The 57,132-nt window shown below is 72.1% G+C and carries 47 protein-coding genes and 1 tRNA gene (1 of these 48 cut by a window edge); 27 read left to right on the top strand and 21 right to left on the bottom strand.

Going from position 1 to position 57,132, the window contains the following annotated elements:
• The 4 genes in view from GBN72_RS21485 to GBN72_RS21470 are tightly spaced (each overlapping or abutting the next) and all read left to right on the top strand, a layout consistent with a single transcriptional unit that may run on beyond the window.
• Positions 1-190: the 3' portion of a PAAR domain-containing protein gene (locus GBN72_RS21485; protein WP_151773511.1), read on the top strand. Its footprint begins 119 nt before the window's first position; only the last 190 of its 309 coding nucleotides appear in the window; its start codon lies off the left edge, out of view; the stop codon is at positions 188-190.
• On the top strand, positions 190-612 hold the full coding sequence (locus GBN72_RS21480) for a GPW/gp25 family protein (RefSeq protein ID WP_151773510.1): 423 nt from the start codon (positions 190-192) through the stop codon (positions 610-612). The genes GBN72_RS21485 and GBN72_RS21480 overlap by 1 nt, the downstream gene beginning before the upstream one ends.
• Entirely contained in the window at positions 612-2,573 is a 1,962-nt protein-coding gene (locus GBN72_RS21475; protein WP_151773509.1) for a putative baseplate assembly protein, read from the top strand. Before GBN72_RS21480 ends, GBN72_RS21475 begins: the two co-directional genes overlap by 1 nt.
• Positions 2,570-3,133 (top strand): phage tail protein, encoded by a 564-nt coding sequence (locus GBN72_RS21470; RefSeq protein ID WP_151773508.1) that lies wholly within the window; start codon positions 2,570-2,572, stop codon positions 3,131-3,133. Before GBN72_RS21475 ends, GBN72_RS21470 begins: the two co-directional genes overlap by 4 nt.
• A gap of 72 nt (positions 3,134-3,205) precedes the next feature.
• On the opposite strand, the gene GBN72_RS34855 is transcribed toward GBN72_RS21470, so the two are convergent.
• Positions 3,206-3,667 (bottom strand): hypothetical protein, encoded by a 462-nt coding sequence (locus tag GBN72_RS34855; RefSeq protein ID WP_151773507.1) that lies wholly within the window; start codon positions 3,665-3,667, stop codon positions 3,206-3,208.
• A 730-nt stretch (positions 3,668-4,397) separates the two neighbouring features.
• Between GBN72_RS34855 and GBN72_RS21460 the strand changes: the two genes are divergently transcribed.
• Positions 4,398-5,093 carry a zinc ribbon domain-containing protein gene (locus GBN72_RS21460; protein ID WP_246212737.1) on the top strand — a complete coding sequence of 232 codons (696 nt, stop codon included), beginning with the start codon at positions 4,398-4,400 and terminating at the stop codon, positions 5,091-5,093.
• A gap of 22 nt (positions 5,094-5,115) precedes the next feature.
• Here the strand turns inward: GBN72_RS21460 and GBN72_RS21455 are convergent, their stop codons facing one another.
• The 4 genes from GBN72_RS21455 to GBN72_RS34215 all read right to left on the bottom strand — a co-directional run bounded on the left by GBN72_RS21455 (position 5,116) and on the right by GBN72_RS34215 (position 15,394).
• A complete protein-coding gene (locus GBN72_RS21455) occupies positions 5,116-5,778 on the bottom strand; it encodes an SUKH-4 family immunity protein (RefSeq protein WP_151773505.1) in 663 nt (220 codons plus the stop codon).
• Positions 5,779-5,895: 117 nt separating this feature from the next.
• Positions 5,896-8,181 carry a serine/threonine-protein kinase gene (locus tag GBN72_RS21450; RefSeq protein WP_151773504.1) on the bottom strand — a complete coding sequence of 762 codons (2,286 nt, stop codon included), beginning with the start codon at positions 8,179-8,181 and terminating at the stop codon, positions 5,896-5,898.
• Between the two features lie 242 nt (positions 8,182-8,423).
• The gene (locus GBN72_RS21445) at positions 8,424-9,950 is read right to left on the bottom strand and encodes a hypothetical protein (protein WP_151773503.1); all 1,527 of its coding nucleotides are present in this window, start codon (positions 9,948-9,950) and stop codon (positions 8,424-8,426) included.
• On the bottom strand, positions 9,947-15,394 hold the full coding sequence (locus tag GBN72_RS34215) for a hypothetical protein (protein ID WP_164540781.1): 5,448 nt from the start codon (positions 15,392-15,394) through the stop codon (positions 9,947-9,949). The genes GBN72_RS21445 and GBN72_RS34215 overlap by 4 nt, the downstream gene beginning before the upstream one ends.
• 1,199 nt (positions 15,395-16,593) lie before the next feature.
• Between GBN72_RS34215 and GBN72_RS21435 the strand changes: the two genes are divergently transcribed.
• Together GBN72_RS21435 and GBN72_RS21430 are read left to right on the top strand one after the other, a co-directional pair.
• Positions 16,594-16,815: a type II toxin-antitoxin system VapB family antitoxin gene (locus GBN72_RS21435; RefSeq protein ID WP_174887185.1), complete on the top strand. Its 222-nt coding sequence runs from the start codon at positions 16,594-16,596 to the stop codon at positions 16,813-16,815.
• Positions 16,812-17,222, top strand: coding sequence for a PIN domain-containing protein (locus tag GBN72_RS21430; RefSeq protein ID WP_151773502.1), 411 nt, complete (start codon positions 16,812-16,814; stop codon positions 17,220-17,222). Before GBN72_RS21435 ends, GBN72_RS21430 begins: the two co-directional genes overlap by 4 nt.
• Positions 17,223-17,439: 217 nt before the next feature.
• Here the strand turns inward: GBN72_RS21430 and GBN72_RS21425 are convergent, their stop codons facing one another.
• Positions 17,440-18,648 (bottom strand): helix-turn-helix domain-containing protein, encoded by a 1,209-nt coding sequence (locus tag GBN72_RS21425; protein WP_151773501.1) that lies wholly within the window; start codon positions 18,646-18,648, stop codon positions 17,440-17,442.
• Between the two features lie 301 nt (positions 18,649-18,949).
• Here GBN72_RS21425 and GBN72_RS21420 point away from each other — a divergent pair, with 301 nt between their 5' ends.
• The 5 genes from GBN72_RS21420 to GBN72_RS21400 all read left to right on the top strand — a co-directional run bounded on the left by GBN72_RS21420 (position 18,950) and on the right by GBN72_RS21400 (position 22,217).
• Positions 18,950-19,327 (top strand): hypothetical protein, encoded by a 378-nt coding sequence (locus GBN72_RS21420; RefSeq protein ID WP_151773500.1) that lies wholly within the window; start codon positions 18,950-18,952, stop codon positions 19,325-19,327.
• Positions 19,328-19,433: 106 nt separating this feature from the next.
• Positions 19,434-19,958, top strand: a complete 525-nt coding sequence (locus GBN72_RS21415) for a hypothetical protein (RefSeq protein ID WP_151773499.1) — start codon at positions 19,434-19,436, stop codon at positions 19,956-19,958.
• A gap of 461 nt (positions 19,959-20,419) precedes the next feature.
• On the top strand, positions 20,420-20,986 hold the full coding sequence (locus tag GBN72_RS21410) for a Uma2 family endonuclease (RefSeq protein WP_151773498.1): 567 nt from the start codon (positions 20,420-20,422) through the stop codon (positions 20,984-20,986).
• A gap of 551 nt (positions 20,987-21,537) precedes the next feature.
• Complete coding sequence (locus GBN72_RS21405; RefSeq protein WP_151773497.1) at positions 21,538-21,822, top strand: hypothetical protein; 285 nt, start codon at positions 21,538-21,540, stop codon at positions 21,820-21,822.
• The gene (locus GBN72_RS21400) at positions 21,804-22,217 is read left to right on the top strand and encodes a DNA-binding protein (RefSeq protein WP_151773496.1); all 414 of its coding nucleotides are present in this window, start codon (positions 21,804-21,806) and stop codon (positions 22,215-22,217) included. Before GBN72_RS21405 ends, GBN72_RS21400 begins: the two co-directional genes overlap by 19 nt.
• Positions 22,218-22,274: 57 nt before the next feature.
• Here the strand turns inward: GBN72_RS21400 and GBN72_RS21395 are convergent, their stop codons facing one another.
• Both GBN72_RS21395 and GBN72_RS35425 read right to left on the bottom strand, forming a co-directional pair.
• The gene (locus GBN72_RS21395) at positions 22,275-22,679 is read right to left on the bottom strand and encodes a DNA-binding protein (protein ID WP_151773495.1); all 405 of its coding nucleotides are present in this window, start codon (positions 22,677-22,679) and stop codon (positions 22,275-22,277) included.
• A complete protein-coding gene (locus tag GBN72_RS35425) occupies positions 22,676-22,909 on the bottom strand; it encodes a hypothetical protein (RefSeq protein WP_151773774.1) in 234 nt (77 codons plus the stop codon). The genes GBN72_RS21395 and GBN72_RS35425 overlap by 4 nt, the downstream gene beginning before the upstream one ends.
• 197 nt (positions 22,910-23,106) lie before the next feature.
• Here GBN72_RS35425 and GBN72_RS34210 point away from each other — a divergent pair, with 197 nt between their 5' ends.
• Together GBN72_RS34210 and GBN72_RS21385 are read left to right on the top strand one after the other, a co-directional pair.
• Entirely contained in the window at positions 23,107-23,619 is a 513-nt protein-coding gene (locus GBN72_RS34210; RefSeq protein ID WP_164540779.1) for a hypothetical protein, read from the top strand.
• Positions 23,619-23,915 (top strand): transcriptional regulator, encoded by a 297-nt coding sequence (locus GBN72_RS21385; RefSeq protein WP_151773494.1) that lies wholly within the window; start codon positions 23,619-23,621, stop codon positions 23,913-23,915. The genes GBN72_RS34210 and GBN72_RS21385 overlap by 1 nt, the downstream gene beginning before the upstream one ends.
• A 190-nt stretch (positions 23,916-24,105) precedes the next feature.
• Here the strand turns inward: GBN72_RS21385 and GBN72_RS21380 are convergent.
• Positions 24,106-24,179, bottom strand: a tRNA-Gly gene (locus tag GBN72_RS21380).
• 324 nt (positions 24,180-24,503) lie between these two features.
• On the opposite strand from GBN72_RS21380, the gene GBN72_RS34205 reads away from it, so the two are divergent.
• The 3 genes from GBN72_RS34205 to GBN72_RS21370 all read left to right on the top strand — a co-directional run bounded on the left by GBN72_RS34205 (position 24,504) and on the right by GBN72_RS21370 (position 25,846).
• Complete coding sequence (locus tag GBN72_RS34205) at positions 24,504-24,674, top strand: hypothetical protein (protein ID WP_164540768.1); 171 nt, start codon at positions 24,504-24,506, stop codon at positions 24,672-24,674.
• A 71-nt stretch (positions 24,675-24,745) separates the two neighbouring features.
• The gene (dcd, locus tag GBN72_RS21375) at positions 24,746-25,321 is read left to right on the top strand and encodes a dCTP deaminase (RefSeq protein WP_151773493.1); all 576 of its coding nucleotides are present in this window, start codon (positions 24,746-24,748) and stop codon (positions 25,319-25,321) included.
• A 27-nt stretch (positions 25,322-25,348) separates the two neighbouring features.
• Positions 25,349-25,846 (top strand): phosphoribosyltransferase, encoded by a 498-nt coding sequence (locus GBN72_RS21370; protein ID WP_151773773.1) that lies wholly within the window; start codon positions 25,349-25,351, stop codon positions 25,844-25,846.
• 100 nt (positions 25,847-25,946) lie between these two features.
• On the opposite strand, the gene GBN72_RS21365 is transcribed toward GBN72_RS21370, so the two are convergent.
• From GBN72_RS21365 to GBN72_RS21335, 7 genes are all read right to left on the bottom strand, one after another.
• Positions 25,947-27,041, bottom strand: a complete 1,095-nt coding sequence (locus tag GBN72_RS21365; RefSeq protein ID WP_151773492.1) for a Yip1 family protein — start codon at positions 27,039-27,041, stop codon at positions 25,947-25,949.
• A 144-nt stretch (positions 27,042-27,185) separates the two neighbouring features.
• Positions 27,186-28,634, bottom strand: a complete 1,449-nt coding sequence (locus tag GBN72_RS21360) for an FG-GAP repeat protein (protein ID WP_151773491.1) — start codon at positions 28,632-28,634, stop codon at positions 27,186-27,188.
• Between the two features lie 269 nt (positions 28,635-28,903).
• Positions 28,904-30,394 carry an FG-GAP-like repeat-containing protein gene (locus GBN72_RS21355; RefSeq protein ID WP_151773490.1) on the bottom strand — a complete coding sequence of 497 codons (1,491 nt, stop codon included), beginning with the start codon at positions 30,392-30,394 and terminating at the stop codon, positions 28,904-28,906.
• Between the two features lie 753 nt (positions 30,395-31,147).
• Complete coding sequence (locus tag GBN72_RS21350) at positions 31,148-32,629, bottom strand: FG-GAP-like repeat-containing protein (RefSeq protein WP_151773489.1); 1,482 nt, start codon at positions 32,627-32,629, stop codon at positions 31,148-31,150.
• A gap of 204 nt (positions 32,630-32,833) precedes the next feature.
• On the bottom strand, positions 32,834-34,297 hold the full coding sequence (locus tag GBN72_RS21345; protein WP_151773488.1) for a VCBS repeat-containing protein: 1,464 nt from the start codon (positions 34,295-34,297) through the stop codon (positions 32,834-32,836).
• A 154-nt stretch (positions 34,298-34,451) separates the two neighbouring features.
• Positions 34,452-35,921 (bottom strand): FG-GAP and VCBS repeat-containing protein, encoded by a 1,470-nt coding sequence (locus GBN72_RS21340; protein ID WP_151773487.1) that lies wholly within the window; start codon positions 35,919-35,921, stop codon positions 34,452-34,454.
• Between the two features lie 300 nt (positions 35,922-36,221).
• Complete coding sequence (locus GBN72_RS21335) at positions 36,222-38,504, bottom strand: (Fe-S)-binding protein (protein ID WP_151773486.1); 2,283 nt, start codon at positions 38,502-38,504, stop codon at positions 36,222-36,224.
• Positions 38,505-38,902: 398 nt separating this feature from the next.
• On the opposite strand from GBN72_RS21335, the gene dnaK reads away from it, so the two are divergent.
• Genes dnaK through GBN72_RS21315 form a run of 4 tightly spaced genes read left to right on the top strand, consistent with a single transcriptional unit; the run spans position 38,903 to position 43,147 of the window.
• Positions 38,903-40,747, top strand: a complete 1,845-nt coding sequence (gene dnaK, locus GBN72_RS21330; RefSeq protein ID WP_151773485.1) for a molecular chaperone DnaK — start codon at positions 38,903-38,905, stop codon at positions 40,745-40,747.
• Positions 40,744-41,439 carry a nucleotide exchange factor GrpE gene (gene grpE, locus GBN72_RS21325; RefSeq protein WP_151773484.1) on the top strand — a complete coding sequence of 232 codons (696 nt, stop codon included), beginning with the start codon at positions 40,744-40,746 and terminating at the stop codon, positions 41,437-41,439. Before dnaK ends, grpE begins: the two co-directional genes overlap by 4 nt.
• A 60-nt stretch (positions 41,440-41,499) precedes the next feature.
• Positions 41,500-42,696: a molecular chaperone DnaJ gene (gene dnaJ, locus GBN72_RS21320; RefSeq protein WP_151773483.1), complete on the top strand. Its 1,197-nt coding sequence runs from the start codon at positions 41,500-41,502 to the stop codon at positions 42,694-42,696.
• A gap of 4 nt (positions 42,697-42,700) precedes the next feature.
• Positions 42,701-43,147, top strand: a complete 447-nt coding sequence (locus GBN72_RS21315) for a heat shock protein transcriptional repressor HspR (RefSeq protein WP_151773482.1) — start codon at positions 42,701-42,703, stop codon at positions 43,145-43,147.
• Positions 43,148-43,228: 81 nt separating this feature from the next.
• Here GBN72_RS21315 and GBN72_RS35420 read toward each other — a convergent pair whose 3' ends face one another.
• Positions 43,229-45,313, bottom strand: a complete 2,085-nt coding sequence (locus GBN72_RS35420) for a PA14 domain-containing protein (RefSeq protein WP_246212734.1) — start codon at positions 45,311-45,313, stop codon at positions 43,229-43,231.
• Positions 45,314-45,612: 299 nt separating this feature from the next.
• Here GBN72_RS35420 and GBN72_RS21305 point away from each other — a divergent pair, with 299 nt between their 5' ends.
• Together GBN72_RS21305 and GBN72_RS21300 are read left to right on the top strand one after the other, a co-directional pair.
• Complete coding sequence (locus GBN72_RS21305) at positions 45,613-46,695, top strand: sugar ABC transporter substrate-binding protein (RefSeq protein WP_151773480.1); 1,083 nt, start codon at positions 45,613-45,615, stop codon at positions 46,693-46,695.
• 120 nt (positions 46,696-46,815) lie between these two features.
• Positions 46,816-47,853: a helix-turn-helix transcriptional regulator gene (locus GBN72_RS21300; RefSeq protein ID WP_151773479.1), complete on the top strand. Its 1,038-nt coding sequence runs from the start codon at positions 46,816-46,818 to the stop codon at positions 47,851-47,853.
• Positions 47,854-48,634: 781 nt separating this feature from the next.
• Here GBN72_RS21300 and GBN72_RS21295 read toward each other — a convergent pair.
• Positions 48,635-49,642 carry a helix-turn-helix transcriptional regulator gene (locus GBN72_RS21295; RefSeq protein ID WP_246212732.1) on the bottom strand — a complete coding sequence of 336 codons (1,008 nt, stop codon included), beginning with the start codon at positions 49,640-49,642 and terminating at the stop codon, positions 48,635-48,637.
• 167 nt (positions 49,643-49,809) lie between these two features.
• On the opposite strand from GBN72_RS21295, the gene GBN72_RS21290 reads away from it, so the two are divergent.
• The 3 genes from GBN72_RS21290 to clpB all read left to right on the top strand — a co-directional run bounded on the left by GBN72_RS21290 (position 49,810) and on the right by clpB (position 53,230).
• Positions 49,810-50,004 carry a hypothetical protein gene (locus tag GBN72_RS21290; RefSeq protein ID WP_151773478.1) on the top strand — a complete coding sequence of 65 codons (195 nt, stop codon included), beginning with the start codon at positions 49,810-49,812 and terminating at the stop codon, positions 50,002-50,004.
• Positions 50,001-50,333 (top strand): Rieske (2Fe-2S) protein, encoded by a 333-nt coding sequence (locus GBN72_RS21285; RefSeq protein ID WP_151773477.1) that lies wholly within the window; start codon positions 50,001-50,003, stop codon positions 50,331-50,333. The genes GBN72_RS21290 and GBN72_RS21285 overlap by 4 nt, the downstream gene beginning before the upstream one ends.
• Positions 50,334-50,635: 302 nt before the next feature.
• Positions 50,636-53,230 (top strand): ATP-dependent chaperone ClpB, encoded by a 2,595-nt coding sequence (gene clpB, locus GBN72_RS21280; protein ID WP_151773772.1) that lies wholly within the window; start codon positions 50,636-50,638, stop codon positions 53,228-53,230.
• Positions 53,231-53,420: 190 nt separating this feature from the next.
• Here the strand turns inward: clpB and GBN72_RS21275 are convergent, their stop codons facing one another.
• On the bottom strand, positions 53,421-53,852 hold the full coding sequence (locus GBN72_RS21275; protein ID WP_151773476.1) for a hypothetical protein: 432 nt from the start codon (positions 53,850-53,852) through the stop codon (positions 53,421-53,423).
• 132 nt (positions 53,853-53,984) lie between these two features.
• Between GBN72_RS21275 and GBN72_RS21270 the strand changes: the two genes are divergently transcribed.
• Positions 53,985-54,518 (top strand): type III secretion system chaperone family protein, encoded by a 534-nt coding sequence (locus tag GBN72_RS21270; protein ID WP_151773475.1) that lies wholly within the window; start codon positions 53,985-53,987, stop codon positions 54,516-54,518.
• Between the two features lie 50 nt (positions 54,519-54,568).
• Here the strand turns inward: GBN72_RS21270 and GBN72_RS21265 are convergent, their stop codons facing one another.
• On the bottom strand, positions 54,569-55,834 hold the full coding sequence (locus GBN72_RS21265; protein ID WP_246212730.1) for a putative hexosyltransferase: 1,266 nt from the start codon (positions 55,832-55,834) through the stop codon (positions 54,569-54,571).
• 81 nt (positions 55,835-55,915) lie between these two features.
• Positions 55,916-57,132, bottom strand: a 1,217-nt coding sequence (locus GBN72_RS21260; protein ID WP_174887173.1) for an RICIN domain-containing protein, incomplete at its 5' end; no start/stop codon positions are given.

Here is a 57,132-nt window from a genome sequence, read left to right as displayed (position 1 = left end):
CGTGGGCAGTCTCCACGCCTGCCCCATCCCGCCGCACGCGCTCACCGGTCCGGCCAACGTGATCCTGCCCAACCCGGTCGCCGCCACGGTGCTGATCGGCGGGCTGCCGGCCGCGCGGGCGCGCGACCGGACCGCGTGCGGCGCGGTGGTCCTGACCGGCGCCCTGAACGTCCTGATCGGGGGAGTGTGATGAGCGAGCGGTTCATCGGACGCGGCTGGGCCTTCCCGCTCAGGGTCGGGCCGACCGGCGGCATCGCCCTGGTCGACCGCGAACGGGAGATCGAGGAGGCGATCCGCCTGGTGCTCGGCACCGCGCCGGGCGAGCGCCCCATGCGCCCGGAGTTCGGCTGCGGCATCCACGACTACGTCTTCGCCCCCGGCGACGGCGCCACCGCCGGACGCATCGCGCAGCAGGTGCGGGAGGCCCTCGAACGGTGGGAGCCGCGCGTCGCGGTGGACGACGTGCTGGTCGCCTTCGACGCCGTCGAGGACGGCACCCTCTACATCGACGTGCGCTACACCGTCCGCTCCACCAACGACCGGCGCAATCTGGTCTTCCCCTTCTACACGATCCCCTCCGAGGAGGGGGCCGAGGAATTGGTCGCCGACTGATGGCCCTGCCCTCCCCGAACCTGGACGACCGGCGTTTCCAGCAACTCGTCGACGAGGCGAAGCGCTACGTGCAGCAACGCGCCCCGGAATGGACCGACCACAACGTCTCCGACCCGGGCGTCACCCTGATCGAGACGTTCGCGTACCTCGTGGACCAGCTGCTGTACCGGCTGAACCGGGTGCCGGACAAGAACTACACCGCCTTCCTCGACCTGCTGGGCATCCGCCTCTTCCCGCCGGCGGCGGCGGTGGCCGACGTCGACTTCTGGCTGTCGGCGCCGCAGCCCGACACGGTGACGCTGCCCGCGGGCACGGAGGTGACCACCGCGCCCGGCGAGGCCGACGAGGCCGTGGTGTTCACGACGACGGCGGAACTGCACATCCTGCCCAGCGAACTGACCCGGCTGGTGACCGCGCACCGCGGCGGCGAGCAGACCGACCGGACCGGGGCGCTCTCCGAGGGCCGCGACATCCCCTGTTTCCAGGCCGCGCCGGAGCCGGGCGACGCCCTGCTGTTCGGTCTGCCGACGGCGGTGCCCGGCTGCATCGTCGCGGTCCGCCTGGACAGCCGGGTGGAGGGCGTCGGCGTGGACCCGCGCCAGCCCCCGCTCGTGTGGGAGGCGTGGGACGGCGGCGGCTGGCGGGAGTGCGAGAGCGGACCGGACACCACCGGAGGGCTGAACCGGCCCGGCGAGGTCGTCGTGTACGTGCCCGCCGGGCACACGGCGTCGGTGATCGGCGGGACGCGGGCCGGCTGGCTGCGCTGCCGCGTCACCGAGGCGGAGCCGGGCCAGCCGTTCTACTCGGAGTCCCCCACGGTGCGCGAGGCGGCGGTGTTCACCGTGGGCGGCACGATGTCCGTGGAGCACGCCGAGACCGTGACCGACGTGCCGCTCGGCGCCTCGGAGGGCGTCGCGGGACAGACGTTCCGGCTCGGCCGCCCGCCCGTCCTCCTCGACGGTGAGCCCCCCGTGGTGGAGGTGTCCACGGCCGACGGCTGGCAACGCTGGGACGTGGTGGAGCACTTCGGCCGCTCCGGCCCCGACGACCGGCACGTCCGGGTGGACGCCACCACCGGCGAGTTCGGCTTTCCCCCGGTGCTGCGCGAGCCGGACGGCACGCTGCGGCAGTGCGGCGCCGTACCGCCCAAGGGCGCCCAGGTGCGGGTGGCCCGCTACCGCACCGGCGGTGGCCCGGACGGCAACGTCGCCCGTGGCGCCATCTCCGTGCTGCGTTCCTCCGTCCCGTACGTCGCCCGGGTCGTCAACCGGGAGGCGGCGCGCGGTGGTGTCGCCGGGGAGACCGTCGAGAACGCCCGGCTGCGCGCGCCGCAGGCGCTGCGGATGCAGGAACGCGCGGTGACCGCCGAGGACTACGAGATCATCAGCCGCCAGGCGGCGCCCTCGGTCCGGCGGGTCAGGTGCCTGCCCGCCGAGGACGGCGCGGGCGCGGTACGGGTGCTGGTGGTGCCGGACGCGGTGGCCGACGAGGGCGACGACCGGCTCCGCTTCGAGCAGCTGATCCCCTCCGACCAGGTGCTGCGGACGATCACCGAGACCCTCGACGAGCGGCGCCTGATCGGCACCCGCCTGGTCGTCGAGCCGCCGGTCTACCAGGGCGTCACCGTGGTCGCCCGGCTCACCGCGGCACCGGGCGACACCGACCGGGTGCGCGAGGCGTCGCTCGACGCCCTGTTCCGGCACCTCAACCCGCTGCACGGCGGTCTGGACGGCACCGGGTGGCCCTTCGGGCGGCCGGTGCAGTACGGCGAGGTGTTCGGCGTGCTCCAGCGCGCCGCCGGCAACGCCCTCGTGGAGGAGATCCGCCTCTTCCCCGCCGACCCGATCACCGGCCGGCGCGGTGCGCCGACGGACCGCATCGACATCGATCCGGGCACGCTGGTCTTCTCCTACCAGCACCAGGTGGTCGTCACCTCCACCCGGCCGGAGGCGGGGGCATGAGCCGCGCCGCCGTACCCGGCCTGCCGAGCAGGTACCCGATCGGCGGTCAACTGCCCGCCCTGTACGCCGACGACGACTTCGCGCAGCGGTTCACCGCCGGCCTGGACACCGTCCTCGCCCCGGTCTTCGCGACCCTGGACAACCTGACCTCCTACCTCGACCCCCGGGTGGCCCCGGCCGACTTCCTGGCCTGGCTGGCGTCGTGGGTCGGCGCCGCCGACGACCCGCGGCGGCCGCTGGAGCTGCGCCGGGAGGCGGTCTTCCGTGCCGTGGAGCTGCACCGGTGGCGCGGCACCGCCCGCGGGCTGGTGGAGGCCCTGCGGCTCGCGCTGGGGGTGGAGGCCGAGGTGACCGGCGACGGCGGCGCGGTCTGGTCCGGCACCCCCGGCGCCGCCCTGCCGGCCGCGGACCCCGCCGGGCCCCTGGTCCGCGTCCGGCCGGGGCCCGGCGGAGCACGGGTCGATCCGGACCGGGTCCACGAGATCGTCCGGGCCATGTGCCCGGTGCACACCGTCTGCCGGGTGGAGATCCTCCCCGGCCCCACCGACGAAGAGAGGTGACGCCATGCGCGCGTGTCCCTCGTGCGGGGCGTTGAACGGCCCCACCGACGACTTCTGCGGCAACTGCGGCGCCTACCTCGGCTGGTCGGACCCGACGCCCGCCCCGGGCACGTCCCCGGAGCCGCCGGCCGCCGCGGAGCCCCCGGCCGCTTCGGCGCCGCCGGCTGCTGCGGAGTCGCCGGCCGCTTCGGTGCCGCCGGCCGCTGGGGAGCCCCCGGCCAGCCCGGAGCCGCCGGTGGTACCGGCTCCGGAGCCGCCGCCCGCTTCGGGATCGTCGGCCGCCTCGCCCTCCTCGGCCGCCTCGGGGTCCTCGGCCTCCCCCGCGCCGTCGGCCACTCCCGCGCCGTCGGCTTCTCCTGAGCCCTCGGCTTCTCCTGAGCCCGTACCCCCTTCTGAGTTGCCGGCGGCGCCTGGGCCGTCGTCGCCCACCGCGGCGGACGAGCCCGCGCCGCCTGCCGCGCCTTCCCGCGCCGCGTCGCTGCGGGCCCGGCTGACCGGCCGGAACCGCGGCGAGGCGAGGGAGGCGGACACCACGACAGCCCCACGCCCGCCCGGACCCGACGCCGAGGGACCCGGTACCGGCACCGGGGCCGGGGCCGGCGCCGGCACGGGCTCCGGCGCTCGCACGGGCTCCGGTTCCGGCACTGGCGCTGGCACTGGCACAGGGTCTGGCTCCGATGCGGGCTCCGGCTCCGGCTCCGGCGCTCGCACGGGCTCCGGTTCCAGCACCGGCGCCGGCACCGGCGCCGGCACGGGGTCCGGCACCGGAACCGGCCGGCAGGGTGCTGCCGAGGGCGGCGCGCTCCGCCCGACCTCGGCCGACGCCCCCACCGCGCGCCCCGCCCCTCCCACCGGCACCCGCGCCGCCGCCTCAGGCGCCGCCGCCGGCGGCGCTTCCACCGCCACATCCGCCGACGCCTCCACCGGTGTCCCCGCACACGGCCCGGCCACCGGCGGTGCCGGCGACGTCCCGCGCCCCCGCACGGCGCCCCCCGCCACCACACCGCAGCCCTCCGGGCCCGGCAGCGGGGCCGCGGCGGGAACGGGTCCTGGTCCCGCCGCGGCGGTCACGGGCTCCGGCCCCGCCACCTCCGGAACAGGGCCCCGGCCACCGTCGGCCCCCGCCGCACCCCCGGTCGCACCCGCGGCGCCCGCCCCCGGCGTGACGATGCCGGACCCCGTCGGGCCCGTCCGGCCCGCGAAGGCGGTGGCCCCGCGCCCCGTCGTGCGCCCGGCGGCGGCGACGCCGGAGGAAGAGGAGGGCATGCCCTGCCCCGCCTGCGGCGCGCCCAACGCACCGGGACGCCGGTTCTGCCGCCGCTGCGCGGCCGTGCTGAACCCCGCCGCGAAGCCCGCTCCGCTGCCGTGGTGGCGGACCATGTGGCCGCTCGGCCGCCGCCGCGTGCGGGCCGGCTCGGGCCGGGCGACGCGCTTCCTGGTCGTCCTGGTCGTGCTGGCGGCCCTGTGCGCGGGCGGCTTCCTGCTGCTGCCCGCCGGACGCGCCCTGGTCGAGGACACCCGGGACAAGCTGGGCAAGTCCAAGCCGGTGACCCCCGTGTCCGTCGAGGCGAGCGCCGAGATACCCCGGCACCCGGCGAAGAACACCACGGACGGGCTGAGCAACCGCTATTGGGGCGCCCCGGCACCGGGCGCCTCGGTGACCTACACCTTCCGCAAGCCGTTCCGCTTCGTCGACCTGATCATCACCAACGGCGCGTCCAAGTCCCCGGAGTCCTACCCCCGTCAGGCCCGCGCGCTCCAACTGGACCTGGAGGTGACGACGAAGGACGGTGAACGACACCGCAAGGAACTGACCCTCAGCGACAAGCCGGGCCCGCAGACCTTCCCCATCCGGGTCAGCGACGCGAAGACGGTCCGCCTGACCCTGCGCTCACCCGCCGGCCTGACCGAAGGCCGTCACCTGGCCCTGGCGGAGGTGGAGTTCTTCGCCCGCAGCTGACCCCTGCCGCAGTGGCCGCGGCCTAGAAGCGCTGCCCTGAGGCGATCTCGTCGCCGACCACCGACCAGACGGTCTCCTCGTCCCGGAACGGGAGCGGGTCCGTGCGGCCGGTTTCCCGGCGGATGCGCTCCACCTCGCGCTCCAGCCGCTCGAAGTCGGCTTCCTCGGCGCTGCCGTCGTCTCCTTCACCGTGACCCTCACCCTCAGCGGTGAAGGAGAACTCGTCGAGCAGCCGCTGGAACCGAGCGGTGACCTGGACGAGGGAGGAGACGTCCGTGTGGAGCCGCCGCACGGTCTGCCAGTCGGGGTCGACGGCGTACACCGCGCCGGAAGCCGGGTCGAGGGCGAGGTGGGCGTTGAGCAGCCAGCCGATGACGGGCCACCCGCCCACGCCGTCCGGCACGCCCTCGCTCCCCTCGCTCCCTTCGTCCTCCTCGCTCTCCTCGTCCTCCTCACCCACCTCGAGTGCTTCCACGTCGACGACATCCCGGACGAGGGCCAGCCGCCCGGTGTCCTCGTCCGGCCGACGCAGCCAGAGGGTCCCGGTGGGCACGCCGACGGTCCGCAGCAGCCGTGCCCCCTCCGTCTCCACCGCCTCCGCCGGAAACGCGTCCCCGGGCACGCACGCCAGCCGGTCCTCGCCGAAGACCTCGACGAGCCCACCCCGGGTGACATCGAACAGCACTGCCCACCTCCCACCTCGGCTCCGGCGACCGCGCCGTGCCACTGATCACTTCCCGCCGGAGGACGCCGTCCCCGGGCCCGCGGTTGCCCCAGGAGGTGCCTCGGTTCCCCGCAGGGGTCAGCCGGTGAGGCGGATGCCCCGCAGGGTCTCCTGCGGGTCCAGGAAGGCGAGGGTCCGGCCGGCGGCGAGGGGGGCGCTCTTGCGGATGGTCGCTTCGAAATCGCCCTGCCACAGCACGTGGCCGTCCCTGGCGCGGAGAACGCGGACCGTCCGCACGCGCTGGAACAGGTTCGCGGTGTGCGAGTGGTGGATCACCGTGTAGTCGCCCGCGGAGTCGATGCCGAGGTCCTCACCGCCCTTGGACCGCCAGCGCTCCGTGCCGTCCTCGGCGCCGAGGCAGACCACGCCGTCGGCCGTGGGCAGGACGAAGCCGTCGGGAGTGGACACCGGGTCGGGCCCGCCGTCCGGGGAGCCGGCCGCGCCGTCGAACGTCCACTTCTCCCTCCCCGTACGGACGTCGACGGCAGTGGGCCCGCCGCGCTCACCCGGAAGGCGCGGCAGCAGAAGGGTGGTGCCGGAGAGCGGGGCCGCCGGGGGAGTCTGGTGGAGGGTGTCGCTGCCGGGCACGGTCCTGATCGCGGACAGGGGGAGGCGCCACTTCTCACGTCCCGTGCGCACGGCGCGCAGGACGAGGTCGACGCGGTCGTTCGCGCCCTGCTCGTGGAAGAGGACGTCGTCGCCCGTCCGCCGCGGCGCGGTCGGGCCCTCGTGCCGGTCGCCGTACGGGTGCAGGCGGGGTTGCTCCCACAGCTTCTTCCCGGTCGTGCCGTCGAGTGCCGTCGAGCCCACCAGGGCCAGGTCCCCGATCGCCGTGACGGGGCCCGGTCCGGACACCGTCCGGCTCCAGCGTTCCTCTCCCGTCCGTGCCTCGAAGGCGGTGACGTGCTGCTGGTTGGGGTCGTCGCTGCCGAAGAGGACCAGCCCGGCGCGGTCGAGCACGTGCAGGGTGTAGTCGTCCTTGTCGTACGACTCCAGCTCCCAGCGGGTCCTGCCGGTGGCGCCGTCGAGGACGTGCAGCATCGGGACGAGGTCACCCGCGGGCCGCTCGGTCAGCACGACCACGGTGTCGCCGCCGTCGGTCACGGCGGCCTGCGAACGTCCGTGCAACGGCCACGCGAGGTCGAGGTCGCGCCTCCACAGGCGCCTGCCGTCGGTGAGCGAGACCGCCTGGACCACCGCGCTGTCATGGGCCGGGACGAAGCAGCGCTCGCCGGACCGAAGGGGCTGGTCGTAGCCCCCGCGGTCCGAGCCGAGGTCGTGCGACCAGGCGAACGGGTCGTGCCCGGGAGCGCCGGTGAGGTGGACGCCCGCGGCGACGCCGACCGTGGCCACCACGGCGAACCCGGCGCCGCCCAGGAGCAGTCCGCGACGGCTCAGGGCCGGACGGCCGGCCTCCGCCGGGGTGTCGCGCCGTGTCGACGCGACGGTGGGAGCGGCCTCCGGTGCCGGAGCGGTGCTCGCGCCTCCCGGCCGCGGGGACGGCACCGGCGCCGCGGCCGCCGGCGGGCCGTCGAGCTCCCGCAGCGCGTCGGCGAGCTCCCCGGCCGAGCCGTACCTGGCACGCGGGTCCTTCGCCAGCAGGCGCAGGATCAGCCGGTCCCAGGCGGGTGAGACGTCGGGTGCCACACTGCTCGGCGCGGGCGGCGCGTCGTTGAGGTGTGCCGTCAGGAACCCGAGGGCGTCGGGCGCGGTGAACGGCAGCCGACCGGTGCGCAGCTCGAACAGCACGCAGCCCACCGCGTACAGGTCGCTCGCCTGCTCCGGGTGGCCGCGGGCCTGCTCGGGCGCCATGTACGCGGCCGTACCGACGAGGAGACCGGTGCGGGTCAGCCGGCCGTCGGCGGCCGCGGGGTCGGCAGCCCGCGCGATGCCGAAGTCGAGGACCTTGACCCGGCCCGACGTCTCGACGAAGAGGTTGGCGGGCTTGATGTCACGGTGCATGACACCGGCGGCATGCGCCTCCGCGAGGGCCTCGCAGATCTGTCCGCCCCAGCGGGCCGCGTCCGCCCCGCCGACCGGACCGCGGCGGACCGCGGCCTCCAGACCCTCGCCGCGCAGCAGTTCCATGACCAGGAACGGCGTGCTGCCCTCGGCCGTGGTGGCCGTGCCGAGGTCGTGCACGGTCACGATGTGGGGGTGCTGCAGCGCGGCCGTGATCCGCGCCTCGCGGAGGAACCGGGCGCGTGCCTCGTCGGCGGCGCTGCCGCCGCCCGCGAGCACCGAGATCACCTTGACGGCGACCGCGCGCCCGAGCACCTCGTCGCGCCCCTCCCACACCTCCCCCATCCCGCCCTGCCCCAGCAGCCGGACGAGCCGGTACCGGTCGGCCAGTACGCGCTCCACCGCAGCCTCACGCCCCCAGTCGTCGCCGTGGTCCCAGTGACCCGCCCGCAGCGTAGCCCCGGGACACGGCCAGGTGTGCGAAGACGACGTGGATACCGGGAGCGGAGCAACGACCCGCACTGGTCGGGGAGTTCGGCCCAGGCCACCCCGAGGCGTGGGCCCCGTGTGAGCCCGCGGGTCCTCGTGGGTGGCACGACCGCGCCGCCTTCGCCGGAGCTCCCCGGGACGCGACTCGACAGGCCCTACCGGCACAGTTCCTTGATCAGGGTCTGCAGCCCCTCCCCGTCCAACGGTGTGCGGTGGGCGAGCAGGTTGCGGGCCTCGCGCAGGATGCGGAGGTGACGGCGATCGCGTTGGGTCAGGGCGATGGCGCCGTCGCGGAAGGCTCCCCACATGGCGCCCACCTCCATGGTCTCGATCAGCGTGCTCGGCGGCACGCCCCCCTCGTCGAGGTCACGGCGCGGCCCGTACTGCTCGGCAAGGCGCTGCAGGGGGATGCGTGCGTTCGCCCGGACGACGTCCGCGAAGCGCTCGCGTGCGGCGTCCAGCAAGGGAAGCAGCACGTGATTCTGGGCCAGCCACACCTGGGACGCCATGGCGTGCTCGTTGTCCAGACAGTGGGCCGGGTGACGGCGGAGCCGTCCGTCCCAGCTTTCCACGGCGGCCGCGTTCCAGGCGGGGAGCAGGGCTTCGTCGGGGTGGGCACCCGGGCCACGGGCGAGGTTCTGGCCGGCCAGGAGTGACGCCTCGGGGACGGGGACGGCCTCGAGCACCTCACGCAGAGCGTCCGGCAGGGTCTCCGGGCGGCCGTCGATCCACCGTGCGGCCAAGGTCGACGCGATGTCGAGGAAGGGACCGCAGATCTCCGCGATGGTGGCCTGGGCGACGGCCTCGTAGAGCTGCCTGCGGGCGAGGGGGGAGTCGAGCGGTGGGCGCGAGAGGGCGACCACCGTGGCGGTGTCCAGACGGCCCGTGACGCCCCACCACCAGTGGACCGCCACGTCCTCGCGAACGAGCTGGCCGGGCAGGCCGGGGGGCAGGTCGTCGGTCGTGGCGACCACCAAGGCCCGTGGGCCGCGGCCCGGCGGCAGGCCGGCCTCCTTCGTCACCGCCACCATGCGGCGCAGGAGGTGGCCGGTGGCGGACGGCGCGGACTCGCGCCATCCCCGGACGACCACCGGTCTGGTCTCGGGCCTGCCGCTCCGGCCCCGGACGAGACGAGTGAGCACGTCTCCCTCCTCGTCACCGTCACCGTCCGTGGTGCCGCCCTGGAGGTTCAGTTCCTTCGCGAGGCGCTCCAGGAGGCCGGCCAGCGCCTCCACCTCGGACGGGCCGCCGGCCCGCCTCCCGGACCCGGTCCGCAGGGGCGGAGGCGCAGGCGTGGCCGGCCAGGGGGCCGGCGCCCCCGTTCCCGGCGCCGTCGGCGGCGTGGGGCCGAACAGGTCGCCGAGCCCGTCGTCGTAGTCCAGGACCGGGGCGAGGCCGGACCACCTGGCGGCGTCGGGCGCCGTCCGCTGCGGGGGAAGCCATACGTCGGCCGTGGGTGGATCCGTGTCCCCGGTCCCGGCCGGTGGGAGCAGCACGTGGTCGCCCAACTCGTGCAGGACCTCGTCCAGCAGCTCCTCACCCGGCGACCCGGGCCCGCCCAGCAGCCGAGCGGGCAGCAACAGCAGACAGCTGCGCCCCCGGTTCAGATCGTGCACCAGACGGACGAGCCGGAGCCGGGCACCGGGCAGCGCCGTCCGGCTCACCGGCGCGGGGTACGTCACGCCTGGCGCTCCACCGTCTGCAGTGCCCGGAAGGTGACCAGGTCGAGGGCATAACCGTCCTCCCGGTCGTCCAGGACGCCGTGGTCCTCCAGCCTGCGGATGAACTCGGCGGATTCCTTGAGACCGAGACCGGTGACGGCGGCGATGTCCGCCTGGGTGGACGCGTCGCCGGGTTCCAGGTACTGCACCCATGTGCCCAGCAGGGCGAGTGTCTCCGCGTCGAGTTCGACCCGTTCGAGGTGGCCGCGGGCGGCGTCCTCCCGGTCGTACACGGCCTTGCTCATCTCCAGAGCCGTCTCCAGGGTCGCCCCGCCCCGGGTCGCCAGATCGACGGTGCGCTCCACGAGATGGGGCCAGCCGCCCGTCGCGTTCACCAGGCGACTCCTCTTGTCAGGGGTGTCGAAGGGGCACTCCGGCCACGCCCGGAGACTGTCCACGTTCCACCGCGCCGGCCGAACCACCTCGGTGACCCGCTCGTCGTCGAGCACCGATCGCGCCCGCGGATCCGTCAGGGCGATCACCGCCCGGTTCTTGTCCCCCCGGGAGACCGCCGTGTACTGGTGGAGCCGTTCCAGGGCCTCGGTGAGGCTGTCCGTGCCCAGGTAGCGCAGGTCGGCGACGACCACGCCGGGCATCCGGTCACGGGTGGCCTTGGTCAGGACGCCCACGAGAGTGTCCGGCGTCGCGTTGTGGACGGTGAGCTCGCGCGCCTCGGCGTAGGAACGGACGGCGTCCATGGCCAGCTTCGGCCCGTGTGCCTTGGTGAGGCACACCAGGCGGAGCCCAGGACTGGTGGCGAGGAACAACTCCTGCTCGGTGAGGGGACTGTAACGATGGACCCCTTGGCGGTCCTGCCCGACCAGACGCCGTGAGAACCGCGGGTTGTAGTCGTACGGCAGGCTGAACTCGGTCTGCTCCAGCTCCAGTTCCAGATCGTCCCGGGTGCCCAGCATGTGCACCACGTTGGGGCTGCGCACCGCGTAGCGCCGGTGGTCGCCGACCTGCTGGGTCAGCAACCCCAGGCCGACCATCTCGTCCAGGTAGATCTTCACGTCGTTGGCGGTCAGACTGCGGAAGCCGTCCTCCCAGTGCGCCTTCGCCGCGTGCAGGAGCTCGTCGGCGTCGTAGCCCCGCTGGAAGCCGTCGGCCTGGCTGCGCAGCGCGATCACTAGGGCGAGCACCCGGTAGCGGTCCTCCAGGTTGATGGTGAGCCTCATCCGCTCGGCGATGGACCGGTGCACCTCCGCCGAACGCGTCACGGCACGGATGTCCTCCTCGGTGACGGTGATGGGCCAGTGCGCCGATCCGACCGGCTTCTCCCGCAGCGCGGTGACCAGCCGCTCGCAGAAGATCTGCACCAGACACGCCTGGTAGTTGGTCGCGGCGAGCACCCGCCACACCAGCTCCGCCCGCTCGAACCGGTACCCGAACGCGGCCATCGGCCCGACGACCAGCCGCTGCGCCTCGGCCGGCTTGAGCGGGCCGATCAGCAGTTCACGGCCATGGGCCAGCGGAACGTTCGACAGCTTGCTGAACCGCTGCACCTGATGGAGACCGGCGAAGATGACCTTGAAGCGGCGGTCGGTGCTGTCCATCAGGCCTTTCAGCCGCGCGACGTTGGCGAATGTGCCCTCGCCGCCCGCGCCGCGTACCGCCTTGGAGTCGGCCGTCAGGAAGGCGTCCGCCTCGTCCGCCAGCACCAGTACCCGCCGGTCCGGGTTCTCCTCCAGCCAGCGGCGGACCTGGTCCACGAGCTGGTCCGGCCGCATCGCGGTGGACGCCTTCGGACCCAGGACGCCCACCCGCTTCAGCTCCGCGGCGAGCACCGGCCAGATGCGTTCGGCCGGTTCGGCCTCCCCCACCCCGCGTGCCTTCAGGTCCAGGTAGACGGCCCTGCGCTCCGGACTCGACGCGTAGTCCGCCTCGACCTTGCGGAGCAGCGCCGACTTTCCGAGTTGTCGGCCGCCGTAGAGGAAGAGCGCCCCCAAGGGGTCGACGACCTCGGCCATCTCCTCGCTCCGGCCGTAGAAGACCTCCGGCGGCACCAGACCCGCCACGAACGGCGTGTACGGCTTGAACCCCGTCCACGGCAGTGTCACCCGCTGCAGCGCGCGGAAGGACCGCGGCGACCGTGCCACGACCCAGCCGAAGACGGCCGGGTCCACGACCAGTGCCTGCTGCGACGACGTCCGGGCGTGCATGACCAGCTTGCGACGGCCCGCCATGCCCAGAGGGTAGAGGTAGAGGATGATGCACGCGCCGGTGTCGTTGCGGTCGAGCAGTTCCAGCGGGCTGCGCCCGCGGAGCTCGTCGGTCACCACCAGGACCGTGTAGGTGGAGGCCGCGGAGCCGAGATCCGCGACGTAGCCGGGTGCGCTCTCGTCGGCGCGCAGCTTGGCGCTGAGCCTGAGGATGCCGCGCACCTGACGCTGGTCGTCCCGGGAGGGCGGACGGCCCTCGAGCCCCAACAGGCGCAGTACCGTCGGCACGTGCTTCTGCCACTCCGCGCCGCGGGTGGTCGGCTTTCCGAGTGCGTCCCAGGACTCCAGTCCGGCGAGCGCGGTGTCGGTCAGCGGCTCCGCGTCCGCGTAGGCATCTGCCCACGGACGGGCCGAGACGCCCTGCTGACCCGACTTGACCGGGGTGACGGTCTCCAGCCCGGCGACGAAGCGCTCCAGGTCCTCCCCCGGGGCTTCGCCGCTCCACTCCGGCAGGCTGTCGCCCTTTCGCAGCAGCGCCAGGCACTCCTCCGCGGTGACGGTGTCGCCCGCCTCCAGCAGGCCGTGAATGCGGTCACGGTCCTTCTCGGACAGGTTCAACGACTCCAGTTGGCCGCGCAGCCTGCGCACATGTGCCTGCACCCGCTCCTCGAGTTCGGCCTCCAGACGGCGGATCCGCTCGACCGTGGTGCGGAAGGCCCCTTCGGGGACGGCCCGTTCCAACTGCTCCAGGCGTCCCACCAGGTCGCGTTCGGCGGGCACGTCCAGGTTCTGGGTGCGCAGCTCCGCGAGCAGCCCCGACGCCACACGGTGCCGCTCGGCCCGCGTTGCCGACCAGCGCGTCCACTGCGTGTCGCGCCGCGCCCGCCACTCGGCCGGCAGCACCGCGTCGTCCGGTCCGACGGCCGGGACGAGCCCTTGGCCGATGGCCTCGACCAAGGCGTCCGCGAGGTGCAGGTCACCGCGCTCGGCGTAGGTGAGGAGCACGGACGGCACATCCACCGGCCCCAGCAACGTGCCCATGGCCTCGACGAAGCCGGGAGCGGCCGGATCAGGCTTCCCCTCGGGGGTGCGCGGCAGGTCGGGGGCGGCGAGCAGCGCATCGTCCGCGGGGCGCAACGTCCGGGAGAAGGCGAGCGCCTGCCCGTGCGCGTGCCCGTCCGCACCGTATCCCTCTCCGTCCTCCGTCTCGTCCGAGCCCTCGAGGAGGGTCCTCCGGGAGCCGGTGGCGGAGGGTGCGTCCTGGCCCTCGAGCCAGTACCGCAGCCGGAGCAGCGCCGCGCCTTCCACACCCGGGAGCGGTTCCTCCTCCCGGACCTGTGCGAGGGCGTGCCCCAGGTCCGTCACCGTGTCGCTGCGTTCCTCGAACTCCGGCGCGGCCAGGGCGCGTGCCTGGGTCAGCAGAGTGACCACCTGGTCGATGCGGCTGAGCAGGGATCGCAGGGCCTTCGCCTCGATGGGCACCTTGGCCTGCTTCGTGGTGCGGATCGCCGCGTCGGCCTCCTCGATCATCCGCTCCGCCGCGTCACGCTTGCTGAACGCCCGCCAGGCGTCGTCCAGCACGGACCGCTCTGCGGCGTCGGAGGCCCAGTCCTCGATCGCCCTCAGGGCGAAACCGAGCGGCTGGTCATGCCGCATCAGCAGGTTCTGCACCTGGGTGGCGCGCGCGTAGCCGATCCTGAGTTTCGGCACCTCCTCCCTGAGCCGAGCGGCCTCTTGGGCGACGCCGGCGCGGGTGAGCGAAGGGTTCGTGTCGACGGAGAACCGCAAGGCCGCCGGGTCCAGCGGCTGGAAGCGCTTCAGGATGCCGAGCGCGCACTCCAGGAGGCGGCGCCAGGGACCGTGGAGAGAGGCGCACGGGTCGCACTGCAGCAACACGTCGTTCGGGTGGCCTGCGACGAGGCCCGCCCGGACGGAGGCGACCGCGGCCACCATCAGTGCGGGGCGGTCGCTCTGCAGGCACTCCAGGTCGGGGCCGAAGCGCGAGATCACCGCGGTGCCGTCCTCCGGCAGGACGGTGGCGAAGGCGGCCTCGGTGAAGGCGAGGCAGTCGGCACGGTGGGCGGGCTCGTCGGAGCCGGCCGTCATCCAGTACGCCTCCTGGAACCGGCCGTTCTTCACCAGACGCTCCACCGGGGAGTCGGAGGGGGACTCCGGAGACGGCGGGCCCGCTTCCCAGACGAGAGGTCTCCTCGCGTCCGCCTCCTCGGAGGCCGGGACGGCGGGCGAGTGCGGGGATATCGGCATGGCGGCGGCCACGGACCCGGTTCCGCCGGTCTTCCCGGTCTCCCCGGTGTCGGCCGCCGGCGTCCCGGGCATCGTCCGCCGGGAGGGCGGCATGGTCGCCGCGGGGCCGTCCGGCCGGGGACCCGCCTCCTGCGGGGCGACCTCGGACGCCAGGGCCGGTTCCGCGGTGGGGGGTGCCGCGACCGCAGTGACCGGGGTGGTCAGCTCGGGCGTCACCGGTACCCGGGGCGACTCGGCGAGGTCGAGCGGCTCGGGGTCGGCTGCCGAAGGCGCGCCCTTCCCTTCGTCGTCCGGCTTCTCACCGTCCGGCTGTGCGCCCCCACGCGACGGCGTCCGCCCTGCGGTCTCCTCCCCCGCCCGGGGCGACGGCACCCGGGCCGCGTCCGCGTCCGTGTTCGCCTCCGCGTCCACGCCCACGCCCGCGTCCACGTCCACGTCCACGCCCGCGTCCCCGTCCCCGTCCACGCCCGCGTCCCCGTCCGCGTCGGCCTCCGGGCCGGTCCCGCCCCCCAGCTCCGCTATCTGCTCGTCCAGGGCCTGCAGTGCCTGTCGTATGGGGGCCACGTGAGACCCGCCGCCCGTCTGCTCGATCATCCGCAGGGTCGCGAGGACACCCTTCCGCTGCTCGTGCAGCGTGGCGATACGGCTCGCCCTCTCCTCCTCGGCGCGCAGATCGTCGACAACTCCCTGGAGCTTCGACCACCCGCTCTTCTCCGGCCACCCTCGGCCGACCGCCTGCGCCGCTCGCGCGGCAGTCGCTCGCTCGTCGTTCCACTCGGCCGCGTGTGCCAGCAAGCTGTCCGGAACGGCACGTCCACCGGCCACGTCCTCGGCGGTCGACCGCAACAGGCTGGCGAGACCCTCCGCCTTCGGACGAAGTGTCCCCAGAACCTTCTCCAGACTCGACGCAGTGACCGGATCGGAAGAGGCCGTCGTCCCGTCTGCTCGCTCGCCGCCCTTGCCGCCCAGCTCGGCCACAGACTTCTCCTCGTCGTTTTTCTCTTGCAGAGAAATCGCCTGATCCGCCTGCGCGTCTTGACCGTCAGCTGACTGCGCCGCCGCTTCGACAAACCGGGTCCAGTGCTCGTCCATCATCACCTGTCGCGGAGTTCCCTCCTCCAAGGCGAATGCGTGGAGGGTCAATGTGGCCAGCACCGGGGGCAGTGCGGCGAAAAGCGCCTCGACAGCCTCGGGGTCCGTCCCTTCGAAACCTTCCCCGGGCGCGCCGTCGAACGCGGCCAGCACATCACAGGCGAATTTCGCCGCAGCCTCCGCCACGAACTTGATGTCGCGCACGCTTGCACGGCTCAACCAGGCACGCACGATGCGCAGTTCACGCTTGCCGTGCCGAACCGACGCACTGGGAAAGGATACCTTCGCCAAATATGGCAAGGGCCCCGGAATGCAGAGAAGTTCACGCAGTCCGACATCGTTCAGCCCGCACAGCCATGCTTTCAGGTCCCCACCCGATCTCGCCATGATGGGATAATGCCAGAGTGTGACGGTCGAGCCAATCTGCAGGCGCGAACCATTGCAGGTGAGAGAGGATCCAGGGTGGAATTCCGTCTTCCGTTTGTGGTCGACGGCGCGTTTGGCGGCCCGCCACTTCTCGGCGCAGACCCGTCCGTGCCGACTGCGTGCCCCGGTGACCGGCACGCTGGGGACTAATCGGCCTGGACGCCGAATTGGGGTCGCGCGCCAGTGCTGGCGGTATGGCGGTCGGTGTGCGGTGCGCTATGGAATGCGGGCTGCGTCGGTCACGCGCCCAGGAGTGCGGTGGACCCGGTCGGCACATGCCGGCCACGGCCCTGCGGGCGCGCAGGGCGACCGGCCCGGGCATTGATGTGCGCTCCGTGTTCCTCAGGTCGACGTAAGCCCGCCCCGGCCACGGGTGCCGCACGAATGGTGCGCGACCTGCTGAGCGATCTGGGGGTCACTAGCTTCCAGGTCGCTGACTCGGGGTTTCAGCATGGAGCGGGTGACGGGAACCTGTTCCGCTCTCTCGGCGGGAAGCGATGACGCCCGGGCGCGGCCGAGGGATGTGACCTGCGCCTTCGGGATCCGCGGCCTCTGGCGTGGGCGACGGGGGGCGCCGCTGTGGACCGGGAGGCGTCGCGTAGGCAATGTTGGTCACGTATCCTTCTATGTACATAACCAACATCGACGGGAGACGCAGCATGTCCGTGACCCAGATCGACATCGACGACGAGGCTCTGGAAAAGGCGATGGCTCTCTCCAAGGCCAGGACCAAGAAGGAGGCGGTCAACCTGGCTCTGCACTTCTATGCCGACCAGCAGGAGCGTGCGGCGCGGATACGCCACCACTTCGAGCGTGCGCGTGGCTGGGGGGCCGTCGAGGACGCCGAGCGCCTGCATCGCGCGGAGAAGGACAGCCGGTGATCTACCTGCTCGACACCTCGGGGCTGGTGCGGTTGCTCAGTGACCCGAAGCTGCAGTCGTCCTGGTACGACGCGATCGATGCCGGAGCGGTCGGGTCCTGCTACGCCCAGCGCGCGGAGTTCCTGTACAGCGCCAGGAACGGACGCGAGTACGACGAGATCGCGGAGATGTTCACCGACCTCTATCCCGACGTTCCCGTGCCGAAGAGCGCCGGCCGCTGGATCGACGGGGTGCAGCACAGGATGGCCCGGGCCGGGGAGCATCGCAGCACCTCGGCGGTGGACCTCATCATCGCTGCGACCGCGGCTCACCATGGGCTGACCGTCCTCCACGACGACGCCGACTACCGTGCTGTGGCCCGGAACGCCTCCGACCTGACGGAGCACAACGTCCGCGACGTCGTCTGACGACCGGTCCCTGTGCGACGGCCGGTGCCGCGGCCGATGCGGACCGCTGTTGTCCGCCCTACGGGCACGCGGAGGCCGTCGGGTGTCCCGTCGGCAGTGGTCCGAGCGGCGCGAAGCTGCTGCGCCGACGGGCGGGCGTGGGGAACCTGAGCCTGGCACGCCGGGAGCACGCACCGGACGCCGGTCCTCGACGGGCAACCGCTGCCGGCCGGGGGCACTAGCTGTCGTACGGGACCCAGGCACGTTCGCCGGCGTCGTTCGTGCCGTGCCAGTAGTGCGGCAGTCCCTCGATGCTGGTGGTGTGGAACGGACGGCCGTGGTCGTCGATGCGGATCGTGCCGGTGCGCCCCTGCGAGGACCAGTCGAGTTCGAGGTACCAGCGGGCGTCGTAGGTCTGTGTCGTCGCGTCGACCAGCAGTACCTCCGGGTCCTCGTCGGAGACGCGGTAGGGGAAGTGCACGGCGGGAACGGTGCGTTCGATGTCGGAGCCGTCCGTCGGGCTGGTGACGGGGCGGTCGGCGTCGAGGTTCACGGTGAAGCGGCGGGGCGTGAGGTCGCCGCCGCAGCCTTGGCCCATGGCGTACGCGTTCCCACCGCCGCCCGGGGTGCTGCGGCTGACGACGCGGACGTGGAGCGCCTTCAGGACCACGGCCGTGGACGATCGCCCCTGCACCGAGATCTGCACTTTCGTCCGCCGCCCGTGCACCGCGCCCTGCGTCGCCGCCCACGTCCCGGCGTCCTGCTCCACCGGCGGTGACGGCACCTGTGCGGGCGGCTTGTCGATGACGTAGTCGTGGTCGCAGCCCTTGTCCCAGACCAGGGAGTCGACGCTCCAGGCGAGGGGCAGGCCCGTGGCCGGCTTCGCGGCCGGGTCGCGCGCGCCGGGGGCGGTCGTCCCCACGCCTGCGGAGCGGGCGGCGTCCGTCTCGGAGGAGCGGTCGTCCGGCAGGGCGGACCTGATGGCCGGAGTGGCGAGCAGCGCACAGGCCACGGCGGTGGACGCCAGGACCCGCCGGCGGCGATACCAGACGCGGGGGGCGGTGGAGGGGACGGACCCGTCCGGGGCGGGGTCGCCCCCGGGCTGCTCCGCGGAGCCGCTCTCCTCGACGCGTGCCCCGTCCGGTGCCGGTGCCGGAGCTGCCGTCGCCGCCGCCGTCGCCGAGTCGGCCGGACGCACCCCCTGCCGAGCCGCCACCGCCGACAACCACAGCCGGTGCAGTTCGAGCCGTTCCTCCGGTGTCGCCTCACAGAAGCCCGCGAGCCGCTCCACGGGCGCGAACTCCTGTGGCACCGCCTCGCCCCTGCAGTACCGGTGCAGCGTGGAGGTGTTCATGTCGACCCGGCGGGCCAGGGAGCCGTAGCTCCGGTCCGTGCGGTCCTTCAGCCGTCGCAGCAGCGCCGCGAACTCCTCGACGTCATCCCGCATCGACACCGCTCCTCCGTGGTCCGTCCGCTGTCCCGTGGTCCCAGGCACTCATGTCCCTGCACGTCAGATGGGCTGGGACGGTTCCACCGCCGTCAAAGGGGCGGTCGCCGTTGCGCTGGATTCCGGTGACCGCTGATGCTCTTGGTGTCGCACCGAGCACGGCTGCCAGGACCGACCGGCGGATGCCGGTTGCCGTACGCGTCGCAGCCTCGGCCATTCCCCAGCTGCACAGCGGCATGCGCAACGGATCGCGGTCCCTTGCTGCCGCGTCAGACACACCTGCTCGATTCTTGGAGGTTTGATGAGATCCGTCGTCCGAAAGGCGGCAGGCATCGCCGGCGCGACCGTGGCCGTCGCCGCCGTGTCCGTGGCCGGCGCGTCGGCGGCCCACGCGGAGGGCTCCACCAACGGCTGCCCGTACCCCTACGTCTGCTTCTACGTGGACGAGGAAGCCTTTGAGGCGGGCACGCCGATCACGAAGTACCGCGATGTCACAAGCTCCTACCAGACGGTCAGATCCCGCCCGCACTACTACGTCGTGAACACCCGGAACGACGACGTGGCGTATCTGCGGCTCCAGGACGGCAATGCGATCTGCCTGGCGCCGAATTCCTGGACGGTGTTCGCGAACGCCTACAGCGTCACCGGAATCAAGATCTCCAGCAGTCCCGCCTGCTGAAGGCCCGACGCGTGTTGTGGCCCCGGAACCCGTCGGAATCGGCCGGCCGCCGAGGCCAATTCATGGATCGGAGCAATCCCGCATGAACCAGAAAGGGAAGACGCACATGAACAGGAAGTCTCTCGGACGCCGTCGTCCGGACCGTCGCGCGGCCGTCGCCGTCGGCCTCGCCCTGGCTGTCGGACTCGGCGTGGCTGCGCAGGTGCCGACACAGGCGGCCGTCCACGCCCCGGCCAGGACGTCCACCGCCGCGGTGCAGACGGTCAGCGGCACGCCCGGCCACGTGGTGACCCGGGTCGCCGACTTCTACGGCGCCTACATCGACGCGAAGGGCGACTACACGGACCCGGACGCCACGCTGGCCACGGCGCTCCGCAGCCACTACCTGACGCCCGACTTCGCCGAGCGGCTGGCGGCCTGGGAGGAGGAGAACGGGGCGGACGGCGTCCTGCGTGCCCAGAACGTCCCGGCGCGGTGGACGGTGACCGACAACGGAGCCGTAGGTCACGCCCATGAGCTCGTCGTCACCCTGACCTTCGGCAGCGGAACGACGAAGCAGAAGACCAAGCTCTTCGTGCTGGTGGAGCGGTACAACCACATCTCCGACATCGGCACCACGAGCGCCCGCTGACGGCGGAGCCGCCGTTCCGTCCGTCGCCCAGGTCGCGGCGCAGCAGAGGTTCCTTCTCGGCACTGCTGGTGCGCCGGGAGACGGACGGTTCGCCCGGAGCACCTGACTCCGGTCGAGCATCCGGCAGACCCAGGCAGACCCAGGCAGACCCAGGCAGACCCCGGCAGACCCCGGCAGACCTTCGACGCCGAGTTGCAGCCGCGCAGAAGCCACCATTCGCGCCCGGGCTCGACTGCATCCGCCATCGGCGCGGGCGTATTCGCGGATGCCGCCGGAACGAGGAGCAACCCGATCCGTCTCCAGTCGCTCGCGCGCATCTCCGCGCAGGGGTCCCGCCACCCGGTCGCGTCCAGGATGCGGCTGCTCGAGGCAAGAAACCGCGGGACGGCGCGGAGACAGTACGCTGACTGAAGCGGGATCGGGCCCGCCGCACCGTATCCGGGAAGTCTGGGAGGCGCGTCATGGCAGCCGAGATGGTGGCCCCCTCGTGGATGCATGAGCAGATCACCGCGCAGGAGTACGACTCCTGGTCCGAGGAGCAGTGCGCCGGGATCGAGATCGTGGACGGGATGGTCGTCGTGAGTCCGAGTGCGTCCAAGCGGCACAACCGGCTGGCGAGGATTCTGGCCAACGGACTGGATGTGGCCGCAGGACCGGGCTGGAACGCCGACACGGACTTTGATGTCCGGTTGCAGGACGTCCCGCTCACCAATCGGCGTCCGGACGTCGTCGTCTACCGCGCGGAGACGATCGACGTCGCACCCACCCGCCCGGAGCATGTGCTGCTGGTGGCCGAAGTGGTCTCGCCGGGTTCGGAAACCACCGACCGGATCGTGAAGGTCGACCAGTACGCCAAGGCCGGCATCGGCTTCTACTGGCGCATCGAGCAGGCCCTGACCGGTGTTCCGCTGGTGTACACCTACGTCCTGGACCTGGCGACGAAGAGTTACCGGGAAGGCGACGTGTTCACCGGTGTGGTCAAGGTCGTGGCTCCTTTCCCGGTGGAGATCGACCTCGGCCAGATCTGAGCGGACGGTATATGACCAGATGCCGGGCCGGTCATCGCTGAACGGGTCGGGGAGTGGGCGGGGCGTATGCGCCCGGTTGCGGCTGCGGACGGTCTGTCCGGGGCGTCAGACGTTCCGGATGATGACGCGGTCGCCGCAGAGTCTGGTTCAGTCGTCCTTGCCCGAGGTGAGCCCCAGGTCGCTGACCTGTGGTTTTGGTATTGGTGGATCCGGTGAGGGCGGCTGGAGGCACCTCTGCAGACCGCCGTTGTCCGTCCTTACGCGCACGCGGAGGGCACGTCGTCCGGGCGGGCGGTCCAGGAACGGGCGGGTGGCGGATGCGGCCTGATCCGGGTTGGGCGGGCGGCGGACCTCTGGCGGCGAATTGCGGTTGCGTCGGGGGCCCGCCGCTGCCCTTGGGGGGTGAAGCGGTTCGTTCTCGGCGCTCGGACACGGTTGGACGGAGGTGAACGAGAGGAGAAGCGAGACCGTGAACTGCCGGACGCGCGGCTCGTGCCGGCGAGGGCGCGAAATGTAGACCTTGATTCCTACTCGTTTGATAATGTGGGGTCATGGGTGAGAGTCCTTACAGCGTTGGCGAAGGGCCGGCCACACGGGTCAGCCTCTCCCTCCCCGAGGGGACGGCAGAGGCTATCCGTCGACGGGTGGGCAAGCGTGAGTTCTCCGCGTTCATTGCCGAAGCGGTGGAGCGTGAGCTGCGTGGCCAGATCCTCGATGAGTATTTGGCCGACTACGAACGCCGCCAGGGGCCGATCTCCGAGAGTGAGCGGGACCGGGCGCGTCAGGTCTTCGACGAGGTGTTCGCCGAGGCGGGGCAATGGCCCGCCGCAAGCTGAGCCATGAAGGCACCCTCGTTCTCGACTGCGAGGGGCTTTCGAAGTTCATCGGTGATCACGAGCCCGTCGTCGCCCTCGTCGCGGAAGCCCGCAAGCGGGGCATGGAGGTGGTCGTCAGCGCACTCACCATCATCGAAGCGGTGCATCAACGGACTGAGAAGGCGCGGCTCGCCTGGGTACTGTCCGGCGTGCGGGTCGTACCTGTCGGTGATGAGGAGGCCAAGGCGGCCTCGGCCATGTTGGTCAATGCTGGGCTTCACGGTCACCAGTACGCCATCGATGCCGCCGTGGCCGAGATGGTGCTGAGGCAGCGCCGCCCTGTCGTCATGCTCACCTCGAACATCGATGACATGGCAAAGCTCTGTGAGAACAGGGTGCGCCTCGTGACTGTGTAGGCCGGGCCCAGAGGCCGTAGGCGCCCAGTTGCGGCTGCGCACGACCTGTCCGGGGCGTCAGACGTCCCGGATGATGACGCGGTCACCGCAGAGTCTGGTCCAGTCGTCCCTGTCCGAGGTGAGGACGAGGGCCGGGGCCGGGGAGCGGAGGGCCATCGCGGCCACCAGGGCGTCGATCGCGTACGTGTGCTCGTGCAGTCCCCCGGCTTCCTTCAACAGCTGCACGGCCTCGAGTGAGTCCTCCGGCATCACGGCCTCGAGCCGGAGCCGGGAGAGATGCCAGTGCAGGCGAGGCACGTCGGTCTTGCCGTGCACCTCGACGACGGTCAGCGCCGAGACGCGGACGGGCAGACCCGCTCTGCGGGTCGCCTCGATCCGCGCCATCATGGCGCGGTCACTGCGCAGGAGCAGCGTCAGCGCCTGTGAGTCGAGGACGACCGACCGGGCGGCTGTCTCCTTCACGCTGCGCGCCTTCCTCCGTGTCCGGCGTCGCCGAAGAGCTCACGGGACGCGGCCTCGACCTCTGCCTCGGTCAGAGGGCCTTGCTCCGCCTCCTGTGCGGCAACGATCTCTGCCAGGCCGTCCATCTCGAGCCGATGCCGGACAGCCTCGGTGATGTAGGAGGACAGTCCGCGCTTTCCGGTCCGCTCCCGCAGCACCGCGAGCAGGTCGGAGGGGAGGGAGACGGAGATGTTCTCGGTGTTTCCCGCCGATCGTGCGAGACCGGTGGGGCCGGCCCAGCAGCGTGCGGTGCGACGTCCGGGAGGCTTGCGTTGTGACGTGACTCAGGCGCCCTCCGCGATCCGGCAAGGGGAGCGGGAGGCCACCGCTTTCCGCACCGGCGACGTGTGTCTTTCCGTACTGGAAAGTCAGCGCTACTCTTGCCGCCATGGAAACTGATCGGCGACGGCCCACGCCGGAGCAGGCTCGTGCCGCGCTGACCGCTGTGGAGCAGATCCGTGCAACTGGTGCCGCGTTGTCGGCCACACCGTGGCCGACCTGGTTCTTCGTCGCGCTGACGCTCTACATCGGTGTGCTCCCGATATGCGTCGGAGGTGCCGTGGCCGACGGAGAATGGCTGCTTCCGCGCATGGTCTGGATGGGTGTCGCGGTGACGGTCATCGCGGTGCAGGGAGCGCTGCAGGCGGTCGCGACGAGGGCTTGGCGCGCCCGGACAGGGGTGGCACTGCGGCTGGACGTGCTACCGAAGCGGGCGATCGTCCCGATCGCGGTGGGCCTGCCCGTGCTGATGGTGGGGGCACCGATCGTCTTTCGTGCCACCGGGCGGCCGGCCTGGCTGATCGCGGCCTCGCTGATCGGCGCCGCGGTGTCCGTCGGCTGTCACCTCGCCTTCGTGCGGCTGCACCGGAAGCCTGCGCAAGCGCCGGAGGGCGCGGTCTGATGGAGGGCTTCGACGCCACCATTCACGCGCCCAACCGGTTGCGCGTCTGCGCGCTCCTGGACGCTGCGGGCGAGGCGGAATTCGGCCTTGTACAGCAGCAACTGAGTCTGTCGGCATCCGCGTTGAGCAAGCACGTGACTGTGCTGATGGAGGCCGGCTACGTCGAGCAGCGCAAGGCCGTCCGCGACACCCGACAGCGCGTGTGGCTCCGGCTGACCTCGCGAGGGCGGGATGCCTATCACGGGCACATCGCGGCACTGCGGGCCATCGTGGGTTCGCCAGGTCCGATTCTTTGACCGAAGTCGGGTGAGGCAGGGTTTCCCTGGCGACCGCTTCGCTTTGCGCTCGGCCTTCCAGCCGACCCGGGCGGGGTCGTACTTGATCCCGAGGGGGTGTTGCGGGGCCGAAAGGCACGCTGAGGGCACGGAGCCTGCAAATGGCCTGGACAACGAACAAACCCCAGGCCGCTGACCTGGGGTTTCATTCTGGAGCGGGTGACGAGAATCGAACTCGCGCTCTCAGCTTGGGAAGCTGATGTTCTACCATTAAACTACACCCGCTTGGACGCCGGTTCGTACCGGAGTCGGCGCCCATACTGTACCCCATCCAGGGCCTCGCGTGCTGATCCGCGGGGCCCTGCCGCGTTCCGGTCGCGCTCCGGCTGCGGTGTGGCTCACAGGTGTGCGTACCGGTATGCGGGGCAGCGGAGTTGGGGCGTACGGTGGGCCGCGCGCGGAGGGCTCGGGCGGGTCGGCGCGGGGTCCGGGCGGGGCCGGACCGGACCGGAGTGCCGCGTGGAGGGCCGTCCCTTTGATCCCGTAATGTGGCGTTCCTCGCCGGGTCTTCCGTTCCGGCGCGGCTCTTGGGGAAGGGATCTGAACGACTTGATGGAGCGCACCGTCGTCCGTTGTGCCGAGGGGCACGTGTTCACCGCGGCCTCGTTCCCGATGCAGCAGGCCGAGCGTCTCGGCCCCGGCCGGCTGATGCGGTGTCCCCGCTGCGCCCGGCTGCGCAGTGTGGTGCCGGTGCCCACCGGGGTGCTGCAGAAGCAGTAGCCGCGGAGGCGGCAGGTGTCGGCGCGGGGGCCGTCCGGCGAGGCCGGGCGGCCCCCGCGTACTCTTGCAGGGTGCTTCTCTCAGACCAGGACATCCGTGCCGAGATCGACAAGGGCCGGGTGAAGATCGACCCCTTCGAGCCCGCCATGGTGCAGCCGTCGAGTATCGACGTCAGGCTGGACCGCTTCTTCCGGGTCTTCGAGAACCACCGGTATCCCCACATCGATCCCGCCGTCGAGCAGCCGGACCTCACCCGGCTGGTCGAGCCGGAGGGTGACGAGCCGTTCATCCTCCACCCGGGCGAGTTCGTGCTGGCCTCCACCTACGAGGTGGTGAGCCTGCCGGACGACATCGCCTCCCGGCTGGAGGGCAAGAGCTCGCTGGGCCGCCTGGGCCTGGTCACCCACTCGACGGCGGGCTTCATCGACCCCGGTTTCTCCGGCCACGTCACGCTGGAGCTGTCGAACCTCGCCACCCTGCCGATCAAGCTGTGGCCCGGCATGAAGATCGGCCAGCTCTGCATGTTCCGGTTGAGCTCGCCCGCCGAGTTCCCGTACGGCAGCGAGCGCTACGGGTCGCGCTACCAGGGGCAGCGCGGGCCGACGCCGTCGCGGTCGTTCCTGAACTTCCACCGCACCGACGTCTGAGGCAGGCAGGAGAACACCATGGCTGATGTGACGGACGTGCGGGAGAACCTCACCTACGAGCGGTTCGGCGTCGCGGTGCGCGAGCTGGCGCAGACGATCGCCGACGACGGCTACCGGCCGGACATGGTGCTGTCCATCGCGCGCGGCGGCGTCTTCGTCGCGGGCGGTCTGGCCTACGCCCTGGACTGCAAGAACCTCCACCTGGTCAACGTGGAGTTCTACACCGGTGTGGGGACCACCCTGGACATGCCGGTGATGCTGGCGCCGGTGCCCAACCTGATCGACTTCTCCGACAAGCGGGTGCTGATCACCGACGACGTCGCCGACACCGGCAAGACGCTCAAGCTGGTCCGCGACTTCTGCCTGGACACGGTCGCCGAGGTGCGCAGCGCGGTGATCTACGAGAAGTCGCACTCGCTGGTGAAGTGCGAGTATGTGTGGAAGCGCACGGACGACTGGATCAACTTCCCGTGGAGTGTGGAGAAGCCGGTGGTCAGCCGCCCCGGACAGGTGCTGGACTCCTGATCCCCCCAACACCGCAGAGGCCCCCGACCGCGCATCGACGCGGGCGGGGGCCTCTTTCACGTGCGGCCGGAGGACGGTGTCGGGCGGTGTCCTGACGGTGTCAGAAGGTGCCGAGCTTGACGATCGAGAGCAGGGCGACCAGCTGGATCGCGGAGGCTCCCAGCGCCTTGGGCCAGGCGATCTCGTGCGAGCGGGTCACCATCAGGGTGAGCAGCGCGCCGCCGGCCAGCCAGGTCAGCCAGCCGAGCACCTGGACCACCGCGGCGTCGCCGCCCATGAAGATGGCCACCACCAGGCGCGGCGCGTCCGACAGGCACATGATCAGCATGGAGAGGCCGACCGTCGGCTGCCAGGCGCCGTTGCCGCCGAGCTGGCGGGCCACGGTGTGGGTGACCACGCCGAGGATGAAGGAGCTCAGCGTCATCGCCACGCCGGTCGCCAGCACGATCGGGATCGCCGTGTTGAGGGTGGCCTCTATGGCGTCCTCGCGGGCGCCGTCGAAGCCGAAGACGGCGAGCAGGCCGTAGACGAAGGCGACGGTGAGCGCCGGGCCCCACATGCGGTAGTCCCGCATCCGCAGGAAGGTCTGGTTCGGCGAGAGGACGATGCCCTTCAGCAGGTCCTTCCAGTGCAACGGCGGGCCGATCGGGCCCGAGGGGGCGTCGGCGTCGCCGTACTGGGCGGCGTAGGGGTCCGCGTTCGGGTCCACGGAGAACGCCTGGGTGTGCCCCGGGTTGTTCGCCGCGTAGGGGTCGTGCCCCTGGTGCGGCCGGCCGTGCCCCTGCTGGGGGCGGCCGCCGCCGTACGCCGGGCCCTGGTGCTGAGGATGCTGCGGGTGCTGCGGGTGGTGCGGCCCGTCGTCGAAGTACTCGGGGCCGTCGCCGCCGGGCGCGCCGTAGCCGCCGCCACCGCCGTAGGGGGGCCTCGGGGCGTTCTGCGGCGGGTACCCGTACGAGGGCTGCCCGGGGTGCCCCGGCTGAGGGTGCCCCTGCTGCCCGTACGGCTGCTGCCCGTACGGCTGCTGCTGCTGTCCGTACGGCTGCCGCTGTCCGTGCGTCTGCTGTCCCTGCGGGGCACGGTCCCGCCCGCCGCGTCCGATCCTGAATCCAGCCACGCCTTCGAACGTACCTGCTCCGGCGGGCGGACGGGTGCGGACGTGGGGGATGGGGACGGCTTTGCTGCCGAGATGTGACATCCCGTAAGGGGGAACCCTGAGGCCAGGCGCGGTCCAGGGCTGCCGGGGCCCCGCCTCCCCGGGCCGCGCGGACCGGGGGAGGCGGGGCGGGCGGGACCGGGAGAGACGGGGCGGGCGGGACCGGGAGAGACGGGGCCGGCGGTCTCAGTCCGCGAAGGCGTGCCCGAGCCGCGGGGCGCCGCTGGTGGAGACGCCGAGGGCGGTCGGGGAGAGGGACCGGGAGCCGGTGGCGGTGATCTTCGTGCCGTCGGAGACGAGCTGGACGATGCCGCCGTTGTCGTTCTCGAAGGTGCCGGCCAGCAGGTCGGCGCGGCCGTCGCCGGTGACGTCGTCCAGCTTCACCTCGATGCCGAAGCGGTCCCAGTGCTCGTTCTCGCCGGGGACGTCCGCGGTGTTCTGGTGGAAGACCTGCGCGCCGGTGCCGGTGAGACCGTTCGCGGTGCCGCGGAGGACGACCACGCTGCCGGCGTACTCGACGCCGTCGACGTCCTCCTGCGGGACTCCGGCGGCGAGGTCGAGGTAGCCGTCCTTGTCGACGTCCCCGAGGTCGAGGGCGAGGCCGAAGCCGTCGGACTCCTCGGCGGCGCCGGGCACGCCGGCCGTGTCCTGGTTGACGGCCTGGAGCCGGCCGTTGCCGTCGGCGGAGCCGTAGGTGATCCATATCTGGCCGCCGACGTGGGTGTACGGGACCGGGTCGCCGTCCAGGTCCTCGGTGGCGCCGGTGTTGCTCACGATGTCGCCGTAACCGTCCCGGTCGATGTCGCCGATGGCGGTGACCCAGCCGGAGCGCAGCTCCTTGGCCTGCGGGGAGGCGGGGCCGTCCGGGCCGCCCAGGAAGAGCAGGTTGTCGTTGCCGTCCTCCGGCTTCGACAGGTAGCTGCCGGAGGACACCAGGTCGGTGGAGCCGTCGCCGTTCACGTCCCCCGCGGTGAGCGTCCACGGGTAGTAGTCGGCCGGCACGCGCAGCGGGTGGTGGGCGGCCGGTTCCCCGGACGCCGAGAAGCCGCCCTTGAGGAACTGGACGATCCGGTCGCGGTCGGAGACGACCAGGTCGTCGCGGCGGTCGCCGTCGAAGTCCCCGGCCACCAGGGCCGTGCCCCACTTGACCCCGTCGGCCGGGTTGGCGACGGTGACCGAGCCCGTGCCGGTGAGACCCGAGGGGGAGCCCCACAGGAGGGTGACGGAACCGGCGTCCGCCGTGTCGCCGACGTCCTCGCCGGGGGCGGAGGCGGCGAGGTCGTCGTAGCCGTCGCCGTTGAAGTCGCCGTAGGCCAGCTGGGCCCCGAACTCGTCCCCGGGCTCGGCCGCGCCGGGTACTCCGGCCGTGTCCTGGCTGATCAGCGTGCGGTTGGTGGCGGTCACACCGCCCGAGGCGCCGTAGAGCACCGCGATCTGGCCGGCCTCGGCGTGGCCCGAGACGTACGCGGTCGCGGCGTTGGCCGCGACGTCGCCCTTGCCGTCACCGTTGAAATCGGCCTTGGCCACCGCCGTGCCGTCGGCCGCGGCCGCGGAGGAGGCGGTGAGGGTCAGCAGGCCGCCGGTGAGGGCGACCGAGACGAGGGCCGCCAGGGCGGTGCGGGTACTGGGACGCAATGTGAACTCCTCGATTCCCCGATGGAACGGCACGCGGTCCCGTGGACCGCGGCCGGCGGACGTGACGCCTGCCGGTGATCAAGACATCGGGACGCGCGGAATGGTTGCCTCCACTTCCTTCCGGACGACTTTCTGCTGGACGATGCCGGCACGACGCCCGCCGAGGTGGGGGAGATCACACGGGAGCCGCGGTGGGTGTGCCGCGGACGCACGCGACCCCCGGCGGGGCACCGTCGTGCCCCGCCGGGGGTCGTCTCCCGGAGGGCCGGTCAGTCGGCGAAGTTGATGCCGAAGCCCGGGTAGCCGGAGGTGGAGACACCGACGGCGGTGGGGGAGAGGGAGCGGGAGCCGGTGGTGGTGATCTTGCCGGTGGTGGTGTTCACCGGCAGGTAGACCACCGAGCCGTTGTCGTTCTCCCAGGAGCCGGCGACCAGGTCGGCGCGGCCGTCGCCGGTGACGTCGTCGAGCTTCACGTCCATGCCCAGGTTGTCGTTGTTCTCGTTGCCGCCGGGGAAGCCGGCCGTGTCCTGGTGGAAGGACTGCGAGCCGGCGCCGGTGATGCCGTCGGCGGAGCCGTAGAGGACGACGATGCTGCCGGCGTCCTCGTAGCCGTCGACGTCCTCGCCGGGGACGCCGACCGCGAGGTCGAGGTAACCGTCCTTGTTGACGTCGCCGAGGTCCAGCTCGAAGCCGAACCGGTCGTCGGTCTCGGAGGCCCCGGGGACGCCGGAGGTGTCCTGGTTGATGGCGGTGATCTCGTCGACGCCGGTGCCGGTGCCGTAGGTGATCCAGACCTGGCCGCCGCGGGCGCCGTACGGGGTGGCGCCGTACCCGTCGGACTCGTTCCACTCGGCGCCGCTGACGATGTCGCCGAAGCCGTCCCGGTCGATGTCGCCGATCGCGGTGACGACGCCGGGGCGCAGCTCCTGGTAGCTTTCCGCCTGGAGGCCGGACTTGCCGCCGAGGAACAGGTAGTTGTGCGGGTAGCCGTCGTACTCGTCGAACTCCATGCCGTCGACGACCAGGTCGGTGGCGCCGTCCCCGGTGACGTCCCCGGCGTGGATGTTGATCGGCGGGATGTCCTCCTGCGGGTCGGGCTGCCCGGTGTAGAGCGGCGTGACGACGCCGTACCAGCCGCCGGTGGCACCGGCCCTGGTGATGCCGCCCCGGTAGACGTACAGCTTGGTCTTGGTGGTCGTGGCCGCGAGGTCGGCCTTGCCGTCGCGGTCGAAGTCGCCGATCGCGAGGGTGTTGCCCCACTGGTCGTGGGAGCTGGAGGCCGGGTCCTTCACGGTGATGGAGCCACTGCCGGTCAGCCCGGAGGCGGAACCCCACAGGATGGTGACCGAGCCGGCGTCCGCGTCGCCGGACACGTCCTCGCCGGGCGCGCCGACCGCGAGGTCGTCGCAGCCGTCCTTGTCGAAGTCGCCGAAGGCGGTGTCCAGGCCGAAGCGGTCCCCGGCCTCGGCGGCGCCGGGCACTCCGGCCGTGTCCTGGCTGATGACGGTGCGCTTGGTGGCGGATATCCCGGTGCCGCTGCCGTAGAGGGCGACGATCTGGCCGGCCTCCGCCTTGCCGCCGACGTGCGCCAGCATCGCGCCGGTGACGACGTCGCCCTTCCCGTCGCAGTTGAAGTCCGGCCGCAGCACGGTGGCCGAGTCGGCGGCGACCGCGGTGGTGGCGGTCGCCACGGTGAGCAGGCCGCCGGTGAGCACGGCCGCGGCGGCGGTCGCCAGGGCGGTGCGTGTTCTGTGGTTCATGGTCCTCCTGACGCGCTCGGGCGCGTGGTGTTCGGGCCGGCCGGGGCCGGGGCGGAGCGGGTGGGGCCGGTGCGGCCGTCCACCGGGGTCGGCCGGCGGTGCGGCGGTGCGGAGCGGGCGCCCCATGGACGCCGCAGGGGTGCGGGACGGGGCGGAGCGGGAGGCCGGCCGGGGCGGCCGGGGCGGCCGGACGGGGTCCGTCCGGCGTTGGTGAGACACGCGACGGGTGGTGCGGGTTGTACGGCCGGGGCGGCGGAGACGGCCGGGGTGCGCCGGGGCGGACCGGGAGGGGCGGAGGTGGGCGAGTGCGGCGGGAGCGGCGAGTGCGGCCAGGGCGGCGGACACGGCTTAGGTGCCGCCCGGGGCGGACCGGGAAGGGGCGGGAGTGCTACGGGGGTGCGGCCGGGGCCGCAGCGGTGGGGGCGGCGGATGTGGGCCCGGGGTGCCGCCCGGAGGGGCGAATGAGGCCGGGGGTCGCGGTTATGGGTTGGGGCGGAGGAAGACGGGCGGGCGCGGCGAGTGCTGCGGGGGTGCGGCCGGGGCCGGAGCGGTGGGGGCGGCGGATGTGGGCCCGGGGTGCCGCCCGGAGGGGCGAATGAGGCCGGAGGCGGCGGATACGGACTGAGGTGCCGTCGGAGCGCCGGAGCGAGGCCGGTCGAGGGGAGGCGGGCGGCGGTGGAGGGTGGCGGAGACGGACCCGGCCGGGGCGCCGCGGTGCGGCGCCCCGGCCGGGGGAGGGAGCGGTGCCGGGTGTCAGTCGGCGAAGGTCCAGCCGAAGCCCGGGTACTCGGCGGTGGAGACGCCGACCGAGGTCGGGGAGATCGAGCGCGAGCCCGTCGCGGTGATCTTGGAGCCGGAGGCGGGCATGTAGAGCACCGCGCCGTTGCCGTTCTCGTCGGAACCGGCGATCAGGTCGGCCTTGCCGTCACCGGTGACGTCGTCCAGCTTGACGTCGATGCCGAGCCAGTCGCCCCACTCGTTGCCGCCGGGGACGCCGGCCGTGCCCTGGTGGAAGGACTGGGCGCCGGTGCCGGTGATGCCGGAGGCGGTGCCGTAGAGCACCACGAGGGAGCCGGTCTCGTCCACACCGTCGACGTCCTCACCGGGCACGCCGACCACCAGGTCGAGGTAGGCGTCGCCGTTGACGTTGCCGAGGTCCAGGGAGGCGCCGAAGCCGTCGTCGGTCTCGCTGGAGCCGGGGACGCCGGAGGTGTCCTGGGTGATGCCGGCGATCTTGCCGACGCCGGTGGCGGAGCCGTAGGAGATCCAGACCTTGCCGCCCTTGGCGCCGTAGGGGATCGTCTCGCCGCCCAGCTCCTCGTTCCAGCTGAAGCCGCTGACGATGTCGCCGAACTTGTCGCCGTTGATGTCGCCGATGCCGGTGATCAGACCCGGACGCAGCGACTGGTGGCCCGCGGCGGTGAGGCCGGAGGCGCTGCCGAAGAGCAGGGTGTTCTGCTCCGGGACGTAGCTCTCGAGCTCCTCCGTCGGGGCGTCGAGGTCGGGCAGGGCGTCGCCGTTGACGACCAGGTCGGTGGCCCGGTCGTTGTTCACGTCGCCCGCGTGCAGCTTCCACGCGCCCTCGTAGAGCGGGAGGTCGACGGCGTAGTAACCGCCGGTGCCGCCGGTCTTGGTGAAGCCGCCCTTGTAGACGAACAGGGTGGTGTCGGCCCCGCCGATCGCGAGGTCCGTCCTGCCGTCGCCGTCGAAGTCGCCGGCGGCCAGGGTGTAGCCCCAGATGCGGTCCGCGCCGGCGGCCGGGTCCTTGACGGTGACGGCGCTGGTGCCGGTGATGCCCGAGGCGGTGCCCCAGAGCAGGGTGACCGATCCGGCGAGCTCGCCGGCGGTGGTCGCCTCGCCGGGCGCGCCGACCGCGAGGTCGTCGTAGCCGTCGCCGTTGAAGTCGCCGTAGGCCGTCTCGTAGCCGAACAGGTCGTCGACCTCGGCCGCGCCCGGGACACCGGAGGTGTCCTGGCTGATCACCGTGCGCTTGGTCGAGTTGACGCCCGTGCTGGTGCCGTAGAGGGCGACGACCTGACCGGCGTTCGCCTTGCCGCCCACGTGGGCCCAGGCGGCGGTCGTGGCGATGTCGCCCTTCTTGTCCTTGTTGAAGTCGGCCTTGGCGACCAGGGTGCCGTCCGCGGCGACGGCCGTGGAGGCGGCGAAGGTCAGCAGCCCACCGGTCAGCGCAGCCGCGGCCACCGCCGCGAGGGCGGTGCGGGTCTTCTTGTGCATGTGGATTCCCCAATGCCACGCGGGGAGCATGGTGACGCGTCCCCGGGAGAACAAGGCCGGCCAAGCGTGACCGGCGTTGATCAAGACCGGGTACGGGCGGGAATGGTTGTACGGAAGTTGTGGATGTGGGGTAACGGATCGATAAACACCCGGGGGCCGGGACGCCACTGCGGCGCCCGGCCCCGGGAACAATCAACCAGCGCGTCAGTCCGCGAAGTTGGCACCGACCAAGGGGTGGCCGGTGGTGGCGACGCCGAGCGCCGTCGGGGAGATCGAGCGGGAGCCGGTGGCGGTGATCCGGCTGCCGTCGGAGGGCAGGTAGGCGAGGGCGCCGTTGCCGTCGTTCTCGCCGCTGCCGACGGTCAGGTCGGCCTTGCCGTCGCCGTTGACGTCGTCCAGCTTCACGTCCATGCCGAACATGTCGTACTTCTCGTTGCCGCCGGGGACGCCGGCCGTGTCCTGGTGGAAGGACTGGGCGCCGGTGCCGCTGATGCCGTCGGCGCTGCCGTAGAGCACGATGACGGAACCGGTGTCGGTGAAGCTGTCGATGTTCTCGCCGGCCACCCCGATAACCAGGTCGAGGAAGCCGTCACCGTTGACGTCGCCGAGGTCCAGCTCGTAGCCGAACATGTCGTTGGTCTCGCTGGAGCCGGGGACGCCGGAGGTGTCCTGGGTGATGCCCTGGACCGTCCCGACGCCGTACTCGCTGCCGTAGGTGATCCAGACCTTGCCGCCCTTGGCGGCGTAGGGGACGTCCAGGCCGCTCTCGACCGCGTTCCAGCTGGCGCCGCTGACGACGTCGCCGAAGCCGTCGTTGTCGATGTCGCCGATGCCGCTGATCACGCCGGGGCGCAGCTCCTGGAAGCTGGAGGCGTCGAGGCCGGAAGCACCGCCGAACAGCAGGAAGTTGCGGGTCCAGCCGTCGACCGGCTCGGGGCCGCTGACCACCAGGTCGGTGGTGGCGTCGCCGTTGACGTCGCCCGCGGTGAGGTTCTCCGGCGGGTAGGCGGCCATGATCGGCGCCTGGACCGTCTGGCGGCTGCCGTAGGTGCCGGTCCGGGAGATGCCGCCCTTGAACACGTACAGCTTGCTCTTGCTGGTGCCGACGGCCAGGTCCTGACGGCCGTCGCCGTCGAAGTCGCCGGCCGCGAGCAGGCGGCCCCACTGGTCGTGGGAGCCGGCCGCCGGGTCGGCGATCTCGACGGCGCCCTTGCCGGTGAGACCGGAGGCGGAACCCCACAGGATGGTGACCATGCCACCGTCCTTGTCGCTGCCGAGGTCCTCGCCGGGCGCGCCGACCGCCAGGTCGTCGTAGCCGTCGCCGTCGAAGTCGGCGTAGGCGGTGTCACTGCTGAACGCGTCGCCGGCCTCGGCGCCGCCCGGGACGCCGGAGGTGTCCTGGCTGATGACGGAGCGCTTGGCGGCCGTCAGCCCGGTGCCCTGCGCGCCGTAGGCGACGACCACCTGGCCGGCCTGGCTGTTGCCGCCGACGTACGCCCCGGAGGCCGAGGTGGCCACGTCGCCGATGCCGTCGTTGTTGAAGTCGGCCTGCGAGGCAACCGTGCCGTCGACCGCGACGGCGGTGGACGCGGCCGTGAAGGTGAGCAGCCCGCCGGTCACCGCGGCGGCGGCGACGGTCGCGAGAGTGGTGCGGGTCCTACGGTGCATGTGTGTTCTCCATGGCCGGCGGAAGGGCCGGTTCGGGGGGCCGTTCCGCGCAGAGGACGTCCGGCGCGATCGTCCGGACGGTGATCAAGACCGGCGACGCGTGCGAATGGTTGTACGGAAGGTGAGCGAGGAGTGAACGGGTGCGTCGGCCCTGTCAGTCGGTGAACCGCTCGCCGATCGCCGGCTGGTCCGCCGTCGGGACGCCCAGGGCGGTCGGGGAGAGCGAGCGGGAGCCGGTGCCGGTGATCGCGCCGCCCGCGGAGGGCAGGTAGGTGATGCTGCCGTTGGCGTCGTTCTCGCCGCTGCCGGCGGTCAGGTCGGCCCGGCCGTCGCCGTTGACGTCGTCCAGCTTCACGTCCGTGCCGAACCAGTCATAGGCCTCGCCCGTGCCGGGCACGCCCGAGGTGTCCTGGTGGAAGGAGCGGGCGCCGGTCGTGGCGAGGCCCGAGGGGCCGCCGCGGAGGACGACGACGCTGCCGCTGTCCTTGAGGGTGCCCACGTCCTCACCCGGCACCCCGACCGCCAGGTCGAGGTAGCCGTCGCCGTCGATGTCGCCGAGGTCGACGGAGCTGCCGAACCGGTCGCCGGCCTCGGCGGTGCCGGGCACGCCGGGGGTGGCCTGGCCGACGGCCTGGACCCTCCCGGTGCCGTCCGCGGTGCCGTAGGTGATCCAGACCTGTCCGCCCTCGGTCGCGTAGGGCATGTGCTCGCCGTCCGTCCACTCGTCCGCCGGCATCCCGCTGACGACGTCGGCGAGACCGTCGCGGTTGATGTCGCCCACGGCGCTGTACCGCCCGGGCCGCAGTTCCCGGGCGGCGGAGGCGTCCGGCCCCGCTTCCGAACCGGGCAGCAGGAAGTTGCGGGGCAGGCCGTAGAAGGACTCGTCGGCCTCGGGGACGAAGCCGTTGACGAGCAGGTCGGTGCGGTGGTCCCCGTCGACGTCGGCCGCCGTGAGGCTCCACGGGTACCTCGACATGAGCGGCGTGGGCACCGGCCGCCTGTCGCCGTAGGTTCCGGACCTGGTGATGCCGCCCTGGAGCACGACCATGGTGCTGGAGTCGTCCGCGACGACCAGGTCCTGCCGCCCGTCGCCGTCGAAGTCGCCGGCCGCCAGCTGGTGGCCCCAGCGGGCGAACCGGGTGGGGGCGGGGTTCTCGAGCTTGACGGCGCCCTTGCCGCTGAGTCCGGCGGGGGAGCCCCAGAGGACGGTGACCATGCCGGCGTTCTCCACGTCGCCCACGTCCTCCGCGTCGGAGGAGACGGCGAGGTCGTCGTAGCCGTCGCCGTCGAAGTCGGCGTGGGCGGTGCTCCAGCCGAACCGGTCGCCGGACTCGACGGTGCCGGGGACCCCCGGGGTGTCCTGGCCGATCACGGTCCGCTTCGTGGCCGTGAGACCGGTGCCCTTCACCCCGTAGACGATCACGACCTGGCCGGCCGTGTGGTGGCCGGCCACCGTCGAGGCGGCGGGGGTGGCGATGTCGCCGACGCCGTCCCCGTTGAAGTCGGGGTGCGCGACCGCCACGGCGTCCGCGGCGACGGCGCCCGTCCCGGCGACGGCGAGCAGGCCCCCGGTGAGCGCGGCCGCCACGACGGTCGCGAGCGCGGTTCGGGTCCTTCGGTTCATGTGCGGCTCCCCCTGGTACGGCGGGGACGGGACCGCGACGGCCGCCGCCCCGCGGCGACGCCCCGGCCTCAGGGGCCGGGTGACCTACACGACCGCCGTGGACCGGCGATGGTTGTACGAGGGGCGTCGCCCGCATGGCAGCGCGGTGACGGGCGGACGGCGGTGCGGTGTCGCGGCGCGCGGCGGTGCGGTGACGCGGCGCACGGAGGTGGGGTGACGGGCGGACGAACGAAACCGGGGCCCGGCCGAGCGTGATGCCCGGCCGGGCCCCGGCCGTCGGAACCTTCGGAAGAGGGACCGCTACTGCGCGGGCTGCGGCTCCGGCGCCTCCTCGGCCGCCGCCTCGCCCGCCGGGTCGGCGGGGGTCTTGACCGACTCCAGCAGGAGCTGGGCGACGTCCACGACCTGGATCGACTCCTTGGCCTTGCCGTCGTTCTTCTTGCCGTTGACCGAGTCGGTCAGCATGACCAGGCAGAACGGGCAGGCGGTGGAGACGATGTCCGGGTTGAGGGAGAGGGCCTCGTCGACGCGCTCGTTGTTGATGCGCTTGCCGATCCGCTCCTCCATCCACATCCGCGCACCGCCGGCGCCGCAGCAGAAGCCGCGCTCCTTGTGGCGGTGCATCTCCTCGTTCCGCAGACCCGGGACGTTGGCGATGATCTCGCGCGGGGGCGTGTAGATCTTGTTGTGGCGGCCCAGGTAGCAGGGGTCGTGGTAGGTGATCAGACCCTCGACCGGGGTGACCGGGATCAGCTTGCCCTCGTCGATGAGGTGCTGGAGCAGCTGGGTGTGGTGGATGACCTCGTAGTCGCCGCCGAGCTGCGGGTACTCGTTGCCGATCGTGTTGAGGCAGTGCGGGCAGGTCGCGACGATCTTCTTCGCGGACTTCGGCTTCCTCGACTCGGCCGTGACCTTGCCGTCGTCGTCCATCTCCTCGCCGAACGCCATGTTCAGCGCCATGACGTTCTCCATGCCGAGCTCCTGGAACAGGGGCTCGTTGCCGAGACGGCGGGCGGAGTCACCGGTGCACTTCTCGTCGCCGCCCATGATCGCGAACTTGACGCCCGCGATGTGCAGCAGCTCGGCGAAGGCCTTGGTGGTCTTCTTGGCGCGGTCCTCCAGGGCGCCGGCGCAGCCGACCCAGTAGAGGTACTCGACCTCGGTGAGGTCCTCGATGTCCTTGCCGACCACCGGGACCTCGAACTCGACCTCCTTGAGCCACTCCAGCCGCTGCTTCTTGGCCAGGCCCCAGGGGTTGCCCTTCTTCTCCAGGTTCTTGAGCATCGTGCCCGCCTCGGACGGGAACGCGGACTCGATCATCACCTGGTAGCGGCGCATGTCGACGATGTGGTCGACGTGCTCGATGTCCACCGGGCACTGCTCGACGCAGGCGCCGCAGGTGGTGCAGGACCACAGGACGTCCGGGTCGATGACGCCGTTCTCCTCGAGCGTGCCGATCAGCGGCCGCTCGGCCTCGGCGAGGGCCGCCGCGGGCACGCCGGCGAGCTGCTCCTCGGAGGCCTTCTCCTCGCCCTCCATGGTCTTGCCGCCGCCGGCCAGCAGGTACGGGGCCTTGGCGTGCATGTTGTCGCGCAGCGACATGATCAGCAGCTTCGGGGAGAGCGGCTTGCCGGTGTTCCAGGCGGGGCACTGCGACTGGCAGCGGCCGCACTCGGTGCAGGTGGAGAAGTCGAGCAGGCCCTTCCAGGAGAACTGCTCGACCTGGGAGACGCCGAAGACGTCGTCCTCACCGGGGTCGGCGAAGTCGATCTCCTTGCCGCCCGAGGTCATCGGCTGGAGGGCGCCCAGCGCGGTGGAGCCGTCGGCGTTGCGCTTGAACCAGATGTTGGGGAAGGCCAGGAAGCGGTGCCAGGCCACACCCATGTCGGTCCTCAGCGAGACCACGATCATCCAGATGAAGGACGTCCCGATCTTGATCATCGCGAAGAGGTAGATCAGGTTCTGCAGCGTGGTGACGCCGAGGCCCTTGAAGGCCAGCACCAGCGGGTACGAGGCGAAGTAGGCCGGCTCGTAGTGCGGGATGTCCAGCAGCGCGCCCTCGAGGCCGCGCAGCATCATGATCGCGAGGCCGATGGTCAGGATGACCGTCTCGACGAAGTACGCCTGGCCGGCGTTGGACCCGGCGAAGCGGGACTTGCGGCCGGGGCGGGTCGCCTTGGAGAGCTGCCGGATCACGATCAGCGTCAGGATGCCGAGCGTCGTCATCGTGCCGATGAACTCGACGAACATCTCGAACGGCGTCCAGTGCCCGATGAACGGGATGGCCCAGTCGGCCTTGAAGAGCTGGCCGAACGCGGTGATGAGGGTGGGCACCAGCGAGAAGAAACCGACGGCGACGAACCAGTGGGCGAAGCCCACGATTCCCCAGCGGTTCATCCGCGTGTGGCCGAGGAATTCCTTCACCAGCGTCACGCTGCGCTGGTAGGGATTGTCGGTCCGGGTACCCGCGGGCACGGGCTGGCCGAGCCTGAAATACCGGACGAACTGACCGACGGCGCGTGCGAGCAGCGCAACGCCCACCACGGTCAGGACCAGCGACACGATGATCGCGGCGAGTTGCATGGGAGGCTCCTCGGGCCTGCGAGGTCTACGACTGAGCGACTGGCGGCTGAACCGAGCTGGACCGCTATTACTAAGCGGTAACTTATCCAGTCCGTTCGAGAGTATCCATATCTTGCGCCGCCCCGCAGCCGCCGGAGCGGTGATCTGCGTCGCTGAGGGTTACCTCAGTATCTCCCCGGGCAGGGGCGGAGGGGCGTCCGCCCTTCCCCGCGCCCGCCCCGCATCCCTCTGATGCCCGTCCCCGGCCGTCGTCCGGGCCTGTCCTCCGGCCCGTTGACGCGGTATGCGGACCTCGCCTCCGTAAAGTTGAGCCCAATCGACTCAGGTCTGTTGCCTCTGTCGGGAGGATGCGGCACACTTGAGCCTGTTCCACTCAAGTCAGCTGGAGGAAGATCACCATGGCACGTGCGGTCGGCATCGACCTGGGTACGACCAACTCGGTCGTCAGCGTTCTGGAGGGCGGTGAGCCCACCGTCATCACCAACGCCGAGGGCGCCAGGACCACGCCGTCCGTCGTCGCCTTCGCCAAGAACGGCGAGGTGCTCGTCGGCGAGGTCGCCAAGCGCCAGGCCGTCACCAACGTCGACAGGACCATCCGGTCGGTCAAGCGCCACATGGGCACCGACTGGAAGATCAACCTGGACGGCAAGGACTTCAACCCGCAGCAGATGTCCGCGTTCATCCTGCAGAAGCTGAAGCGGGACGCGGAGGCATACCTGGGCGAGAAGGTGACCGACGCGGTCATCACCGTCCCGGCGTACTTCAACGACTCCGAGCGTCAGGCGACGAAGGAGGCCGGCGAGATCGCGGGCCTGAACGTCCTGCGCATCGTCAACGAGCCCACCGCCGCCGCGCTGGCGTACGGCCTCGACAAGGACGACCAGACCATCCTGGTCTTCGACCTCGGTGGCGGCACCTTCGACGTCTCGCTGCTGGAGATCGGCGACGGCGTCGTCGAGGTGAAGGCCACCAACGGCGACAACCACCTCGGTGGTGACGACTGGGACCAGCGCGTCGTCGACTACCTGGTCAAGCAGTTCCAGAACGCCCACGGCGTGGACCTGGCCAAGGACAAGATGGCCCTGCAGCGTCTGCGCGAGGCCGCCGAGAAGGCCAAGATCGAGCTGTCCTCGTCCACCGAGACCTCGATCAACCTGCCCTACATCACGGCGTCCGCCGAGGGCCCGCTGCACCTGGACGAGAAGCTCACCCGCGCCCAGTTCCAGCAGCTGACCTCGGACCTGCTGGAGCGCTGCAAGGTTCCGTTCCACAACGTCATCAAGGACGCCGGTATCGCGCTCAGCGAGATCGACCACGTCGTCCTCGTCGGCGGCTCGACCCGCATGCCCGCCGTCGCCGAGCTCGTCAAGGAGCTGACCGGCGGCAAGGAGGCCAACAAGGGCGTCAACCCGGACGAGGTCGTCGCCATCGGCGCCTCGCTCCAGGCCGGTGTCCTCAAGGGCGAGGTCAAGGACGTCCTGCTCCTCGACGTCACCCCGCTGTCCCTCGGTATCGAGACCAAGGGCGGCATCATGACCAAGCTGATCGAGCGCAACACCACGATCCCGACCAAGCGCTCCGAGATCTTCACGACGGCCGAGGACAACCAGCCGTCCGTGCAGATCCAGGTCTACCAGGGCGAGCGCGAGATCGCCGCGTACAACAAGAAGCTCGGCATGTTCGAGCTGACCGGCCTCCCGCCGGCCCCGCGCGGCGTCCCGCAGATCGAGGTCTCCTTCGACATCGACGCCAACGGCATCATGCACGTGACCGCGAAGGACCTGGGCACGGGCAAGGAGCAGAAGATGACCGTCACCGGCGGCTCCTCGCTGCCGAAGGACGAGGTCGACCGCATGCGTGAGGAGGCCGAGCGCTACGCGGAGGAGGACCACAAGCGCCGCGAGGCCGCCGAGACCCGCAACCAGGGCGAGCAGCTCGTCTACCAGACCGAGAAGTTCCTCAAGGACAACGAGGACAAGGTCCCGGGTGACGTGAAGACCGAGGTCGAGGGCGCCGTCGCCGAGCTGAAGGAGAAGCTCAAGGGCGAGGACGCCGCGGAGATCCGCACCGCCACCGAGAAGGTCGCGGCCGTCTCCCAGAAGCTCGGCCAGGCCATGTACGCCGACGCCCAGGGCGCCCAGGCGGCCGGCGGCGCCACCGACGGCGGCGACGCCAAGGCCGGCGACGACGACGTCGTGGACGCCGAGATCGTCGACGACGAGCGCAAGGACGGTGCCGCGTGACGGAGGAGACCCCGGGTTTTGACGAGAAGCCCGACGTCCCCTCCGGCACCGGTTCCGAAGACGCCGAGCCGCAGGCCGTCGGCTCCTCCGCCAAGGAGGAGCCGGCGGCCCCGGCCGGGGACGCGGCTCAGACCGCAGGCCTGACGGCGCAGCTGGACCAGGCCCGCACCGCGCTCACCGAGCGCACCGCGGACCTCCAGCGGCTCCAGGCGGAGTTCCAGAACTACCGCCGCCGGGTCGAGCGCGACCGGATCGCGGTCCGGGAGGTCGCCGTGGCGAACCTCCTGACCGAGCTCCTGCCGGTGCTCGACGACATCGGGCGGGCCCGTGACCACAGCGAACTCGTCGGCGGCTTCAAGTCGGTGGCCGAGTCGCTGGAGACGGTGGCGGCCAAGATGGGCCTCCAGCAGTTCGGCAAGGAGGGCGAGCCCTTCGACCCGACGATCCACGAGGCGCTGATGCACTCCTACGCGCCGGACGTCACCGAGACGACCTGCGTGGGCATTCTGCAGCCCGGGTACAAGATCGGCGACCGGATCATCCGCCCCGCGCGGGTGGCCGTGGCCGAACCGCAGCCCGGCGCGCAGACGGTCCAGACGGAGGAGTCCGGCTCCGAGGACGCCAAGTCCGAGGAGGCCGAGTCCGCCGACGCGGGCGAGAACAAGGAGAACGGTGGCCCGGACGAGGGCTGACGTGAGGCGGCGCGCCGTTGACCGGCGCGCCGGTGACGGGCGGAAGGAGGGACGTCGGGGATGAGCACCAAGGACTTCATCGAGAAGGACTACTACAAGGTTCTCGGCGTCCCGAAGGACGCCACCGAGGCCGAGATCAAGAAGGCGTACCGGAAGCTCGCCCGCGAGTTCCACCCGGACGCCAACAAGGGCAACGCGGCGGCCGAGGAGCGCTTCAAGGAGATCTCCGAGGCCAACGACGTGCTCGGCGACCCCAAGCGGCGCAAGGAGTACGACGACGCCCGCCAGCTCTTCGGCAACGGCGGCTTCCGCCCGGGTCCGGGTGCTGCCGGAGGAACGTTCAACTTCGACCTGGGCGACCTCTTCGGGGGCGCCCAGGGAGGGGCCGGCGGCGGTGGTGGCGGCGGCTTCGGCGGCGGTGGCGGACTCGGTGACGTCTTCGGGGGCCTGTTCGGCAACCGGGGCGGCGCGCCGGGCGGCGCCCGTACCCAGCCGCGGCGCGGGCAGGACATCGAGTCCGAGGTGACGCTCAGCTTCACCGAGGCGGTGGACGGCGCGACCGTTCCGCTGCGGATGTCCAGCCAGGCGGCCTGCAAGGCCTGCTCGGGCACCGGCGACAAGAACGGCACGCCCCGGGTGTGCCCGACCTGCGTCGGCACCGGACAGGTGGCCCGCGGCTCGGGCGGCGGCTTCTCGCTGACCGACCCGTGTCCGGACTGCAAGGGCCGCGGCCTGATCGCCGAGAACCCGTGCGAGGTCTGCAAGGGCTCCGGCCGTGCCAAGTCCTCGCGCACGATGCAGGTCCGCATCCCGGCGGGCGTCAGCGACGGCCAGCGGATCCGTCTGCGCGGCAAGGGCGCGCCCGGCGAGCGGGGCGGCCCGGCGGGCGACCTGTACGTGGTCGTCCACGTGGACAAGCACCCGGTCTTCGGCCGCAAGGACGACAACCTGACGGTGACCGTGCCGGTGACGTACCCGGAGGCCGCCCTGGGCGGCGACATCCGGGTGCCGACCCTGGGCGGCCCGCCGGTCACCCTGAAGCTGCCCCCGGGCACGCCCAACGGGCGCACCATGCGCGCCCGCGGCAAGGGCGCGGTCCGCAAGGACGGCACCCGCGGCGACCTCCTGGTCACCGTCGAGGTGAGTGTCCCCGGGGACCTGTCGGGGAAGGCTCGGGACGCACTCGAGGCGTACCGCGAGGCGACCGCGGGGGAGGACCCGCGAGCGGAGCTGTTCGAAGCCGCGAAGGGAGCATGACGAGATGGACGGCCGTCGGCGCAATCCGTACGAACTGACCGAGGACACCCCGGTCTACGTCATCTCGGTGGCGGCCCAGCTGTCCGGCCTGCACCCGCAGACCCTGCGGCAGTACGACCGCCTCGGCCTGGTCTCCCCGGACCGGACGGCCGGGCGCGGCCGACGGTACTCGGCCCGCGACATCCAGCTGCTCCGCCAGGTGCAGCAGCTGTCGCAGGACGAGGGCATCAACCTGGCGGGGATCAAGCGGATCATCGAGCTGGAGAACCAGGTCGCCGCCCTCCAGTCCCGCGTCGCGGAGCTGCAGTCCGCGGTCGAGGGCGCGGCGGCGACGATCCGGGCCCGCGAGGCGGCGGTGCACGCCTCGTACCGGCGGGACCTGGTCCCGTACCAGGAGGCGGCCCGCACCAGCGCGCTGGTGGTCTGGCGCCCGCCGGCCCGCGGCCAGTGACGGCGGGACATCGACGCCCGAAGGGCCGGGAGACCTCACGGTCTCCCGGCCCTTCGGCGTTCCGTCCCCGTGGTGTGCGGCTCAGTCCAGGTCCGGGCGGATCAGCCACGGGTGCGCCGCCTCGGTGACCGTGCCGTCCGCGAGGACGCCGACGACCCGGTAATAGGAGACCGAGCCGAGGGGCTGGGACTCGTCCGTGAAGTACACGTACTCACCCGCCGGAAGGGGCTGCGTGGTGCCGAGCAGGTCGTAGGACTGCGTCTCGGGGTTCCAGCGGCTCACCTGGTACTCGACGATGTCGTCGCACAGGTCGGCGGCGGTCGAGCACATCCACGCGACCGCACGGAGGTCCTCGCTCATGGTCCAACCGCCCGCGCCCCACAGGGGCTGCCCGGTGTCGTCGGCGGGCTCGCCGGGCACGATGTCCAGTTCCGTGACGGCGACCGACGGGAAGGCGGGGTCGGTGACCTTCGACCAGTTGCCGTAGCGGTCCTTCGCGATGACGGAGTAGAGCTTGTTCTCGCCGTTCGGGACGTCGACGCAGAGCAGCGACCGCTTGTCCCCGGTCACTGTCAGGCAGTTGCCCATCCGCCAGGTGACGGTGCCGTCGGCGTTGCGGGTGCCCACCCGCGCCGAGTACACGGCGATGTCCTCGTCGGCGGGCGGGTCCCAGCCGACGAGGACGCCGTCGGCGCGCGGAGTGGCGGTCAGGTTCCGGACGTGGCCCGGGGGCACGCGGTCGGCGGAGACCACAGTGACCGACTCCGACGGGGCGGAGGCGTTGCCCTCGCCGTCCACCATCCGTGACGTGTAGGTGTATGTCACGGCGTCGGCGACGGTGTCGTCCGTGCACTGGAAGACGGCGTCGTTGCCCGTGCGGAGGTGCGAGGAGTCCAGGCCGGGGCGGGTTTCGCCCTCGCACACGACGTCCACGGTTCTCGTGTCGGCTCCGGTGCCCTCCGTGCGGTAGAAGTGCAGCCTGGCGCCGTTGCCGAGTTCCTCGGACAGCGGTGCGCCGTAGGGCATCCGAGCCCGCAGGAAGATGACGTCCGCCGTGACGACGGCCTCCATCCCGTGGGGAGTGGCCGGGGGCGTGGTGTCGGTGCCGTCGAGGGTGATGGCGGCGGAGAGGGCGCCCGCGTTGCCCGCGGCGTCGTAGCCGCGCACCTGGTAGACGCCGGCCATGTGCTCGCGGTCGAGGAACGAGGTCTGCGTGGTGGAGCCCACCACCGACTGTGATCCGCTCTGCGGGTCCTTGCGGACCAGTTCGTAGCGCGTGGCGTCCGCGACCGGCTTCCAAATCAGGTGGGCGCCGTCGAAGTCCGTGCCCCCGGTGAGGCCGGAGGGCGCGGCCGGACCGGTGAGGTCGACCGTGGTGATGCCCTTGTCGGCGGTGCCGGAGGAGACGTTGCCCGCCTTGTCGTAGGCGCGGACCTCGTAGTAGTAGAGCCTGCCGTCCTTGGGCGGGGTGTCGGTGTACGACGTGGACGTCGTGGTGGCCAGCGGCTTCGCCGGGTAGGAGCCGCCCTGGAGCCGACGGAAGACCTGGTAGCCCGCGAGGTCCATCTCCGGGCTCTTCGTCCAGGACAGCTTCGCCTGGTGCGTGGCGGTGCTGTACGTCAGCGCCGCGCCGCCCGGCGTCAGCGGCTTGACCTTGTCCACGCTCGCCGTGGTGCGCGGGGTGTAGGCGAACTTGACGTTCGCGGAGCCGGTCCAGTTGACGAAGTCGATCCGCAGGGAGTGCTTGCCCGAGGGGACGGTGAGGTTCACCGTCTTGGAGACGGTGGTGGAGACGTTCTTCCACAGGTCGACCTTGCGGACCCCGTCGAGGTAGACGCGGATGCCGTCACGCGAGGACGCGGTGAAGGTGAAGGGGCCGCCGGAGCCGAAGTCCCGGGTCACCGACCAGCGGACGCCGAAGTTGTTGCTGGGCAGGCCGGACGCGGGTGCCCCGGTTCCCCAGTTCTGGTCGATCTTGCTGTCGCAGTCGGTCTTCTTCGGCGTGCCGGAGAAGGAGGTGTTCGCGAAGAACTGCCGCTTGAACACCGGGGAGGCGCAGGTCACCGCCGCCGACGAGGCGGTGGCCGCCGCGCCGAGCAGGCCACCGGTGGTGGCGAGGACCACCGCGGCGGCGGTGGCGGCGCGGGCCGGGGATGTGCGGTTCACGGTCGGGGAACTCCTGGGGGTCCGTCGGGGGCCGTCCGTCAGGACGGCCGTGAGACATGACTCGCGGGAGGCCTGAGAGGTTGTGCCGCTCGTGTGTGATCTTGGAGCCGGATCCATGGGGCACCCAGGGAGACGTGTGAAGGCGCACTGGCTATGATTCCGCTCTGTCATCACACGAGCCGCAGAACACCACTCCGGTCACGGCAACGGCCGATTCCGCTTCGCGCCGTCCCGACCTTGACGTGCCGGCCGGATCGTCGTGAGGCGCCCTGAACCCGAACGCAGAAGTGGGCCCCCGAATGCGTCGCTATGCCATATCCGTGGCCGCCGTCACGCTGTCCTTGTCGCTCGCCGCGTGTGGGGGCGGCCAGGGGACGGACGACGGCGGCGACCTGGCCGATCCCAACGACATCACCATCGGCCTGCTGATGCCGGAGAAGAAGATCGCCCGGTACGAGCTGTTCGACTTCCCGATGTTCCGGGCGAAGGTCGAGGAGCTCACCGAGGACAAGGGCAAGGTCCGGTACGCCAACGCCAACGGCGACCAGGCCGAGCAGAACCGCCAGATGCGCTCGATGGTCGAGGACGAGATCGACATCATCGTCGTGGACCCGGTGGACGCCAAGAAGGTCGCCCCGGAGGTGACCAACGCCAAGGAGGCGGGCATCCCGGTCATCGCCTACGACCGGCTGGCCGAGGGCCCGGTGGACGCGTACGTGTCCTTCGACAACACCGTGGTCGGCGAGGTCCAGGGCCGTTCCCTGGCCGAGGCGGCGCCCGGCGGCAAGATCGTGATGATGAACGGCTCGCCCGCCGACCCGAACGCCGCGATGTTCAAGGAAGGCGCCAAGGGCGAGCTGACCGGCCAGGACGTCGTCAAGGAGTACGACACCGACGGCTGGGACCCGGAGCAGGCGCGGAAGAACATGGCCGAGGCCATCGAGGCGGTCGGAGCCGAGGAGATCGACGGTGTGCTCTCCGCCAACGACGGCATGGCCGGCGGTGTGGTGGCGGCGCTGAAGGCGGCGGGAGTCACCGACATGCCGCCGATCACCGGCCAGGACGCCGACCTCGATGCGGTGCAGCGGATCATCACCGGTGAGCAGTACATGACGGTGTACAAGCCGTACCCGAACGAGGCCGAGGCCGCGGCCGAGATGGCCGTCGCCAAGGTCCGTGGTCACGACATCCAGTTCGACGCGCTGACCCGTGACTCGGTGAGCAGCCCCACCCACAAGGACATCCCGGCGGCGCTCGTCCCCGTGGTCGAGCTGACCCGGGACAACATCAAGAAGACCATCGTCGCCGACGGCATCCACACGGTGGACGACATCTGTACGCCGAAGCTCCAGGCCGCCTGCCAGGCCGCCAAGCTGCTCTGACGCCTCCCGACACCGGCCGGCCCCGATGCCCATCGGGGCCGGTTGCGTATTGCGGCACGGGTCCACCGCCGCGCATAGTGGCGCTGCGAACAGGTGTGGCTACCGGGGGTGGAGAAATGGATGACCGGTGAGGCTGCCGCCGTCCGTGCGCACCAGGGGCACCCGCACGGTCCCGAGCGTCTCTGCGAGGAGGGCGACCGGGTGTACTCCCGGGCCGTCCGCAGGGGGCGGGTGCCGCGGCGGGAGGCGGACGCGGTGCCCTGCCTGCTCGACCTGGCGCTGCTGCACCCCGACCCCGACGACCTGGCCTGGCTGCTGCCGACGGCCCCGCAGGAGGTCATGACGCGGCTGCTGCGCGAACTGTGCCAGGAGATGGACGAGGCGCACCGGCGGATGGGCTCCGCGCTCACGGCCGCCGACCGGTACGCCGGACTCGGCGGCCGGCTCCGCCCCGCGGACACGGCCGGCGGCGCCGCGGGCGTGGCCTCGATCCGGGTGCTGGACGGGCTGCCGCGGATCCAGGCGGCGATGGACGAGGCCTCCGCCGCCTGCACCACCGAGGTGCTCACCGTGCAGCCGGGCGGCATCCGGCCCGAGCACGAGCTGAGCGAGGGCCTGCCGCGCGCCATGGAGCTGCGGCGGCGGGGCGTGCGGATGCGGGACCTGTACACGCATGTGGCCCGCCACGGGCAGGGCCTGCTGGGCTACCTGGACCTGATGGGCGACGCCGTGGAGGCGCGCACCCTGGACGAGGTGCCGGAGCGGCTGATCCTCTTCGACCGCACGGTCGCGTTCGTGCCGGCCAACTCGCGGCGGACGCTGGCGCTGGAGCTGCGGCAGCCGGCCTTGGTGGACTACCTGGCGACCGTCTTCGAGCGGCTGTGGCGGCTGGCGGTGCCGGTGGGGTCGCCGGTACCGGCGCCGGAGAACTGCGTGCCGGGGGTCTCGCACCGGGAGCGGTCGATCGCCGCGCTGCTGGCGGAGGGGCACCAGGACGCCGCGATCGCCGAGCGGCTCGGGATCAGCGTGCGCACCTGCCGGGCGCACATCGCGCGCCTGTCCGAGCGGCTGGGAGCGACCAGCCGCGCCCAGCTGGGCGTGCGCATCGCCCACGCGGGCCTCGACCGGCCACCGGGGGCCGACGGCCTCCCGGCCTGACCCCCGGCCCGCCCCACCCCGGGCTTCCGGCCTACCCCTCCGGGGCCGGGTTTGTGGCTTGCCTCCGGGCCTGGGCTTCCGGTCTGCCTCCGGGGCTGGGCTTCCGGTCTGCCTCCGGGGCCGGGTTTGTGGCTTGCCTCCGGGGCTGGGCTTCCGGTCTGCCTCCGGAGCCGGGTTGCGGTCTGCCTCCGGAGCCGGGTTGCGGTCTGCCTCCGGGCCTGGCTTGTGGCCTGCCTCCGGGGCCTGGTTTGCGGTCTGCCCCTGGGCCGGGCTTCCGGTCTGCCTTCGGGGCCGGGTTGTGGCCCGCCTTCGGGGCCTGGCTCGCGGTCTGCTTCCGGGGCCGGGCTTCCGGTCTGTCCCCGGGCTGGGCTTCCGGTCTGCCTCCGCGGCCGGGTTTGTGGTCTGCCTCCGCGGCCGGGTTGTGGCCCGCCTTCGGGCCTGGCTCGCGGTCTGCCTTCGGGGCCGGGTTTGTGGTCTGCCTCCGGGGCCTGGCTTGCGGTCTGTCCCCGGGCCGGGCTTCCGGTCTGCCTCCCGGACTGCCCCCGGCCTGGGTTTGCGGCCTGTCTCCCGGCCTGATATCCGGTCCGAGTCCCGGCCTGTCCCCGGGCCGGGCTTTGCCCCGGGGCCTGGGTTTGCGGCCTGCCTGCCGGACTGTCCCCGGGGACCGGCTTCCGGCCCGTGCCCGGCGCCCGTCACGCGTCACCTCGGCCGGGACGGCGCCCAGGGCCGCGCCCAGGAGGCCTGGGGCCTCCGCGTGGCCCGGTCCGCCGGGGCGGCGGCTCTAGTCCTCCACCACGGGCCCCGTGGGCCCTGTGGGGCCCTCGGTCTCCAGGGGGGTCTCCATGGGCTCCGTCTCGTCGTCGAGGAGCCCCGAGCGGGCGATGAGGTAGCCGAGCTGGGCGCGGCTGCCGCTGCCCAGCGCGGCGGCGAGCTTGGCTATGTGGGCACGGCAGGTGCGCACGTTCATGCCCAGGCGGCGCGCGATCGCCTCGTCCACCTGTCCCTCGACCAGCAGCCGGGCGATGGTCCGCTGGATCTCCGGCACGCCGTCCACGGAGACTTCCCTGGCCTGCTCCTGGAAGAGCGGGTCGGCGTTGCGCCACTGCTGGTCGAAGACCTTGACCAGGTAGTCGACCAGACCGGGGTGGCGCAGCTCCAGGGCGACCTTGCGGTCGTCCTGCGCGGGGATGAACGCCACCTGCCGGTCGAAGATGATCAGCCGGTCGACCAGTTCCCGCGCGGTGCGGAACTCCATGTCGGTGTCGTTCATCATCCGCGCGTAGTTGAGGGTGCCGGGACTGTGGCGGGCGGTGTGCTGGTAGAGCACACGGGCCACGATGCCGCGCGGCGCCTCCTGGGCGAGCCGGAACGACGTGGTGAGGGCCGGTTCGCTGCGGCCGCCGCCGGGCTGGACGGAGAGGATCTCCTGCCGGCAGTTGGACTGGGCCAGCCGGATCGCCTCATTGATCCGCTCGACGCCCTCCAGCACCGTGATGGCGTGGGTGGTGGGCCGGCTGTGGGTGGCGATGGAGAGGAACGGCTCGAAGGCCTGGGCGAGCTGGACGGCTTGCTCACGACGCTGCCGGATGTCCCGCTCGAGCGGCAGCAGCCGTTGCGAGAGGGCGGTCATCGGCGGCACCGGCCGGAGCCACGCGGAGTCGTCGGGGTCGGGCTGGAGCAGAGCGAACTCCAGCAGGCATGGCGCGGTTTCGGCCTCCGAGCGACGGATGCGGCCAAGGCGCAGCGAATCGGCGTAGAGCCGTCGGCCATCCGCGCACAGATCCTCCATCCCGTGGGGATGCGCCCCTGTTGTGTCGGTATGTCCCAAATCTCCGCCCCCCAGGGTCATGAACGTGCAGGAACATGATGCATCTTCGAACTGGCCATCGTGTGCCGGTATGCGCCATCGTCTGATGCGGCGGGGGATCGAATTGGGAAGTGAGGACGAAGCCCATCATGTGCAAGAGATTGCTTCTCTCGGCGCTTGCTGTCGCCTTCTCGGCGGGTGCGATCCTCGGCGCCGCCGGTCCGGCGGACTGGGGCTGGAGCAGCCCGGGCGCCGACAGCGGCAGTGTCCAGGCCGACTGGTCCTGGGACGTCGTGACGGCCGACCCCGCCGGGTACCACGCCGAGGCGGGCGCGGGAGCATGAGCACGCCGCCGGACGACCGCTCGTTCCGTCGCGAGATGGCCGTGGCCTACCGGTCCGGCTGGCACTTCGTCGACCTGGTCACCGCGATCCCTCACGCCGGCGACTCCCTGATGGTCACCGTCTTCGGGGAGCCGGTCGTGGTGACGCGGGACGAGGAGGAGGACGTGCGGGCGTACCGCTGCCTGCGGCGCCCCCGCGGAGCGCCGCAGCCGGTTCGATGCGCCATCCGGTATGGAATGATCTTCGTGAACCTGGACCAAAGGGACCACCGGGAGTTCACCCCCCAGGAACTGCCCGGCGTTCCATCAGCCACCCCCCGCAGTGCCTGAAGCGATACCCCCAACTTTCCACGATCGCTCAGGCGCTTCCCCCCGGCAGCGGCGCCACCGTGACCTGAACACGGTGGCGCCGCTGTCGTATGTCCGCGGGCCCTCCCGCGGGTCCTTCCCGCGGGAACTCCTCCGGCCGTCCGTGCATTGAGTGGAATAGACTCAACTTTGTGGACGTTGGCCGCGTCAGAACGGGTAACCGACGCGTGAGTGCGTACGCGGTCGTGACGCAGGGCAATCGTGACGCCGGGCCGTCGTGACGCACAGCGGTCGTGACGCAGGCGAGGGAGGAGACACCGGACGTGGACGCCGAGCTGACCAACAGGAGCCGGGAGGCGCTGAACGCGGCGAGCAGCCGCGCGGTGACCGAGGGGCACCCGGACCTGACGCCCGCCCATCTTCTGCTGGCGCTCCTGGAGGGCCAGGAGAACGAGAACATCGTGGACCTGCTGGCCGCCGTGGAGGCCGATCTCGCGGCCGTCCGGCAGGGCACGGAGCGGGTGCTGGCCGGCCTGCCCAGCGTGACCGGGTCGACGGTCGCGCCGCCCCAGCCCAACCGCGAGCTGCTGGCGGTGGTCGCGGACGCCGGGCAGCGGGCCAAGGAGCTGGGCGACGAGTACATCTCCACGGAGCACCTGCTGATCGGCGTCGCCGACAAGGGCGGTGCGGCCGGCGACGTACTCTCCCGGCAGGGAGCCGACGCGAAGAAGCTGCTGGACGCGTTCCAGAGGAGCAGGGGAGGACGCCGGGTGACGACCCCGGACCCGGAGGGTCAGTACAAGGCGCTGGAGAAGTTCGGCACCGACTTCACCGCAGCCGCCCGCGAGGGCAAGCTCGACCCGGTCATCGGCCGGGACCACGAGATCCGCCGCGTGGTGCAGGTGCTGTCGCGGCGCACCAAGAACAACCCGGTGCTGATCGGCGAGCCCGGCGTCGGCAAGACCGCCGTCGTCGAGGGTCTCGCCCAGCGGATCGTGAAGGGGGACGTGCCGGAGTCGCTGAAGAACAAGCGGCTGGTGGCGCTGGACCTCGGCGCGATGGTCGCGGGTGCCAAGTACCGCGGCGAGTTCGAGGAGCGGCTGAAGACGGTGCTCGCCGAGATCAAGGACTCGGACGGGCAGATCATCACCTTCATCGACGAGCTGCACACCGTGGTCGGCGCGGGCGCCGGCGGCGACTCGGCGATGGACGCGGGCAACATGCTCAAGCCGATGCTGGCCCGCGGCGAGCTGCGGATGGTCGGCGCCACCACGCTCGACGAGTACCGGGAGCGGATCGAGAAGGACCCCGCCCTGGAGCGGCGCTTCCAGCAGGTGCTGGTCGCCGAGCCGTCGGTCGAGGACACCATCGCCATCCTGCGCGGCCTCAAGGGCCGCTACGAGGCGCACCACAAGGTGCAGATCAACGACAGCGCCCTGGTCGCCGCGGCCACCCTCTCCGACCGGTACATCACCTCCCGCTTCCTGCCCGACAAGGCGATCGACCTGGTCGACGAGGCGGCGTCCCGGCTGCGCATGGAGATCGACTCCTCCCCGGTGGAGATCGACGAGCTCCAGCGCTCCGTCGACCGGCTGCGGATGGAGGAGCTGGCGCTCTCCAAGGAGACCGACCAGGCATCCAAGGAGCGGCTGGAGCGGCTGCGGCGCGACCTTGCCGACCGGGAGGAGGAGCTGCGCGGCCTCAACGCCCGCTGGGAGAAGGAGAAGCAGTCCCTCAACCGGGTCGGTGAGCTGAAGGAGAAGCTGGACGAGCTGCGCGGCCAGGCCGAACGGGCCCAGCGCGACGGCGACTTCGACACCGCCTCCAAGCTGCTCTACGGCGAGATCCCGGCACTGGAACGCGAGTTGGAGGCCGCCACCGAGGCCGAGGCGGAGGTCACCCAGGCCGACACCATGGTCAAGGAGGAGGTCGGCCCGGACGACATCGCGGACGTGGTCGGCTCCTGGACCGGCATCCCCGCCGGGCGGCTGCTGGAGGGCGAGACCCAGAAGCTGCTGCGGATGGAGGAGGAGCTGGGCCGCCGCCTGATCGGCCAGAAGCAGGCCGTGGCGGCCGTCTCCGACGCGGTGCGCCGCACCCGGGCCGGCATCGCCGACCCGGACCGGCCCACCGGCTCGTTCCTCTTCCTCGGCCCGACCGGCGTCGGAAAGACCGAACTCGCCAAGGCGCTCGCCGACTTCCTCTTCGACGACGAGCGGGCGATGGTCCGCATCGACATGTCGGAGTACAGCGAGAAGCACAGCGTGGCCCGGCTGGTCGGCGCGCCCCCCGGGTACGTCGGCTACGAGGAGGGCGGCCAGCTCACCGAGGCGGTGCGCCGCCGGCCGTACAGCGTCGTGCTGCTGGACGAGGTGGAGAAGGCGCACCCGGAGGTCTTCGACATCCTGCTCCAGGTCCTCGACGACGGCCGCCTCACCGACGGCCAGGGCCGCACGGTCGACTTCCGCAACACCATCCTGATCCTCACCTCCAACCTGGGCAGCCAGTTCCTGGTGGATCCGCTGACCGGCGAGGAGACCAAGCGGGAGCAGGTGCTGGAGGTCGTGCGGGCGTCGTTCAAGCCGGAGTTCCTGAACCGGCTGGACGACCTGGTCGTCTTCTCCGCGCTCACCAAGGCGGAGCTGGAGCGGATCGCCGGCCTCCAGATCGGCCGCCTCGCGAAGCGGCTGGCGGAGCGGCGGCTCACGCTCGACATCACGCCGGCCGCCCTCGCCTGGCTCGCGGAGAAGGGGCTCGACCCCGCGTACGGCGCCCGCCCGCTGCGCCGCCTGATCCAGACGGCGATCGGCGACAGCCTGGCCAAGGAGATCATCTCCGGGGAGATCAAGGACGGCGACACCGTCCGCGTCGACCGCGCCCCCGAGGCGGGCGCGGGCCTCACGGTCACGGCGGGCTGACGAGGTACCGCCCCGGGGATCGCTCCGGGGCGGTACCCGTCCTGGTCCCGGTCCGGTCCCGCGTGGGTTCCGTGCGCGCTCGCCGGGCCTCCGTCGTCAACAGGAGGCAGCGGCAGCCCGACCCGGGCCCGGCCCGCCGTGGCGCCGGTGTGGGCCGCGGAGGCACGGGTGGGACCGCGGCGCCGTGCGCTCAGATTCCCATCGCCCGCCACGTCACGGTGGAGGTCCCGTCCGCGTGGGGCGTCACCTCCACGCGGACGGTGGATGCCCTGTCGGAGGTCTCCTCGAAGCCGGCCTCCAGGTGCAGGACGTGGTCGCCATCCGTCCAGGGCTCCTCGTCCGGGTAGTTGTCGGCCACCCAGGACCGCGCCTGGTCCGCCGGGAGGCGGAAGGTGACGTCGTAGGTGGTCATGTCCCACGTCCCGACCTCGCACCTGAGGTCCGTGGCCCGGGCCGGCGGCGGGCCGGCCGCGCCGTAGGCCAGGGCCTCGCCGCAGTCGGCCTCGGACGGTGAGGAGGCAGCCATGACGGCGACGGACATCAGCAGTGACAGCAGGAGCACCGCCGCCAGTGCGATCACGACGATCAGCGTGCAGCTCGGCCGATTGTCCGGATCCCTCATCCTCCACCTTCCGCCACCCCTCCGACCGGGTCGGATCACGCCACGTACGACGCCCCGAGCGGCCCAGGGGTTGCAGGGACCCGCCCCCCGTGGGGGAGACTGGCGGGAGATCCATACGAAGGGAAAATTACGGTGAGCATCGACCCGTCCTCGATTCCGAACTTCGGGGGCCAGGGGGACCAGCCCCAGCCGCAGCAGGGACCGGCGGGCCCCGTTGTCCCGGATCAGGACCTGGTGAAGCAGCTTCTCGAGCAGATGGAGCTGAAGTTCGTGGTGGACGACGAGGGTGACCTCGCCGCCCCGTGGGAGAACTTCCGCACGTACTTCATGTTCCGCGGCGAGAACGAGCAGGCGATCTTCTCGGTGCGGACGTTCTACGACCGCCCGCACGGCATCGAGGCCAAGCCGCAGCTCCTCGAGGCCATCGACGACTGGAACCGCCGCACCCTGTGGCCCAAGGTCTACACCCACACCCACGACGACGGCACCGTCCGCCTCATCGGCGAGGCCCAGATGCTGATCGGCATGGGCGTCAGCCTGGAGCACTTCGTGTCCTCCACGGTCAGCTGGGTCCGCGCGGCCATCGAGTTCGACCGGCACCTGGTGGAGACGCTGGGCCTGGAGCAGGAGGTCGACGAGGCGGACAAGCCCGACGACGAGGACTGAGCCCCGGGCCGTGGGCGCCCGGGCCTCCAGGACTTCAGGCGCCCAGGCCTTCAGAGGGGCGACGTCGCCATGACGACGAGGTACGCCCCGTAGGCGAACGACAGCCCGGCCAGGGCCGCGACCACCAGCGTCGCGTGCCAGGGCCGGGCTCGCGCCGTTCTGGTCAGCGCCGCGGCGAGGGGCAGCAGCAGCGGGAAGGCGGGCAGCAGGAACCGTGGCTTGGACGCGAAGTAGCCGGAGCCGCCCACCGTGATGAGCACCAGCACCGCGCTGTAGACGACCAGCGGCAGCGGCGCGCGGTCGGCGACCAGCAGACCGAGGAGCAGCAGCGCCAGCAGGACCACCGCCAGCGCCACGGTGAACAGCAGCTTGTCCGGGTGGCGCAGCAGATGGCCGGCGAATTCCAGGTTGCCCCGGCCGAAGTCGAAGGCGGAACCCCACCTGCGCTGGACGGCGAGGTAGCCGCCCAGCGGATCACCCTCCCGGAGACCGGCCCACAGGACGAACCCCACCCACCCGAGGGGCGCCAGGGCCGTTCCCGCCAGCGGTTTCCACAGGCTGTGGAAGGAGGCGCGCCGCTGCCGGAGCAGGGTGACCGCGTGCCATCCGGCGGCCACCGCCACCGCCGCCGCGACGGCCAGGCCGTTGGGCCGCGACAGCCCGGCCAGACAGGCCAGGGCGCCGGCCCACAGCCAGCGACCGGTCAGCGTGGCGTACAGGGCCCACGCGGCGAGGGCGGTCAGCAGCGGCTCGGTGTAGGCGAGGCTCAGCACCACGGAGTGCGGCGTCAGCCCCCACAGCACCACCAGCGCGACCCCCACGCCACGGCCGTGCATCCGGCGGCCGATCCGGTAGATCCCGCAGGCCGCCGCACCGGCCGCCGTCCAGGCGATCAGAAGTCCGGCCGCGCCGCCGCTCACCGGCAGCAGGGCGCAGACCCCCCGGATCAGCCAGGGGTAGAGGGGGAAGAAGGCCAGGTCGTTGAGGACCAGCCGGCTGTACTCCCGGACCTCGCCGTAGCCCTCGGTGGCGATCCCGATGTACCAGAGCGAGTCCCAGGTGCGGCCCAGCAGCGTGGTGGTGTCCCTGCCCTCGGCGCGCGCCAGCAGGGCCAGGAACAGGACGCCGGTGAGCCGGGCGGCGGCGAACAGGCCCAGCGCGGTGACGACGGTGGGCACGGTGCGGCGGGCCCGCCCGCCGGACGCGGGCGGGCCGGGGGGCGAGGAGGGCGCGGGCGGCTTGGCGCCGGTGGTCCTCCGGCGGGCGGGCGACGGTACGAGGGCGGCGAGCAGCGGGTTCACACGCAGCGGGTTCACACCACGCACGATGCAGGGCGTACCGGGAGGAAACGGTCACGGCGCGCCGGGTGCCCACCGGTTCCAGCCGGGCGCAGTCCTTCAGCGCCAGCGCTGGGTGGCCGAGCCGTTGCAGGCCTGGTGGAGGAGGAGGAAGCCGTTGACCCCCAGGCACTCGCCGGTGCTCCTGACCCGGAGCGTGCCGTCGGAACCGCGGGTCCACACCTGGGTGTCGCCGGTGCCGCAGGGGCCCATGTGGACGCTGCCGTAGGAGGCGAGGCACTGCCCGCTGTTCTGCGACACGATCTGGACCCCGCCGGACACCGAGCGGAACGACCAGGCGGAGGCGGCACCAGAGCAGGAACCCGCGGAGGCGTTGCCGGGCCCGGCGTTCAGGCACTTCGAGGTCGAGACGTTCTGGATGGTGGGGCCGGTGGTGACGCCGCCGCCGGTCGATCCGCCCGAGGTGCTTGAGGAGCCGCCGGTGGACCCGCCCGACGATCCGCCGGACGTTCCCCCGTCCGATCCGCCCGATCCGCCCGAGGTGCTGGAGGAGCCGCCGGCACCCGGACCGGAGCCCTGATCGCCCGCGTCCGCCCCGCCGGAACCGGCGTCGGCGCCGCCCGAACCGGTGGCCTTGTCGTCCTCGGCCCCCTTTTCCGAAGGGCTCGGGGACGAGCCGGGGGACTTCGACGAACCCGCCTTCTCCGGCGGTGTGCCGGACGCGGTGCCGGGGAGGGCCGCGCCCGCCGTCGCCGGGGCGCTCACCGACGTCTCGGGGCCGGACGCCCGGTCGTCCGGGGAATCGGTGACGTAGGGGAGCAGCTGGACCAGCAGGGTGGTCCCCACGCCGAGCACGACGGGGATGATCACGGGCAGGAAGCGGGTGCGGCGTCGCGGTCCGGCCTCCGCGCCCACCGGCTTCTTCCCGGACCTCCCTCCGGCGGCCTCGTCCTTCGCGCCGCCCTTCGCGCCGCCCTTCGCGCCGCCCTTCGCGCCCTCCTCCGCGCCGTCGTCCGCCTCCGCGCCGTCCTCCGGGCGGGCGGGAGCCGCGGCCGGGGCCGGGTCGGGGGCCGTGTCCGCCTCGGGCGGGGCGGCTGGGACGGGCCGGCGGGTGAACTCCGCGCGCTCGGCCACCGCGTCCGCCACCGGCTGCGGCCAGAGCGGAGGCGTGAACGGCCCCTTCGCCTCGGCCAGCCGCAGCAGTTCCGTGGCCGTCGGGCGGTCCTCCGGCTGCTTGGCGAGGCAGGCCCGCACCACGTCGGCGAGCTCGGCGTCCACCTCGGCCAGGTCGCCCAGCTCGGGCGTCTCGTGGACGA

Source organism: Streptomyces abyssomicinicus, assembly GCF_008974245.1.
GTDB lineage: Bacteria > Actinomycetota > Actinomycetes > Streptomycetales > Streptomycetaceae > Streptomyces > Streptomyces abyssomicinicus.
Note: the sequence above shows the minus strand (reverse complement) of the source record. Positions and strands in the feature narration are given on the sequence as shown.

What these genes read in the sequence shown, in the direction of transcription:
- GBN72_RS21480 (WP_151773510.1), top strand. Translation starts at nt 190, where the DNA reads ATGAGCGAGCGGTTCATCGGACGCGGCTGGGCCTTCCCGCTCAGGGTC.
- GBN72_RS21475 (WP_151773509.1), top strand. Translation starts at nt 612, where the DNA reads ATGGCCCTGCCCTCCCCGAACCTGGACGACCGGCGTTTCCAGCAACTC.
- GBN72_RS21470 (WP_151773508.1), top strand. Translation starts at nt 2,570, where the DNA reads ATGAGCCGCGCCGCCGTACCCGGCCTGCCGAGCAGGTACCCGATCGGC.
- GBN72_RS21460 (WP_246212737.1), top strand. Translation starts at nt 4,398, where the DNA reads ATGCCCTGCCCCGCCTGCGGCGCGCCCAACGCACCGGGACGCCGGTTC.
- GBN72_RS21435 (WP_174887185.1), top strand. Translation starts at nt 16,594, where the DNA reads ATGTCCGTGACCCAGATCGACATCGACGACGAGGCTCTGGAAAAGGCG.
- GBN72_RS21425 (WP_151773501.1), bottom strand. Translation starts at nt 18,648, where the DNA reads ATGCGGGATGACGTCGAGGAGTTCGCGGCGCTGCTGCGACGGCTGAAG.
- GBN72_RS21420 (WP_151773500.1), top strand. Translation starts at nt 18,950, where the DNA reads ATGAGATCCGTCGTCCGAAAGGCGGCAGGCATCGCCGGCGCGACCGTG.
- GBN72_RS21415 (WP_151773499.1), top strand. Translation starts at nt 19,434, where the DNA reads ATGAACAGGAAGTCTCTCGGACGCCGTCGTCCGGACCGTCGCGCGGCC.
- GBN72_RS21410 (WP_151773498.1), top strand. Translation starts at nt 20,420, where the DNA reads ATGGCAGCCGAGATGGTGGCCCCCTCGTGGATGCATGAGCAGATCACC.
- GBN72_RS21405 (WP_151773497.1), top strand. Translation starts at nt 21,538, where the DNA reads ATGGGTGAGAGTCCTTACAGCGTTGGCGAAGGGCCGGCCACACGGGTC.
- GBN72_RS21400 (WP_151773496.1), top strand. Translation starts at nt 21,804, where the DNA reads ATGGCCCGCCGCAAGCTGAGCCATGAAGGCACCCTCGTTCTCGACTGC.
- GBN72_RS34210 (WP_164540779.1), top strand. Translation starts at nt 23,107, where the DNA reads ATGGAAACTGATCGGCGACGGCCCACGCCGGAGCAGGCTCGTGCCGCG.
- GBN72_RS21385 (WP_151773494.1), top strand. Translation starts at nt 23,619, where the DNA reads ATGGAGGGCTTCGACGCCACCATTCACGCGCCCAACCGGTTGCGCGTC.
- GBN72_RS21365 (WP_151773492.1), bottom strand. Translation starts at nt 27,041, where the DNA reads ATGTCACATCTCGGCAGCAAAGCCGTCCCCATCCCCCACGTCCGCACC.
- GBN72_RS21355 (WP_151773490.1), bottom strand. Translation starts at nt 30,394, where the DNA reads ATGAACCACAGAACACGCACCGCCCTGGCGACCGCCGCCGCGGCCGTG.
- GBN72_RS21350 (WP_151773489.1), bottom strand. Translation starts at nt 32,629, where the DNA reads ATGCACAAGAAGACCCGCACCGCCCTCGCGGCGGTGGCCGCGGCTGCG.
- GBN72_RS21345 (WP_151773488.1), bottom strand. Translation starts at nt 34,297, where the DNA reads ATGCACCGTAGGACCCGCACCACTCTCGCGACCGTCGCCGCCGCCGCG.
- GBN72_RS21340 (WP_151773487.1), bottom strand. Translation starts at nt 35,921, where the DNA reads ATGAACCGAAGGACCCGAACCGCGCTCGCGACCGTCGTGGCGGCCGCG.
- GBN72_RS21335 (WP_151773486.1), bottom strand. Translation starts at nt 38,504, where the DNA reads ATGCAACTCGCCGCGATCATCGTGTCGCTGGTCCTGACCGTGGTGGGC.
- dnaK (WP_151773485.1), top strand. Translation starts at nt 38,903, where the DNA reads ATGGCACGTGCGGTCGGCATCGACCTGGGTACGACCAACTCGGTCGTC.
- dnaJ (WP_151773483.1), top strand. Translation starts at nt 41,500, where the DNA reads ATGAGCACCAAGGACTTCATCGAGAAGGACTACTACAAGGTTCTCGGC.
- GBN72_RS21315 (WP_151773482.1), top strand. Translation starts at nt 42,701, where the DNA reads ATGGACGGCCGTCGGCGCAATCCGTACGAACTGACCGAGGACACCCCG.
- GBN72_RS21305 (WP_151773480.1), top strand. Translation starts at nt 45,613, where the DNA reads ATGCGTCGCTATGCCATATCCGTGGCCGCCGTCACGCTGTCCTTGTCG.
- GBN72_RS21300 (WP_151773479.1), top strand. Translation starts at nt 46,816, where the DNA reads ATGACCGGTGAGGCTGCCGCCGTCCGTGCGCACCAGGGGCACCCGCAC.
- GBN72_RS21295 (WP_246212732.1), bottom strand. Translation starts at nt 49,642, where the DNA reads ATGGAGGATCTGTGCGCGGATGGCCGACGGCTCTACGCCGATTCGCTG.
- GBN72_RS21290 (WP_151773478.1), top strand. Translation starts at nt 49,810, where the DNA reads ATGTGCAAGAGATTGCTTCTCTCGGCGCTTGCTGTCGCCTTCTCGGCG.
- GBN72_RS21285 (WP_151773477.1), top strand. Translation starts at nt 50,001, where the DNA reads ATGAGCACGCCGCCGGACGACCGCTCGTTCCGTCGCGAGATGGCCGTG.
- GBN72_RS21275 (WP_151773476.1), bottom strand. Translation starts at nt 53,852, where the DNA reads ATGAGGGATCCGGACAATCGGCCGAGCTGCACGCTGATCGTCGTGATC.